Genomic DNA, 56967 nt, shown 5'->3' with positions numbered 1-56967 from the left:
GTGTGCGGCGCGGGCAGGCGCATGGGATTCCCCTGAGATGGACTCGAGAAGAAAAGTGAAGCGCTTCGATGCTCGTCAGAGCTCCAGGGAAGTGTCAAGAGCTCAGCCTCGCTGCGTTGAGCAGAGCGAGCGGACCCCTTTGTCGTACCCCGGAGTCATCTTGGAAGCGGCCCTTGTGCGCCCTCATGCCTTCACTTAACCTCGCAGCAGCATCGAAGCGCTTCGATTGTGCATCACGTCGCAATAGTGGGATGTCTGCTTTCAGCTCAGCCAATTCCAGTCACGACACCGCAGCCGACGGCCCTCCGTCGGGTGTGCTGGTGCGCCATGAAGGGTTGATGCGATGACGCCGAATGTCGTCTCCGCCTGCTCCGGACCAAGCCGGAAAGGCTTCCTCGCCTCCACGGCGTTCGCCGGCGCAGCGGTGGCCGGTGGGATGCCGCTGCTCACCGCCTGGGGCGGGTCGGACAGTGGAGCGCACGAGGGCACCACCTAGGGCAAGGCCGCCGACAAGCTGCTCCCGACGCGAATGGCCAGCAATGTGGCCCAGTCGGACCTTCCGTCGGGGAACGGCTCGGCGGCCGACTGCACTGGCGAGGTCCCCGCGCCCCTCAGGGGCGTCGCTCTTTCCGTCTCCTTCGCACAAGGAAGAGGTATGTCATGCGCACGCTCTACGTCAGCAGAAGAGCTGTACTCGCCGGGACCGCTGCCGCAGCCGCGGCCGTCTCCCTGCCGCTCAGCCAGGGACGTGCGCAAGCCGCCGCCACTCCCGCGAAGAGTGGATACCGTTGGCGCAACGTGGTCCAGGGCGGTACCGGGTTCATCACCGGGGTGCTGTTCCATCCCTCCGTGCGCGGGCTGGCCTACCTGCGGACCGACATCGGCGGTGCCTACCGGTGGGAGGACCGGGCCGACCGTTGGATCCCGTTGACCGACCACCTGGGCTGGGACGACTGGAATCTGCTCGGCGTGGAGGCCATGGCTGTCGACCCGGCGCATCCGAACCGCGTGTATCTGTCACTCGGCGCGTACACGCAGTCCTGGGCCGGAAACGGGGCCGTGCTGCGCTCGGACGACCGCGGTGCGACCTGGAAGCGCACCGATCTCAGCGTGAAGCTCGGGGCCAACGAGGACGGCCGGGGCTGCGGGGAGCGCCTCCTCGTCGATCCGCGCGACAGCGACACCTTGTGGCTGGGCACCCGGCACGAAGGGCTGCTCAAGTCCACTGACCGGGGCGCCACATGGAAGGCCGTGAGCTTCCCGGCCGCCCCGAGCGCCACCGGCCAGGGCGTCACGCTCCTGGTCGCCGTGGGCCGCAGCGTCTACGCCGGCTGGGGCGACTCCGACGGCACCTCCGCGAACCTCTACCGCACGTCCGACGGCGTCACCTGGAAGGCCGTCCCGGGGCAGCCGACCGGCACCGCCGCCAAGGTCCCGATCCGGGCCGCATACGACCGGCACACGCGCGAGCTGTACGTGACGTACGCCAACGCCCCGGGCCCGAACGGGCAGTCCGACGGCAGTGTGCACAAGCTGCGCACGACGAGCGGGAAGTGGACCGAGGTCACCCCGGTGAAGCCGGGCGGCACGACGGCCGACGGCTCCGCTGACTCTTTCGGCTACGGCGGTGTCGCCGTCGACGCCCGCCGCCCGGGCACGCTCGTCGTCTCCACCAACAACCGCTGGTCGCTGGTGGACACCCTGTACCGGACCACCGACGGCGGCCGCACCTGGACGTCCCTGAAGGACAGGGCCGTCCTCGACGTCTCGGAGACGCCTTACCTCAAGTGGGGTGCCGACAAGCCGAAGTTCGGCTGGTGGATCCAGGCCGTCGGACTGGACCCGTTCGACTCCCGGCACGTCGTCCACGGCACCGGCGCCACCCTCTACGGCACCCGCGACCTCAAGCACTTCGCCCCCCAGATCCGCGGTGTGGAAGAGGCGTCCGTACGCCAGCTGATCTCGCCCCCCACCGGACAGGCCCACCTGCTCAGCGGCTCCGGCGACATCGGCGTGATGTACCACGAACGGCTCACGGCCTCACCCTCACGCGGCATGGCGTCCAACCCCGTCTTCGGCACCAGCACCGGCCTGTCCCTCGCCACCGCCAAACCCTCCTACGTGGTCCGGGCCGGCTGGGGCGACCACGGCAACGGCGCCTCCTCCAACGACGGCGGCAAGACCTGGACCCCCTTCAAGACCCAGCCGGACCCCGCCAAGAGCGCACCCGGCCCGATCGCCACCAACGCCGACGCCAGCGTGCTGCTGTGGTGCTTCGGCACCGCCAACCCCGCCCACCGCTCGACCGACAACGGCGCCACCTGGACCGAGATCCCCACCTTCCCCAAGGGAGCGGCACCCGTCGCCGACCCCCTCGACCCCACCCGCTGCTACGCCTTCGACACCACCACCGGCACACTCTTCGCCAGCACCGACAGCGGCCGGACCTTCACCGCGCGGGCCACCGGCCTCAGCTCGGGCGACTCCGAGTTCCAGCTGGTCGCGGCACCCGGCCGCACCGGCGACCTGTGGCTCAGCCTCAAGGGCAACGGGCTCTACCGCTCGACCGACGGCGGCGCGACCTTCACCAAGGTCAGCAGCTGCCACGCCGCACACACCCTGGGCTTCGGCAAGGCCGCCAGGGGCGCTTCCTACCCGGCGCTCTACATGGTCGGCGCCACGGACACCATCACCGCCGTATACCGCTCCGACGACGAGGCGAAGACCTGGACACGGATCAACGACGACCGTCACCAGTGGGGCTGGACCGGAGCCGCCATCACCGGCGATCCCCGCGTGTACGGACGGGTCTACATCGCCACCAACGGACGCGGCGTGCAGTACGGGGAGCCCGCCTGACGCGCGACAGCGGCATCGGCGTCGTCCTCACCGTCCACGGCACCTGACGGCCGCACCCGGCCACCCGGTGGGAGACCGCCTTCCTGAGCGGCGACGGCCGACACGGCGCCCTCGTGTTCGGCGATCCGCACGCCGAGCGGATCGCCGTAACGCACCGCACCCTGATGCCCGCCGGGCGGCGATCAGCCCCGCTGAGCAGCAATCACTCGCACAAAAGAAGGAACTCCATGAAAAAGTCTCGGATCCTACCCCTGGTCACGCTTGTCTCCGCCGTGCTCGGGCTGACAGCGGCAGGTGTGACCCCTGCTTCCGCCGCCTCCGACACGCCTTTGCGGGTCATGCCGTTGGGCGACTCGATTACCTGGGGCGTGGGAAGCAGTACGGGCAACGGCTACCGGGCGCCGTTGTGGGACAGACTCGCTTCGGACGGCCACCCGCTGGACTTCGTAGGCACCGGGCGGGCCGGTTCGATGTCCGATCCCGACAACGAGGGTCACTCGGGGTACCGCATCGACCAGATCGCCGCACTCGCCGACGCCTCGCTCACCCGCTACCGGCCCAATGTCGTCACGCTGCACATCGGCACCAACGACCTCCAGGGGGCCTCCGAGGTCGACACCGCCATCGCCCGGCTGAAGTCGCTGGTCAACCAGATCACCGCCGACGTCCCCGACGCAACCGTCCTCGTCGCCTCCCTGGTCGTGTCCACCAGCAGCTCGGAGGAGCAGTTCCGGGGCGCGTACAACCAGGCCACCCGCCAAATCGTCAGCGAGGCACAAGCGGCGGGCAAACACGTCGCCCACGTCGACATGAGCAGCCTGACCACGGCCGACCTGGCCGACCCCCTGCACCCCAACGACTCGGGCTACCAGAAGATGGCCGACGCCTTCCACCGCGGCGTCCGGGCCGCGGACGGCGCCGGATGGCTGAAGAACCCCGCCCCCGCCCCCGCGCCCGTACGGTCCGGCATCGCCGGCAAGTGCATGGACGTCAAAGGTGCCGCCACAGCCGACGGGACCGCCGTCCAGACGTGGAGCTGTGGCGGCGGTGCCAACCAGTTGTGGTCCGCCTACACCGACGGCACGCTGCGCTCCATGGGCAAGTGCCTCGACGCCGCCGGCTGGGGCACCGCGAACGGGACCAAGGTGCAGCTCTGGTCCTGTCACGGCGGCGCCAATCAGGTCTGGCAGCCCTACAACGGCGGCTACCGCAACCCCGCTTCGGGCCGCTGCCTCGACGTTCCGGGCTCCTCCACGGCCGACGCCACGCAGCTCCACCTGTGGGACTGCAACGGCGGCTCCAACCAGAAGTGGACCACTCTGACCGCCGGATGACCCCGCTCCGGGATCCGCGCCCTTTCCGGGGGTTCGGATCCCGAGAACATCGGTAGCGGTGCACCGCCGGGGACGGCATCCGACGTGGTCGGCTCATGGCCCGAAGCGTGAGTTCGACCCACGTCATGCGATCGGTCGGTGACTGAGGCGGCCAGGACGCCCGGCTCGGTCCTCGTGGGCCACGGCCGTCGACGCCAACGAGGGCGGTGCCACCCAGGCACTGAACACCTCCCGCCGCACCACGAGGCGACCTGAAAAGAGCTCCAGGATCACGGCAACCCTTTGCGCAGCCTGTGACGACAAGGGATTGGATCCGGCCAGTTCGGTGGCAGAGATCCGGTTTCCACGTGAACAGCATGCAAGGAGAACGCCTCTCCATGAACCACCCCAGGAACGACGGGCGCCGCGGGCGGCACCGCCGCCGCTGGACCGCCACTGGTCTGCTGCTCGGTGTGCCCGCCGTCCTCGTGCCGTATCTCCTGTTCGCGCAGGAGGACTCGCAGGCCGCGACGGTCGACGGCGACGCCTATTACCGGCTGGTCTCCGTGCGCAGTGGCAAGGTGCTGGACGTCAACAGCTACTCCACCGCTGACGGCACCCGGATCCAGCAGTGGACCGACCAGAACACCGCCAACCAGCAGTGGAAGCTGAGGTCCGCCGGTGACGGCTACTACGAGCTGGTGAACCGCAACAGCGGCAAGGTTCTGGGCATAGCGGGCAACTCGACCGCTCAGGGGGCCGCCGCCGAGCAGCAGACCGACAGTTCCGCCACCTCGCAGGAGTGGAAGATCAGCGAGGTGAGCGGTTCCGACGCCGTCACCCTCACCTCCCGCAGGAGTGGCCAGGTCCTGGACGTCTCCGGGGGCTCCACGGCCCAGGGCGCGGCGCTCATCCAGTATCCGAGCCGGGGCAGTGCCAACCAGCAGTGGAAGCTGGTGAAGACGGGCGAGGCCCAGGCGGCCGGTACCGGCAGCAGCACGCGGACCACGGCCGCGGCTGGACCGTACAGGTGGAAGAACGCCCAGGTGGTGGGCGGCGGTTACGTCACCGGTCTGGTGTTCAACCAGAAGGAGAAGGGCCTGCTGTACGCGCGCACCGACATGGGTGGCGCCTACCGCTGGGACACCGGGGCCGAGCAGTGGATCCCGCTGACCGACTGGATCGGCGAGAAGGACTGGAACCTTCTGGGCATCGACTCGGTGGCCACCGACCCCGTCGACCCCAAGCGGCTCTACCTCGGGGCGGGCACCTACACCAACGACTGGGCTGGCAACGGCGCGATCCTGCGCTCCACCGACCGGGGCCGCACCTTCGAGCGCACCGATCTGCCCTTCAAGCTGGGCGGCAACGAGGACGGCCGCGGCGCGGGTGAACGGCTCGTGGTCGACCCCGCGGACAACGGCACCCTGCTGCTGGGCACCCGCAAGAACGGCCTGTGGCGCAGTACCGACCACGGTGTGACATGGCGCCAGGTCTCCTCGTTCCCCGTCAAGGACGGAGCGAGCAGCGGCGCGGGCATCTCCTACGTGACGTACGGCCCGGCCGGCAGCAAGACGGTCTACGTCGGCGTCAACGACAAGTCCGCCTCCCTGTACCGTTCCAGCGACGGCGGCAGCACCTGGCAGGCGGTCTCCGGGCAGCCCACCGGCCAGCTGCCACAGCACGGCGTCCTCTCGGGTGACGGCTCGCTGTACCTGACGTACACCGACAACCTCGGACCCAACGGCGTGACGGCGGGCTCGGTGTGGAAGTACACGCCGGCCCGCGGGACGTGGAAGAACATCTCCCCGTCCCAGGGCAACTACGGGTTCTCCGGTCTGGCCGTCGACCCGCAGAAGCCGTCCACGGTCATGGTCACCACCCTCGGCCGCTGGTATCCCCAGGACGAGATCTACCGCAGCACCGATGGCGGCACGACCTGGAAGGCACTGGCCGACAAGTCGGTGCGCAACGCCTCCGCCGCTCCTTACGTCGGCACCCACACCGGGCACTGGATGACCGCCCTGGCCATCGATCCCTTCGACTCCGGGCACGTGCTGTACGGCACCGGCAACGGCATCCTGCGCACCAAGGACGCCAATGCCTCCGACAACGGCGGTACCAGCCACTGGAGCATGGGCGCCCAGGGGCTGGAGGAGACCGCGCTGCTGGACGCGATCGCCCCGCCCGGCGGCGCCACCGTCATCACCTCCATGGGCGACCAGGGCGGTTTCCGGCACGACTCCCTGACCAAGGCGCCCTCCGGTCGGCTGGCGAACCCGACGATGACCAACAGCACCGACATCGACTTCGCCCAGTCCAAGCCCACGATGATGGTCCGCGTCGGCCGCGGCGGCGCGCAGGACGGCGCATACTCCACCGATGGCGGCAGCAACTGGACCGGCTTCAAGGCAGAGCCGGTGGCCGATGCCCAGGACGGTCATGTCGCGCTCTCGGCGGACGGCTCCACCATCGTCTGGACCCAGGCCGGCCAGGCCCCGTACCGCTCGACCGACAGGGGGGCCAGCTGGTCGAGGGTCAGTGACCTGGGCAACGACGCCGCAGTCGTCGCCGACCGCTCCTCGGCCAGCACCTTCTACTCACTGTCCGGCGGCACGCTCTACGCCGGCACCGACGGCGGCGCGGCCTTCACCGCCCGCGCCACTGGCCTGCCCGCCGGCCGGCTCACGGCCGTCCCCGGCATCGCCGGAGACCTGTGGATCGCCGGCAGTGCCAAGGGGCTGCTGCACTCCACCGACGGCGGCCGCACCTTCACCACGCTCAAGACGGTGCAGTCCGCCTCCGCCCTCGGCTTCGGCAAGGCCAAGCCGGGCACCGGCTACCAGGCGCTGTACCTGATCGGCTCCGTCAAGGACGTCACCGGAGTCTTCCGCTCCACCGACAAGGGCACCACCTGGCTCCGCGTCAACGACACGGCCCACCAGTGGGGCGCCATCGCCGGCGTCGGCGTCATCACCGGCGACCCCGACACCTACGGCCGCGTCTACGTCGGCACCAACGGACGCGGCCTCCAGTACGGCGACCCGTCCTGACCTCGACACCCGAGCGGGGCCGCAGGCACTACCACCTGCGGCCCCGCCATGGCCGAGGCACTTCGTGGACCCGTCAAGCTGGCCTGCGCGATGACGGGTTACGGATTACGGGAGCGTGGTCCACTTCTGGTTGTCCTGGCCGTTGCAGGTCCACAGGACCAGCGGCGTGCCGTTGGCGGTGCCGGCCCCTTGGACGTCGAGGCACAGCCCGGCGTGGACGTTGCGGATCGACCCGTCGGCCTGCTTGGTCCACTTCTGGTTGTCCTGGCCGTTGCAGGGCCAGATGATGACCGGCGTGCCGTTGGTGGTGCCCTGGCCGGAGGCGTCCAGGCACTTGTCGCCGTAGACGCGGATCTCACCGCCCGCCCATGTGGTCCAGAGCTGGTTGGCGGCGGTGTGGCAGTCCCAGATCAGCGTCGCCGTCCCGGCCGCGGTGGAGGCGCGATCCACGTCCAGGCAGCGGCCCGACCCGCCACCGCGCAGGCGTGCGGTGGTGGCGGCCAGCGGGCTGCCGCCGGTCATCTCGTACACGGTGACACCGTGTGCCGGGACGCTCGCGGAGATCTGCCCGGAGGTGCTCGACGTGCCGCCGGTCCACAGGTCGGTGAGGGTGAACGACCCTCCGGTCAGGCCGACCTGGGCGGCCGTGGCCGTGATGGTCGCGGTGCTGCTCCCCCGGTTGAACAGGCCCACGGCGACCGAGCCGTCGGACAGGCGCTTGGCGAACACCTCGGTGTCGCCGTCGTCGCGCACCCGGCGACCGCCCGCGCCCAGCGAGTCCTGGTTCACCGCCAGCAGACGCGGGTTGCGCAGGATGGCGCTCACGTCGGAGGACATGGTGCGGATGTCGTTGCCCGCGATGAGAGGGGCGCCCATCAGCGCCCACAGCGCGAAGTGGGAACGGGACTCGGTCAGTGACAGACCGGGGCGGCCGACGACGAGCATGTCGGGGTCGTTCCAGTGTCCCGGGCCCGACTGAGCCGCCAGTGGCGCGGTGATGTCCAGGACGTTGCCGACGCCCATGGGGTAGCTGTTGGTGTTGCCGTTCTGCCAGATGTCGAGCAGGTCCTCGGTCGTCCGCCACAGGTCGGCGACCTGTCCCCAGTCGTAGGTGGCGCCGGTGGGGGAGTGGAAGCTGTTGGGGTTGATGCTGTAGACGATCGGACGGCCGGTGGCACGCAGGGCGTCGCGCATGGTCGTGAACTGCGCGACCTGCTCGCTGAGGGTGCCGCTGCCGGAGCACCAGTCGTACTTGAGGTAGTCCACGCCCCAGGAGGCGAACGCGGCGGCGTCCTGGGCCTCATGCCCCTTGCTGCCGGTGGAGCCGGGGTAGGTGCCCACGCCCTGGGCGCACGTTTTCTCGTTGGGCGCCTGGTAGATGCCGAACTTCAGGCCCTTGCTGTGGATGTAGTCCCCGAGCGCCTTCATGCCGCTGGGGAACTTGGTTGGATTGGACCGCAGGTTGCCCGCCGCGTCGCGCTGGGGGTCGAACCAGCAGTCGTCGACGACGACGTACTGGTAGCCCGCGGCCTTCATGCCCGAGGACACCATCGCGTCGGCGGCCTGGCGGACCTGCGCCTCGGTGATCCCGCATCCGAAGCTGTTCCAGCTGTTCCAGCCGAGCGGCGGGGTGAGCGCGGGGCTGCCCGGCGCGGCCTCGGCGGTCGTGCCGGCGGAGGCGGTGACACAGGCGCTGAGCGTCAGTGCGGTGGTCGTGAGAAGACGCAGGAGTCGTCCGTGCAGGGGGACCATGGGTGGGGGTTCCTTCCTGGCCCGCACAGCGGAAGCCGCTGTGCGGGCCTCGGGTACACGGTCACGAGTGTGTGATCGGATGTGCGCGGGTCAGCGCTTCAGGGTGAGCAGGCCCGGCCGGTACGGCAGGTTCACGTAGCTGGTGCCCGGCGGGACGTTGGGGGACAGGCCCTGGTAGAGGAACTGCAGGTTGCAGGGGTCGATGGTCATGGTCTCGTCGGGGTTGTTGCGGACCAGGTCACCGTGGCTGATGCTGTTGGTCCAGGTGGCGCCGCTGTTGGCCTTGCCCGCGAAGGGGTTGCTCTCGGTGGCGGCCTGCGGGGTCCACGGGCCGTTCAGGCTGGCGGCCGTGAACGAACGGAAGAAGCGGTCCTCATTCACACCGCGAGCCTCGACGATCATGAGGTACTGGTTCTGGCCCTGGACCTTGTAGACCTCCGGCGCCTCGAACAGGTTCTTCTCCGTGTCGGTCATGACTGTCGTGTACGACGAGCCGAAGCTGCTCGGGAAGTTCCCGATCGGCATGGTCGACTTGAAGATGCCGCCCTTGTCATTGGCGAAGAAGAGGTACATGTTCTGGTCGTCGGCGATCAGGGTCGGGTCGATCGGGCCGCCTACGGGGAGGCTGCCGGTGAACAGCGGCTGCGCCGCGGACCAGCTGTTGGGGTTGGTGGGATCGCTCGACGTGCGGTAGACGAAGGGCCATTGGGTACCCCACCCGTTCGAGGCCAGCACCCAGATGTTCTTGCGCGCGAAGTAGAACAGTTTGGGCGCCACCGCCGACTGGCTCATCGCGGTCTGGCCGGCCGTGCCCATGTCCGACCAGTTCGTGAAGGGGCTGAAGCCCATCGAGTGCCAGTTGCCGTCGGAGTACGTCGCGTAGACCAGGTGCTTGCCGTTGTACGTCACGGTGGTGAAGTCCTTCAGCGAGGCCCACCCGTTCGCCGGCTGCGTCAACGCGTTGGTCGACGTCCACTGGTATGTCGACGGCAGAGCACACGAGTTGGACGCCCCGGACAGGCCGGACCACTTCTGGTTGGCGCTGCCGGTGCAGTTCCACAGCTGCACCGCCGTGCCGTTGGCCGTGGCGCCGCCGCTGACGTCCAGGCACAGCCCGGATTCCACGGCGACGACCGTGCCGTCGGGGTTCACCCGCCACTGCTGGTTCGTACCGCCGTTGCAGGACCAGATCACCGGCCGGGTCCCGGCCGTGGTGGCGTGGCCCGGGACGTCCAGGCACTTGTTTCCGAACACGGTCAGCTGGTTGTTGTCCGTCAGCGTCCACTGCTGGTTGGTCCCGCCGTGGCAGTCCCAGATCTGCAGGTTCGTGCCGTCGGTCTGGTTGGCGCCCGGCACATCGAGACACCGGCCGGAACCGGCGCCGCGCAAGGCGCCGCTGGTGGCCGCCTGAGCCGGGTGGGCAACGATCGTCGCCGCCGAAGCGACGAGGGTCGCGAGCGCCACGGACAGATGCCTGCGGCTGAAACCACGTCTGCGCATGGGGGTCTCATTCCTTGAGTGAGCGGTTCCGGTTGGCCCCGTCGGAGGCTGTCCGGACTGTCGATGCGCTACGACCCGACGTGTTCGTCATTTCGAACAATGGTCGAAGTGTCGCGCAAGGGAGTAGGGAGAGTGATCACAATCTGCTTCCGACGTGCGTCAGTTCCGCTGAGCCCACGCTGTGAGGCAGTGCCCTTGGGTGTGAGTGTGGAAGGGGAACGTCGGCGCGTCCCAACCGCCGTTCACGGTCGCGCCGTTGGTGGACAGGCGGTGTTGGCGCGGAAGTTGTGGAGCGGCCGGTCGACATCGACGAACCGCAGGTAGTTCCGCGTACGGTCCTGGTTGTCCAGCCGGCGGCTCGCGGTGAGCCGGACCTGGCCGAGCGCGAAGCACGGGTCGGGCGGTCGGGCGTGACGCGTCACGTGCTCATCCGTTGCGGTCTCGGTTCGATCGACCCTCTCGAGTGATACATGGGATGGATTAACGGATACGGACGTTGCTCCTGTCTAGTCTCGCGACACGGAAGACTTGGCTACTTGCGGGTTTTCGTCTGGCCCACGCCTCTGACCGTCGAGTCAGCCATGGGAGTACTGGGCCGACCAGGGCGCGCAGCACCGGCCACAACTGGAGGAGCAAATCCTGGTTCAGGTAGCGGGGCAGGTCGTCGCGCAGTCCCTCGTGCAGGACGGTGCGGTACAGGCCCATGCGCTGGCGAGGCTCGCTCACGTCATACGAGGTCATCCCCGGCCAGGCCATGTGCAGAGGCAGCTCTATGACCCCTTGGATCGGGCCGTGCAACTCCTCCAGCGACTCCGGCAGACGCCGGCGAGGAAGGGCTTCAGGTCGTCGGCACGTGGTTCGGGGATGTCGGGCAGCCGGGGCGGTGTGCTCAGTGGGTCGAGGCGCTCGACGGTGGCCGCTGTCCAGCTGACCCATGCTTCGGCGTCGGCTCTGGTCTGCCCCGGGTGCGTACGGCGCTCCCGTACTCGGTCAGTCGGGTGGCGTGGCGCCATGCCGCTTCCTGGGCTTCGAAGTGCCTGACGCGGTACGCCTCGGCGTAGCGGATGCGGGCTTCTTCCCGGGCGGCTTCCCAGGCTATGCGCTTCTGGCGTGCCGCTTCGATCTCGTCCTGGCGTCTGCGTTCAGCGGCTTCGCCGCGGAGCGTGACCTCTTGGGCGATCTCGGCGAGCTGCTCTTCGAGGGAGCGGCCGGGGGGTGTCTGGCGCAAACGTGGCCGGGGAGATCTACCGGCTTGCCGCGCGCAGGCCGTCAGATACGTCGTCGGAAGCCGCCGGAACAGCTCGCGCCGCACGTTCTCCTGCGGCGAGGGCGCCTTCGATGTGTCCGGCGTAGTCGGTGGCCGTCTCGGTGGACGCCCAGTGCAGTCGGCCGTCCAGTGCCGGGCGCTGGTAGAGGGGGTGGCCGAAGAGGGAGTAGTCGGCCAGGTGTTGCACCGTGGACGGGGACGTCCACCGCTCGCCGCTCCAGTTCTGCACGTGGACGGCGGTGGGCGTGGCGGCAGGCGGGCCGAAGAGCCTGGTAGCTGGGTGGTGACGGCCTGCTCGAAGTCGGGCCGTACGGTGCGGGCGTGCGCGAACCCGAAGAGTGCGGCGGGCTCGCCGCCGGGCCCGGACACGTCGTGGATCTCCTGCAGCGGGCCGGTCCTGCTGAACGCCGCGCCGGCCAGCCCCTCCTCGCGCCAGAAGGCGGTGGGGGTAGCGGGCGACGACCTTGGCGACGGCGCCCATCCAGACGGGGGTGGACTGGGCGAGGCGTACGAGGTCGGCGGGGAGCGCGTCGCCGAAGTCGATCCGTTCCATAGCCAGGGCCGGGGGGAGGGCGAGGACGACATGCTCGGCGTACAGGGTTCCGGCCGGGGTGGACAGGGTGAGGCCGCCGGTCCGGCGGTCCGGGTGGATGGCGGGGACGGGCGTGTCCAGCCGCAGGGCGCCGGTGGGCAGCTCGGCGGCGAGGGCGGAGGCGATGCTCTGCGCCCCGGCGGCGAAGCGGCGGGAGGGGGCGTCGATCAGGTTGCCGGCGAGACGGCGGATTCGCCGCAGTTCATCATGGACGCGGGGGAGAGACAGACGGCCACTGTGCGGCTGTCGGCGGTCGCGCCCACCGACGGGGGTTGGGCAGGAGGTCATGGGGGGAAGTCTCCGTCCCGCGGGCCGTCGACTGACCGTTGTCCGAGAGCAGCGGAAACTTCAGGGATGGAGTTGATGCACGGTGGAACGACGCATGTCGGTTGCGACGCACTGGGGCAGTTATATCGCGGTGGTCGATTCCGGCCGGTTGGTGCGCATTGAGCCGAAGGGCGATGACCCCACGCCGTCACCTATCGGCCCCGGAATGGTGGCAGCCGCCGACGACAGCGCTCGCGTGCTGCGCCCCGCAGTGCGCAAGGGCTGGCTGAACGGCCTGCCACGCGTCCACGACACGGCCAGAGGCGCGGACGCCTTCGTGGAGGTGAGCTGGGACGACGCGATCACGCTGGTGAGCGATGAGCTGCGTCGAGTTCGTTCACAGCACGGAGACAGCGCGGTGTTCGGCGGATCTTACGGCTGGGCGAGTGCGGGCGGCTTCCACAACGCGCAGGGTCAACTCCATCGGTTCCTGGCGTTAGGCGGGGGATACACCGACTCTCGCAACACGTACAGCACCGCGGCGTTGGAGGTCATCCTCCCCCATGTGATCGGCGGGCATCCGTGGAGCTACCAGTCCCGGATGCCGATGTGGGACGAGATCGCCGAGAACTGTGAGTTCGTGGTGGCGTTCGGGGGGCTGGCCCTCAAGAACAGTCAGATCAACCCTGGTGGGCTGGCCAGGCACCAGACGCAGAACCTGCAGCGCCAGTGCCGTGAGGCCGGGGTGCGGTTCGTGAACGTCAGCCCCATCCGCAGCGATGCCGCCGGCTTCCTCGATGCCGAGTGGCTGCCCGTCATCCCCAATACCGACACCGCCGCGATGCTCGGCATCGCACACACGATGCTGGTCAACGGGTGGCACGATGAGGACTTCCTGCGTCGGTGCTGCGTAGGGTTTGACCGCTTCGCCTCCTACTTGGTCGGCGAGCTCGATGGCGTCCCCAAGGATGCTGCCTGGGCAGCGAGGATCACGGGCATCAGTGGCGACGCGATCACCGACCTCGCTCGCCGCCTCACCACGCAGCGTTCTCTCATCATGGTCAACTACGCGGTGCAGCGGGCAGACCACGGCGAACAGCCGATCTGGATGTCCGTCGTGCTGGCCGCCATGGCAGGCTCGATGGGCCGGTCCGGCTGCGGCTGGGGCGCGGGTTACGCGACGATGGACGCGACCGGCGTTGCCCGAGGCCGCCCCTTCGTGGCGGCGATCCCCGGGGTGCCCAACCCCGTTCCGGATTTCATCCCCGTCGCAAGGATCGCCGACACCCTGCTGCATCCGGGTAAGACCATCGACTACGACGGTCAGCGCCTCACGCTGCCCGAGCTTCGCCTGATCTACTGGTGCGGAGGGAACCCGTTCCACCACCACCAGGATCTCCATCGGCTGACCCGAGCCTGGCAGGCTCCTGACACGGTGGTGGTTCACGAAGCCTGGTGGAACACCACGGCCAAGTTCGCGGACATCGTCCTTCCCGTCGCCACCAGCTTCGAGCGCGACGACTTCGCCGCCGGATTCTCGGATCCCCACCTGGTCGCGATGCCGAAAGTCCGCGAGCCGGCGGGCGAGTCGCGCACCGACCACCACATCTTCACCGCCTTGGCCTCCCGGCTCGGATACGAGCAGGAGTTCACGGAGTCGCGCTCCGAGATCGAGTGGGTCCGACACCTTTACGAGCAGACGAAAGCCAAACTCGACGACGATGCCGCCTTGCCGGGCTTCGACGACTTCTGGCGAAGCTCCGCCGCCGAACTGCCTGCGTCGACGGGACCGTTTCCCGGCTGTTTCGAGGCGCTCCGTTCAGATCCGCAGCGGTTCCCCCTACAGACGCCGTCAGGCCGGATCGAGATCTTCTCCGGGGAGATCGACTCGTTCGGCTACGACGACTGCGCCGGGCATCCGACGTGGTTCGAACCAGCCGAGTGGCTTCGTGGCGATCTATCAGACCGATTCCCGCTGCATCTGATCTCGAATCAGCCCGCTTCACGCCTGCACAGCCAGTACGACAACGGTGGCCACAGCCTCGATTCGAAGATCCGTGGCCGTGAGCCCGTGACGATCAACCCGTTGGACGCCGCGTCACGCGGCATCGAGAACGGCACGATCGTTCGCGTCTACAACGACCGAGGCAGCTGCCTCGCGGGCGCAGTCCTGTCGGACGACGTCATGCCAGGCGTCGTACAACTGTCCACCGGAGCGTGGTGGGATCCAGTGCAGCCGGGGCTGAGCGGAACACTGGACCGCCACGGCAATCCGAACGTTCTCACAGCGGACCGGCCGTGCTCGCGCCTGTCCCAAGGACCGAGTGCTCTCAGTGCGCTGGTCGACGTCGAGCTCTACGGTGGCCCTCTTCCCGATCTGTTCGCCTTTGCACCACCGAAACTCGAACAGTGACCCGAATGTCGAAAAATCGTCCGCTCGCCCGTTTTGCGCTCACGTAACGGAATGAATACTGTGCGCAATCGTGACTGCACTACAAAACCTCAAGTACGCCCAGTGGTTCAGGGGCGCCGACGTCGACGGCGACGGGTTCATCACCCAGCGGGACGTCCGAATGATGAGCGAGCGTTACATTGCCGTCCGCGGCACCGCGCCGGACTCCGCGCCCGCCCACCTGCTCACCGAGAGGATGGACGGGTTCTGGAGGAACGTGATCGCCCCGATGGACCAGGACGGTGACGGGAAGGTCGATCTGCGGGAGATGACCGAAGGGTTCAGGCGCGTCCTGACCGACCCCGCCTTGTACCCGCAACAGGTCGAGCCGGTGACCGATTGCTTCTTCGACCTCGTCGACCTCAACGGAGACGGCAAGATCGACCAGGCGGAGTTCCAGCAGATGTTCGACGCGGTCGCCGGCGTTCCTGGCGAGGACTGCGCCGCGGTCTTCGCCGCTTTGGACCGGGACGGCTCCGGTGCACTGGACCGCGCCGAATTCCACCAGGCGGTCACGGAGTTCTTCTACGGCGACGACCCCGACGCTCCTGCCAACCACCTGTTCGGCAGGATCGTTGGCTGACGGCCCCAGATGCGGCCCGGGACCCGCACGCCCTGGCGTCCTGGGGCCGGCGCCACAGGTCGACAACGAGCACACCGTCTTAGACCAGGTCCTCTTCGGCCGGGACGTCGTCTTCCACTCTCAAACGTGCCCACCACGCGAGACGGTCCCAACTCGGCGGAGAGTTCGGTGCGCCGAACAGTGACTCCGCTCCCGCACTGCCGGCAGGCCGCTGATGCGCTCTACTTGGCCGGTCGGGCAGAGCGCTCAGTCGCAGGTCGCGGCAGAGGACGGTCTCGCTCTCAACGCCGGGCCAGCGGTCGCCGTAGAGCGCCGGGCCCGGAAAATCGAGCCGCCAGGCCGGACCCGGGGCGAGAAGCGCTGCACGCCGCGAAGACGAGCAGGGGTGGAGACGGTCGACGGGACCTTCACTGGATCGGCGACGTACTCCATCGCGGCCGGCGGGACCTCTTCCAGCAGATCAGGGAACCGGCCCTCCAGCTCGAAGGCACCTGGCGGAACGGGCCCAGGGCGCGAGAGCCCTTCGGCGTTCCGATCTCGCTCGCGCCGGTGGACGGCCGGCGACCGGGCGAGGACGGACCGCCGGCCGTGACGCTCGTTCGACGCTTTGGGCGCCCTCGAGCTGCACAGCGAGCCGAGAGAACGGCTCTGACCTGGGCTTTTCCGGGACCCGCTCAGACCGACAAATTTCCGATGCCGCATGATGTGGAGTGCGTCGCGATCCTGGAGCCCGCAGGGAAGCATGCCTGACCTGCGGTTTTGTTGTTCAGGTGGGTTGCTCGACCTGCTTCCCTCCGTGTAGCGGTCCGACCGGACGGATCGATCTTCGAGAGTGGCGACGCCTTGTGGGCCGACCGCGCACCTTGATACCTGACTGGTATCATCTCTGTATGGCGATGACACTCCGACTCCCCGACGACCTCGACGCGAAGCTCACCGAGCGGGCTCGCCGGGAGGGCCGCAGCAAGCAGGAACTTGCCATTGAGGCCATCCGTGACGCACAGAACCGGGCCGAGCTGAAGGTCGATGACGTCCTGGCCGAGCTCATGGACAGCGATGCGGAGATCCTGGACTACCTGAAGTGACGGACGTGCGCTACATCCAGATCGACGAGATCCTGGCCATCGCCCGCACGGTCAACGGTACCGAGCACAGCGTGCGTGACATGGGCCTTCTGGTGTCGGCGATCGAGCGACCCCGGACGAACGTGTTCGGAGCCGAGTTGTATCCCACGCTGCACGAGAAGGCTGCGGCGCTGCTGCACTCCGTCGCCCGCAATCACGCGCTGATCGACGGCAACAAGCGCACCGCCTGGCTCGCCATGCGTGTCTTCCTGCGGTTCAACGGTGTGAGCGCCAGTACCGCCCCGCCGGCCGTCTCCGTCGCCGGCCCGTTCGTGGAGGAAGTCGCGCAGGACGACATCGATGTACCGGTCATTGCCAAGCGCCTGTCGACCTGGTTCCCCGTGTCCTGACGTGCGACGACATGAGGTAGGGGTGAGGTTCCCCTCCCAGGGTGGAGCCGGTCATAGCAGGGGGTGTTGGGTGTCATGGCGGAAAGGCGTAGCCAAGTTCGCCCATGATGTCGGAGGCGACTGCGGCGAGTTTGATCCCGGTGGCGAAGTTCGCGGACTGGCGGCGGTGGCACGAGCGGGCAGGTTCTCGACCTGCCGGGCGCGTTGACCGGGTGGTCCCGGCGTGAACGGATCTCTCCGTGGAGTGCCGCTCACGGGTGGTCGCTGCCCCACCTGCCCCATGGGTTCGGTGTGGCGGGTGGGGTGGTCATGGGCTCTCCGTTCGCACGGCATGATTCCAGTTCCGACGGTGGGAGCAGTCGGTAGGCGCCGATCCGGTCGGTTCTGAACCTCACCTGCGCGGTGCCGGGAACCAGGTGGCCGATGTTCTTGGGCAGTTCGCCCTCGGTCAGGGGCACGCCCGCGTACACCGCCATCAGGACGCCGGTGCAGCCGCCGCGTTCCCCGGCGGACAGTCCCGCGGGGAAGCCGATGCTTCGGGCAGCGCCTCCGCCGGTGGCCAGCCGGATGCGCAGTTCGGGCCTCATGTCCGTCCCCGCTGCCGTGGCGGTGAGCTTCCAGAACTGGACCTGCACGGCGATCGGTTCGCACAGCGGGCCCCTGTTGTCCACGGCGCGCGGGCGTATCACGACAGCCGTGTCGTTGCCGGGCGCGGACTCGGGAAACGACACGGAGGGGCGCAGCCAGTGAGCCCGCTGCGGGGCCGTCCAGTCGCCGTTCGCGCGGCAGCCGTCGGCGTGCGCGCTGTCGGCGGTTCCCGAGCAGCCGGCGGTCAGCAGCGCGGCGGCCGCCGCCAGTGACATCAACGACCGGTGTGCGAGATGGGTCCTGGACATGGTCTCCCTCGGTCGGAGCGGGCGAGGCACGCAGACCTCGCGGGGGTGGGGAGCAGTCTTCGGGGGCCGTTGCGATGGGCCGGGGGCCGGAAAGGGGTATGTGGCCGATCTGTGATCAGTGGGCGCGGCCAGGGTCCGGCGGTGCCCCGGCAGTCCGTCTCGCGGGAGCGGTCCTGAGGGGAGCGCGGGCGGACTACTTGCCGGTACAGGTGGGATGGATCGGCTGTCTGTCGCCTGATTTCCCAATTGGTTGAACGTTTGTCATTCGTTGTCCACGCTTCTCCTGTCAAGTGCCCGGAGGCACGACTTCGGGCCACGCTGAAGAAGCGAGTCGAGCATGGTGCGTGTCCGTTCGTCCCTGGCGCGGCTGCCCGCCTACGTGCCGGGCCGCAAGGTCCCCGGTGCGGTCGCGCTGGCCGGCAACGAGTCCCCGTACGGGATGCTGCCGGGAGTGGTGGGAAGGCTCGGGGAACTGGCCGGTGGTGTGTCGAGGTATCCCGACATGAGCGCCGCCTGTCTCGTGGGAGCCCTGGCCGAGCATCACGGCGTCGATCCGGAGCGGATCGCGGTGGGCGCCGGTTCCTCGGAGGTCTGCGCACAGCTGCTGCACTCGGTCGTCCGCCCCGGCGACGAGGTCGTCTTCGGCTGGCGATCCTTCGAGGCGTATCCGATCCTCACGACGGTAGCGGGCGGCAGCGCGGTGCAGGTCCCGCTTCGCGAGCACGCGCTGGACCTCGACGCCATGGCCGAGCAGATCAACGGCCGGACCCGACTGGTCTTCGTCTGCAATCCCAACAACCCCACCTCCACCGCGGTCGGCGAGCGGGCGCTGCGCGACTTCGCGGCCCGGGTGCCGGACGACGTACTGATCGTCGTGGACGAGGCCTACCGCGAGTACGCCGATCCGGCGCTGGTCCCCGATGCGCTCGGCCTGCTCGGCGACCGGCCGAACGTGGTGGTGCTGCGGACCTTCTCCAAGGCGTACGGGCTGGCGGGCCTGAGGGTCGGCTACTGCGTGGCGCCGAAGGAGATCGCCGTCACGGTGCGTAAGACGCAGGTGCCGTTCAGTGTCAGCGCGCTCGCCCAGGAGGCCGCCGTCGTCGCTCTGGGGGAGCGCGCGGAGGTCGCCCGCCGCGCCGCGCTCACCGTCGCCGAGCGGGAGCGGGTGACGGAGCGGCTGCGTGCGCGCGGCTTCGACGTGCCCGACTCCCAGGCCAACTTCGTCTGGCTGCCGCTCGCCGGCGGCAGCGCGGACTTCGCCCTGCACTGCCTCAGCGGGAACGTGGTCGTCCGCCCGTTTCCCGGCGAAGGCGTCCGGGTGACGATCGGTCTGCCGGAGGAGAACGACGCCCTGCTCGCGCTCGCCGCGACCTGGAGAGGCTGAAGCCGTGCGCCCCGGTCCCTACGAGCGGCATCGCGAGCTGCTCCACCAGGCGGTGCGAGCCATCACGGCCGGTGAACGCTGTGCGCCCTTCACGGAGGCGACATGGCGCGGTGCCGCCGACGCGGGCATGCGGTCGCCCCGGACGGCGGCGAAGGTCTTCGGCTCCCTGCTGGGCCGCGCCTTCGACCTCGACCAGCCGGGTGAGCTCGGCCGGGTGGTCACCGAGTCCTCCCCGTACGGCACGGTCATGGGCATCGGCTACCCGCGCTGCGACCCGGCGGCCCTGGTGACGGCGTCGGGGCGGGCGACGGCCGAGTGGCGGGTCGCCGGACTCCACCACCGGGCGGGGCTGGCGGTGGAGATGCTCCGGCGGCTGAACACGCGCAGCCATGAGCTGGCCCTCGCCGTGCACCACACCACCGGTCAGCCGCTTCCGGCGGCGTTCCGGGCCGCCGGACCGAGCGCACAGGACCGGGCCCTGGAGGCGGTCGCCCAGGCTTTCGCCGAGTCGGAGCGCGTCCCTGCGGACCTGCGCTGGGAGCAGACCCGCCGTCGGGGGCAGCCGCTGCCGGTGTGCGGCACCAGCACCTTGGTTCCGCGCGGGGTGTCGCTTCTCATCGGTTGTCCCGACTACCCCCTCTGGAACGGATATCCGGGCCTGTTCACCAGCCTGGTGACCGGGAACCCCGTGATCGTCGCTCCGCATCCACGCTCCGTGCTGCCCCTGGCGATCACCGTGCGCATCGCCCGCGAAGTGCTGGCGGAGGCAGGCCACGCCCCGGACATCGTGACCCTTGCGGTGGCGGCACCCGGGGAGCGCCTGCACCAGCGGCTGGCCACGGACCCCGCGGTGCGGATCGTCGACTTCACCGGATCGGCGCGCTTCGCCGACTGGCTGGAGCGACATGCCCGCCAGGCCGCCGTGTTCGCGAACCGGACCGGGCTGAACACCGTGATCGTGGACTCCACCGACGACTACCGGGGACTGCTGCGCGGCCTCGCCCTCGCCCTGTGCCGGTGCAGCGGCACGGTCCGGACCACGCCGCAGAACATCCTGGTGCCGGCGTCGGGCTTCGACACCGACGAAGGCCCCAAGAGCCTGCGGGAGTTCGGCGCGGACCTCGCCGAGGCCGTGGACCGGCTGCTCGCCCATCCGGCGCGGGTGGCGAGACTGGTGGGCGCGCTCGCGGGCGAAGAAGTCCGGGCGGCGCTCGCGGAAGCCGGGCGATACGGCCCGGTGGTGCACGCGTCGCAGCCGCTGAGCCTTCCGGGCCACCCCGTCGTCGATGTGCGCAGCCCGCTCATCGTCCGGCTCGGGGCGCAGAGCGAGCGCGTCTACACCCGGGAGTGGCCGGGGCCGGTCGCGTTCCTGGTGGGCACCGAGTCGACCGCGCGCAGCCTCGCCCTGTTCCGCGGCACCGTCGGCCGCCACGGCGCGCTGTACGCCGCGGTGCACTCGGCCGATCCACTGGTGCTGGCGGCCGCCGAGACGGCGGCGCTCGACGCCGGGGTGCATCTGGTGCAGAACGTCGCCGACGACCTCCCCGCGGATCCGTCCTCGGCCGTCGCCGACCTCCCCGGCACCGGCGCCCACTTCGTCACCGGGCGGTTCCGGGTGCTGCGGTCCCGGCACGCGTCCGTGCCGGCCACGGCCCGGGACCGGAGGGCCGCCGGTGCGCTGCTCGACGTCTGACCGGAACGGCCGGTCGCATGCGGACCGAATCGGGGTCCGGGCGTCGGGCCCTTGGTCAGGCGGTCCAGTCGGCCCCCGGGCCCCGTACCTCGTCGAAGACCAGCCAGGTACGGGTCGAGCGCACCCCGGCGATCGCCTGGACGCGCTCCAGCACGATGTGGCGCAGCGTCTCGTTGTCCGGTGTCCGGACCAGCACCAGGACGTCGAAGTCGCCCCCGACCAGGGCGACGTGCTCGACGTACGGGATTTCGCGCAGCTCGCGCGAGATGTCGCGCCAGGCTTTCTGCTCGCTGGTCACCGTCACGTACGCGCTCGTGCCGAGGCCCGCACGCTTCGGGTTCAGGCGCGCGGTGAAGCCGCTGATGACCTCCTCTGCGACCAGCCTGCCGATCCGCGTGTAGGCGTTGGCGCGCGAGATGTGCACCTGCTCGGCCAGCGCGCGGACCGACACCCGGCCGTCTTCGAGGAGCCGGCTCAGGATTTGCCGGTCGATGTCGTCGAGCGGGACGGCAGTTCGTCCGGACGCGGGACCCGACCCTGAGTCCTTCTCAGACATTGTGCGCTCCCACGTGGTTCTTTCCGGCAGTTCGTCGCCGCTTCTTCCGCAGTGTTGAACACATATTCCGCAGGGGTGACCATTCCCTTGTCAAGTGTCCAGAGATAGCGAGCGCCCTCCATGTCCGTGAAGAGCCTCCGGGCACGACATCCGTCGTGAGGACATCGCGGTGTGTGTACCGACGAACGACATGCTCACCCAGGTGGCGAGTCGTCTGGCGAAGAAAGGCATCACGTCGACCGAGATCACGGCCGACGGTCCGCGGGACGACGAGGGCGTGCACATCGGCACGATGTACCGGTTCAAGGGGCTGGAATATCAGCGGATGGTCATCGCGGGCGTGCAACGGGGTCTGTTGCCCGGGGCCTCGGTGGAGGCGCTGCGCCGCACCGACCCGTCCCGGTACCAGGCGAAGTGCAAGCGGGCCCGGTCACTGCTCTTCGTCGCAGCGACACGGGCCAGGGACGCGCTCACGATCGTCTGGCACGGCGATCCCAGCCCTCTGCTGGGAAAGCTGTCGGTCACTGCCAGCGCGCGCTGAGGTACGGAAGGGGAGGGAACGACAGTTGTCGGGGGAGCCGGTGGACAGTGTGACTCATCCCGATGACGCATCACGTGCGCGCGGGCGGCGCCGGCCGGTCGTCTGCCGGGGGTGCTCAGCGCTGACCCCGTCGCGCCACCAGCGCGCATCCGGCAGCCCCCGCCCCAGCCGCGGTCAGCGCCCACCACCCTGCCGCCGGGGCCACTGTGAACAGTGCCCCGCACATGAGCGGCCCCGTTGCCGCGCCCAGCGACACCCCCATCTGGCTGTAAGCCGTGGCCCGCCCTTCCTGACCCGGATACGGCAGCCCGATCGCGTAGTGCAGCAGCCCTGCCCAGCCCCAGCCGCCGCCGTACGCGAGCAGGGCGCCCGTGGTGGTCAGCGCCGGGTGCGTCTGAGTGAGCAGTGCCGTCCCGCACGCGCCAGTCAGGAACAGGGCCGTCAGCGCGGGCCCGGTCGCCCCCGGGCGGCGTCCGATCAGCCAGCCCGCGCCCAGGCGGACCGCGATGTTGAGGGCGGCGCCACCCGTCGCGACCGTGCTCGCCACTGCCAGCGAGGTGCCCCGGGTGGTGAGGGACAGCAGCAGGAATCCGCCCAGGCCGTTGCCGACCATCGCTCCGAAGAACCCGGCGCAGCTCAGCGCCAGCAGGTAGCGGTCCCGGTGGAGGGGGGTGGCGCGCTGCCGCGCCGGCCCGTCGGCCCGGACGCCACGAAGCTCGGATTTCCACAGCAGCGGCACAGTCGCCGCCGCGCACAGTGCCGCTGTCAGCCCGAACACCGGCCGCCAGCCCGCCGGCTGGGCCAGCAGCGGCATCGACAGGCTGGCCAGCAGGGTCGCTGCCGGAACCGCCGCCTGCTTGAGGCCGAAGGCGAACGCCCGGGTACGGGGCGGGCAGCGGCGCATGAGCAGGGCGTTGGTGTGCGGCTGGGTGAAGCCGTACGCGAAACCGCCGAGCGCGGAACTCACCCACAGGCCCACCACCGGTGCCGCCGCCGCGCACCCCAGACCCAACGCGGTGCCGCCGAGTGCGACCGCCAGGACACGTTCGATCACCGGAGGCATGGCGGCGCGCTTGGTGAGGTACGCACCGGCCAGCGAGGCCAGCCAGTACACCGCGAGCACGGCGCCCATGCGTGTCGAACTCCAGCCGTACTCGGCGGAGATGAGACCGTTGGCCGCGCCCGGCAGGAACACCGGCAGTGAGGTCAGAACGGTGACGGCCGCCACGGTCAACGCGGTGGACAGGCCGCTGCCCTGTGACCCGTCGGTGGCGGGGCGGGGCGTGGAGCGCGCACGGGGCAGCGTGCCCGGCGCGTTCACCGGGCGCCCGCCGGGACGGCGGCGGTGGGCGGTCCTGAGACCGTGGGGAGCGTCACGCCCAGAGCGAGAACCGCTCGCGCGATGGCGTCCGCGTCTCCCAGCGTCACCGAGTCCACGCCGGGCCGTATGCCCGTCGCCGTCGCCCAGTGCACGCCTTCCGTCGGGACGCCCAGCGCGAAGCGGCCGGGGTAGGGGCACCCGCCCCCGTGCAGGACGCGGGCGGGCCTGCGGGTCACGGCGAGGGCGCCCGTCTCGTGGTGGCCGCCGTCCGGGTCGGGGATGCGGTACGGGAACGCCTGGCCCGTGTCGAGGAGGTGGCGCAGCAGCGGGTCGGATGTCGTGCGCACGTCCGTGTCCTGGATCCGCGCCTCGATGAGCGTGGTGACGGCCACGGGCCCGCCCGGGACCACCGCCGAGGACACCGCCCATCCCGTCGCCGTCGTGGTCACCCGCATGGCCGGGCCCAGCGGGGTGAGGATGCCCGCGCGGACCAGCGCGGCCATCTCCGCTATCCGGCGTCCGGGCGGGCCGATGGACAGGGAGGCGTTCAACGGCGTGTACCAGTCGGTGAGTTCGTCACGGTAGGAGGCGCCGGTGAGCCCCGCGTGATCGACGACCTGGCGAATCTCGTTGCGTAGGTCGCGCAGCGCGTCGAGAGCCGCCTTGACGGGTTCGTCCACGTTTCCACCGCGCGCCAGCGCGGCATCGCGTTCCAGGTGCGAGGTCAGCCATGCGGTGAACTCGGCTCGCCCGCGCAGGGCTTCGTCGGGGTACGGGGTGGTGAGCGAGTCCCAGTCCCAGCGGTCCCCGGCCGTGATGCCGTGCATGCCCAGCAGTCGCTGCTGGGCCGCTCCTCCGGCAGGCGCCGCCAGATAGCGGTGGAGGAACGCGGCGAAGGACTCCTCCGTGGCGCCGCGACGCCGTAACAGGGCCCTGTAGTAGACGAGTTCGACCTCACGGGCGATCAGCGGCCAGATGTCCCTGCGGAAGCGGACGCCCCCGTCGGCGGCGCGGGCCCGCAGCGTGTCGATGGTGCGCGGCGTGAGGAGCACGGGCCGGTGGCGCTCGCCCGGGCCCTTCTGGTTCTCGCCGCGCGCCTGGTACGGCAGCCCGCGCCGGGACCCCGCGTACAGGCGTGGCTCGCGACCGGAGGGCCGGTAGGTGAGCAGGCCGTCCGGCCGCTCCTCGAAGCGACCGCCGCGCCCGCGCGTGAACAGGGCCAGGTAGTCGAAGAACGCCAGCCCGAGGCCGCGCAACGCCACCGGTTCGCCCGGGGTGATCGCGCCGAGACCGGCGTCGGCGGGGTTGCCGGGCGGGACATGCCGCGGCCCGGGGCCCTGGCGCGCCCGGGCTCCGGGCACGTGCCCCTGCGCCAGGACCACCGCGTCCAGCCGTAAGCGAGTACCGCTCGCCAGCCGCAGCACGTCGTGGCCGGGCCCGGCGTCCAGGGCGGTGGCGGTGTCACGGTGCACGCGGACCGTCAGTCGGGCGGGCGCGGTGCGCACGACCCGTTGGAAGGCCCAGCGCAGATAGTGGCCGTACAGCGCGCGCGAGGGGTACGAGTCGGGTCGCAGCTCCCGCGCCTGTGAGAGGACGCCCGGCGGATGGTCGCCGGGGTCCGCGGCGAGCGACGCCGCCCACGCGTACAGATCGGGTCCGGGTACCACCGGGCCCGCACAGCTGACCCCGGCGTCGGTGAAGACCGTGATCTGCTCCGCCACCGTGTTCATCAGCAGGGACGCGGACTGGTCCGTGCGCCACACGCGGCCAGCACCCGCCGGTGAGGGATCGACGACGTGGACGGTCACCGCGCCGCGGGCGGGGTCCGCCGCCGCGTTGGCGCACAGGCGTTCCAGGACACTGAGTCCGCGCGGGCCCATTCCCACGATGCCGACCTTGAGCCGACCGTTCAACGGACGATCCCCCGCTTTCTGTTCCGCGCCGTGTCGCGCGGGTGCCGTGACATGAGACGCGGCCGGTACCGTCACCCGGCTACCGGACGGTGCCCGATCCTAAGCACCGTTCCAAAGCCTCGACCAAGCCATTGATGCACGCTACAAGCGATTGATGCGCCGCCTTCATTGAAGAGATTCATGCGATACGCGAATCAATGTGCGCCGGAAGCTATTTCCCCCGTCCGATTCTCCCGGGCTACGTTTCCGGTGCGGCGAACGAACGGCGCCATATGTCTGGAAACCCCCAGACCAGGCGGGTGCGGGGAAGCAGAGAAGCGCGGGAGCCCCCGCATCCGCCCTTGGCGCCGCCGTTCCCCGCAATGCCCTCCCAGCCTCTTCCAGCCCTATGACGGAGATTCGCCATGGAAATGTCCAGCCACGCCGGAAGCCAAGCGAAGTACAAGCCCTACAACCGCTCCTCCATCAAGCGCGCGCCCCAGTGGGAGCGCATTCCGCCCGAGCTGCGCGAGGCCGTGGAGGTCGTGTCCCACGTCCTGCCGTTCCGCACCAACCAGTACGTGCTCGACGAACTCATCGACTGGGACCGGATACCCGACGACCCCATCTACCGCCTCAACTTCCCGCACGAGTCGATGCTCGACCCGGACGACTACGCGACCCTGCGCGATCTGGTGCGTTCCGGCGACAAGCAGCGGCTCGCCAAGGAGATCCACGCGGCCCGGACCCGGATGAACCCGCACCCCGCCGGTCAGCTCACGGACAACGTGCCGCAGCTGGACGGTGAGGTGGTGCCCGGCATCCAGCACAAGTACCGGGAGACCGTCCTCTTCTTCCCCAGCGCCGGTCAGACCTGCCACGCCTACTGCACGTTCTGCTTCCGCTGGCCCCAGTTCGTCGGCGAGGAGGACCTGCGCTTCGCCGCCAAGGACGCCGAGGGACTGTGCGCCTACCTGCGCCGCCACCCCGAGGTCACCGACGTGTTGATCACCGGCGGCGACCCCCTGATCATGCGCACCGCCACCCTCGAGCGCTACCTCGAACCGCTCCTGGCCCCCGACTTGGCGCACGTGCGGAACATCAGGATCGGGACCAAGGCAGTCGGCTACTGGCCGCAGCGCTTCGTCAGCGACGTCGACGCCGACGACCTGCTGCGCCTGTTCGAGCGGGTCGTCGGCGCGGGCAAGCACCTCGCCCTGATGGGGCACTACAACCACCCGGCCGAGTTGCGCCCCGCCGTCGCCCACGACGCCCTGCGCCGCATCAACGGCACCGGCGCTGTGGTGCGCATGCAGTCACCCGTGCTGCGCCACATCAACGACGACCCGGCCGCCTGGCACGAGCTGTGGACCGAGGGCGTACGCCTGGGGGCCATCCCCTACTACATGTTCGTCGAGCGCGACACCGGCGCCCGCGCGTACTTCGAGCTGCCGCTGACCGAGGCGTACGACATCTTCCGCGCCGCCTACGCGAGCGTCTCCGGCCTGGCACGGACCGTGCGCGGCCCGTCGATGAGCGCCTTCCCCGGCAAGGTCATGGTCGACGGCACGCCCACGATCAGGGGCGAGAAGGTCTTCGCCCTGCAACTCCTGCAGGCCCGGCGCGGCCACCTGGTGCGCCAGCCGTTCTACGCCAGGTTCGACCCCGAGGTCACCTGGTTCGACCAGCTGGTGCCCGCCTTCGGCGATCAGAGGTTCCCCTTCGAGGAGGAGACCGCGACGGTCCCGGCCCAGGGCCGCCGGCTCGACCTGGTGGGGGCGTGAGCGCCGTGGCCGGGGACACCCCGCAGTACGAGGTACTCGCGCTGCGCTTCGGCACCCACCTCGGGCGCCCCGCGCGCGACAACTTCCTCCTGGACGAAGGCCAGTTCACCCCGGGCTCCGAGATGCCCAACGACTACTACCTCTGGGTGGTCCGCGACGACCGGCACTTTCTGCTCGTCGACACCGGATTCCCCGAGGACATGGCACGACGACGCGGGCGCACCCTGTTCCGCGACCCGGTGGAGGCGCTGAGCGACCTCGGCGTAGCCGCCGAGGACGTGCGCGACCTGGTCGTCACGCACCTGCACTACGACCACGCGGGCAACCTCGATCGATTCCCGCACGCCCGGATCCACCTCCAGGAGGAGGAGCTGAGGTTCTGCACCGGGCCCTCGATGCGCCACCACGTGGTGCGCAGGCCGTTCGAGCCGGTCAACGTGAAGACCGCGGTCCAAGCCCTCTTCGAGGACCAGCTGGTGCTGCACCGGGGCGCGGCGGAGATCATTCCCGGCGTCACCGTGCACCCGGTGCCCGGCCACACCCCGGGCTCGCAGGTGGTGCGGGTGCCCACCGCGCGCGGCTGGGTGGTGCTCGCCGGTGACGCCGCCCACCTGTGGGCCAACATCCGCCTGCGCAGCCCGTTCCCGATTCTGGAGGGTCTCACTCCGATGCTGGAGGGGTACGACACCATCGAGGCGCTGGCAGACGGGGACGACCACGTCATTCCCGGCCACGACCCTCAAGTGGCCCTGCGTTTCCCGCCCATGCCCGGCGCACCCGACTGGGCATGCCTGCACGAGCCCGCGGTCGACGGTCTGTCGGCCGCCGCCAGGACCGGCGGGGCCGCGCGATGACCGCGCTGCGCGTCGCGGTCGTGGGCGTGGGACCGCGCGGCCTGAGCGTGCTGCAGAAGATCGGCGAACTGGCCGGTGAGCTGCCCGACGGACACACGCTGGACGTCCACCTGATCGACCCGGGCGAGGGCGGCCAGGGCGCGCACCCCGCGCGCCAGCCCGCACATCTGCTCACCAACACCGTCGCCAGCCAGGTGTCGATGTTCGCCGAGGGGAGCGGACCGTCGTTCACCGAATGGGCGGCCTCCGTCGGCTACCGCGCCTTCGACACCACGTACCACCCGACCGGCGACGACAGCGGAGCACCGGTCGGCGAACACGCCTATCTGCCCAGGCGGTTGCTCGGCTCCTACCTGAGCTGGGTCTTCGACCGCACACTCCGCTCGCTGCCCGACACCGTACGGGTCGTCCAGCACCGCGACCGCGCCGTGGACGTCGAACCCGTCGGCAGCGACCGTTATGCCGTGCGCCTCGCCCGCGGCTTCACCGTCACCGTCGACTACCTGTTCCTGACCACCGGTCACTGCGAGCGCGTCCCCACCGAGGAGGACCGGGCCCATGGGGAGTTCGCCCGTGAGTACGCGGACCGCAATCCGCACCTGGCGTACTTCTCCACGCCCTACCCGGTCGACCTGCTCCAGCGCATCGCGCCCGGATCCACTGTCGCGGTGCAGGGGTTCGGCCTGACGGCCCACGACGTGATCTCCGAACTCACCGCCGGGCGCGGCGGCACCTTCCACGGCGCCGGCCCCGACACCGAGTACCGCCCCTCCGGGCGCGAGCCGCGCATCCTGTTGTTCTCCCGGCAGTGCCTGCCGTTCAGCGCGCGCGGCGTCAACCAGAAGGGCGTCACAGGCGGTCACCCGGCCCGCTTCTTCACCCCGGAGGCGGTGCGCGCACTGCGCCGCGTCCGCCCGGACGGCAGGCTCGACTTCGTTGAGGACGTCCTGCCGCTGCTGGTGAAGGAGATGGGCTACGCGTACCGCGAAGCGCAGCAGGGCCGGCCCGTGCCGCCCGAGGGGTACGAGCCGTCAGAGGACGAGCGGCGGATCGTCGGGAAGCTCCTCGACCCGCTGGCCGGAGAGGAGTTCGCCGATCAGGCCGCCTTCCGGCGCTTCTTCACCGACCATGTCTCCAACGACTTGGCGCACGCCGAACGCGGCAATCTGACCAGCCCGGTGAAGGCCGCCACCGACGTCATCCGAGACACCCGGGCCGCACTGCGTGAAGCGGTCGAGTTCGGCGGCCTGACACCTGCGTCGCACCGCGTCTTCAACACGGTGTACGTCCCGGTGATGAACCGGGTCTCCTTCGGGCCGCCCCGCCACCGCAACCACCAGCTGCTCGCCCTGCTGCGGGCCGGGGTGGTCGACCTGGCCGGCGGCCCCGGCGGACGGCTCGTACGGGATCGGGAGCAGGGCCGGTACACGGTGCGCACCGACTATCCGGGCGGTACCGAGGCCCGGCACGCCGACGCGCTGGTCGTCGCCCGGCTCGACGCGTTCCACCCCGAGCGCGACCGCTCGCCGCTGACCTCCGCACTGCTCGCGCGCGGGCTCGTCCGCCCGTACCGCAACGGCGACTTCGCGCCCGGCGGGCTCGACATCGACGAGCGGGGCCGTCCGTTCACGGCGCAGGGCACGCCGCTGCGCGGCGCCTGGGCCGTGGGCTATCTCGTCGAGGGCCCCAGGTTCTACACCCATGCGCTGCCCCGGCACGGCATCGCCTCGCAGTTCATCCGCGACGCCGACGCCGCGGTCCGCGACATGGTCACGGACGCGCACCGCCGCCCCCGGACGGCGGGTGCGAGCACCCTCACCCACACCTACGACTCCGCCCGGGAGGCAGAGCATGCCGGTACAGACCGGACGTCAGTTTCCGTACCTTGAGTTCCGCAAGCGCCACATCCAGGAGACCCCGGCGCCCGTGATCTGGCCCTGGGAGACCCTGGCCGGGGAGCTGGAGGCGGCCGAGCACTCGGAGTACGGCACGCTGACGCTGGCCGGACCCGACGGCGGCCACGAGATCGTGCCGGGCACGTCGATGACGTTCCAGTCGGTACGCCCCGGCGAGCGCACGACCCCGCACGCCCATTCCTGGTGGCACCTGTACTTCGTGCGGTCCGGGTCGGGGGTACTCGTCCTGGACGAGACGGAGGAGACCGTCGAACTGAGCGGCGGCGACGTGCTGTTGATCCCAGCCTGGTGGGCGCACCACTTCGAGAACCGGGGCACGGAGGGGGACCTTCTCCTTCTGAACATGTCGAACCTGCCCCAACAGGCTTCCCTGCACAACAAGTTCTCCCGGGAAGGGGTCGTGGTCGGCCGGAGCGACACGGAGGGCGCAGCCGCGTCCCCACCGCTCTCCCCCCACCCGCTGGTCAGCGGTGCTTAGTACGCGAAATCGATTGTTCGAAGGAGGAATGAAGATGTTCAAGCGCATCGATCACATCGGAGTGGTGGTCGACGACCTCGCCGAGGCGCGGGCGTTCCTGGAGAGCCTGGGGATGGTCCTCGAGCGTGCCCAGGAGGTCCCGGAGCGGAACGTGAAGATCGCGTTCTACCACTGTGGCGACGGCCGCATCGAGCTCATCGAGCCCACCACGCCCGAGGCACGCGAGCGCCGTCTGGGTGAGGGCAATCAGGCCCGCATGGAGCACATCGGCGTCGAGGTCGATGACGTGCCCTCGATCATGCGGGCGATTCAGGGGCTGGGCGTCGACCTGACCACGAGCGAGCCGGTTCCGGTCGGCCCGAACCTCAACGCGTGGACACAGCCCACCACTTCCCGGGGCATCCAGTTCCAGCTGGTGCAGAGGGATGCGGTGTAGAGCACGCTCGGTCGGGCGCCGCCGGACCGCGTCGCGACAGTACCTACCAGCCCCAGGCGAAGAAGAAATCCGTGAAGATCACTTTGGAGAATCGGTCGAAGGCGACCACCACGGGGTCACAAGGCCCCCGACAGCCCGGGCGGCGTGCGGGCTGGGTGCTCGCTTCCCTGCTCGGCGGCATGTTCCTCGGGAACGTGGACATCGCCGTGGTGAACGTGGCGATCCCCTCGATCCGAGACCGCCTGCACGCCTCGAGCGGCGAGCTGGAGCTCATTGTCTCCGGGTACACCCTCGCGTACGCGATGCTGCTGATCACCGGAGCCCGTCTCGGTGAGATCCGCGGCCGGCGCCGAACGTACATCGCGGGCCTCACGGTGTTCACCCTCTCCTCGCTGGCCTGCGGCCTCGCGCCGAACGGCGTCACGCTGGTGGCGGCGCGGGTGATCCAGGGCGGGGGCGCGGCGCTGATGGTCTCACAGGTCCTGACGGGCATTCAGGTCAACTTCGAGGGGGCGGCGCGACGCCGCGCACTCGGCGCGTACACCGCTGTCCTGGGCGCGAGTTCAGTCATCGGGCAGGCACTCGGTGGGGTCCTGGTCTCGGCGGACATCCTGGGGACAGGATGGCGTCCGATCTTCCTCGTCAATGTGCCGATCGGGATCGCCCTGCTCATCGCGTCGTACGTGTTCCTGCCGGCCGACGAGGATCTCGGCGGCAAGAAGCTGGACCTGAGGGGCGTGGGCCTGCTGTCCACGGCCTTGTTCCTGCTCGTTGCGCCACTGGTGCTGGGGCAGGACGCGGGCTGGCCGTGGTGGGCCTGGGCGTCGCTCGCCGTTTCGCTGCCGACGTTCGCGCTGTTCGCGAAGGTCGAGCGGGACATCGCGCGGCGCGGAGGCGAGCCGCTGATGAACGTGGCGCTGCTCGCTCGCCGCCACGTGGCCCTGGCGCTGGTGTCTCAGGCGGCCACCCGCGCGGGCTATTTCGCCCTCCTCTTCGTCCTCGCGCTCTACCTCCAGCAGGGCCTGGGCAAAAGCGCGGTGTACGCAGGGCTCTTGCCCATCGCGTGGGTGGCTACGTTCGCCCTGGTGGGCCCGATCCTGGGGCGGGCGGGCGCGCGCACGCGCCGCCTGGCGGCCCCGGTGGGCGCCCTGCTGATGGCGGTGGCCTTCGCCGGGGTGGCGGCAGGCTTGCAGACCGCGGCGTGGCTGGTGGTGCTCCTGGGGATCGGTGGCATCGGCTACGGCGCGGCGTTCAGCGGGACGCTGGCGCATCTGACGGAGTCTGTCGAGGCGGAGTACGCGCCCGACGTAAGTGGCTTGTTCAACACGACGCTCCAGGTCGGCGGAACGATGGGCGTGGCGGTCTTCGGCACGGTCTACCTCGCCTTGGCCGAAGGCACCGGCACGGCGCCGGAGGCGTTCAGCACGACGAACGCGCTGCTCGCGGCCGTGTCGGTCGCCGCCGCGGCGCTGATGCTGATCGCCGGGAGGGCGGGGGAGGGCGCGAAGACCGTGACGTCGTAGGACCGGCTCTCGCCTCCCCGGCAGCAACGAACACACCAATGGGGCTCATCGGAGCTCTCACATGACACCGAACACGAACTGAGGAGTACACATCATGGATGTCATCCGTCACCCGGGCGACGCGATCCAGGGGCCCGAGGACCGGTTCCACGGCGATGTCTGGCTGTGGCCGCGCATCGGCGCGACCGCCAACACCGAAGTGCGCAACGTCCTCTTCACTCCCGGTTCGCGCAGTGCCTGGCACCGCCACCCGGCCGGCCAGGTCCTGCACGTCACCGAGGGCGTGGGGCTCCTGGGCTTCCGCAGCGGCGAGGTGCAGGAGATCCGGGCCGGGGACACAGTCGTCTGCCACCCGGGCGAGGAGCACTGGCACGGTGCCGGTCCGGGGACCTTCATGACGCACATCGCTGTCACCGACGGCCCGACGCAGTGGAAGGAGCATGTCACGCAGGAGGAGTACCAGGGCTGAGCCCGAAACGCGATACGCGTACGTCGGGGGGCCCGGACTCGATGTCCGGGTCCTGTCCGGGTCGAGGTGGCGGTTTGACTGTGATCTGAGCAACGTCAGGGGGTGAGGGAGACCCTGTCGGGATTCATGTCATGAGTGTCGCCGAAGGCAGTCAACTGCCGGTCGTGTGGGGATGGTTGAAGGGAAGTGAACAAGGTCCGAAGGAAGTCCGCCGCGCCTTCCGAGTGGGGCCGGTTCTTTGACGCCTGCTCATATGGTGTCGGATATGGGTATCGAGCTGCACCATCTGCGCGGGTTCCTGGCGGTGGCAGAGGAAAGGCACTTCACCCGTGCGGCAAAGCGAATGGACGTGTCCCAGCCGACGCTGAGTCGCACCATGCGACGTCTGGAAGACGGGCTGGGCAGACGCCTGCTCGAACGAACGACGCGACAGGTGACGCTCACCTCGGACGGTGAGGCGCTCTACGAACAGTTGAGCGTCCTCATGCCGAGGTTGGAGGCGGTGCTGTGGCCCGAAGAGGAGGACGAGGCGTTCCGGGTGGGCTTCGCATGGGGTTTCCCGTCCCCTTGGCCTCAGGTGGCGATCGCGCGCTTCGAGGCGGAGACGGGCCTGTCGGTCAGCGTGCAACGCCATGACGCGAAGCTCGGCGGTGTGGACCGGGGGTATGCCGACGTCGCGGTGCTGCGCGGGCGCGTAGCGGCGCCGCCGGGCATGCAGTCGACGACGTTGTTACACGAGCGCAGGATCGTGGCCGTATCGACGCGTTCGGAGCTTGCCGGGCGGGAGGAGATGAGTTGGCAGGAGATCGCCGACCACCATCTGGTCCTGAACGAGGTGAGCGGGACGACGAATCTGGACGACTGGCCGGCGGGCCGACGGCCTGATGTGGCGGTGGTGTGCCGCAACTTCGATGAATGGCTGGAGGCGGTGGCGGCGAACAAGGGGCTCGGGGTCGTACCGGAGTTCGTGGGCCGCCAGCATATTCATACGTTTGTCTCGTTCTTGGAGATCCCGGACGCCCCGATGGTGCCATTGCAATTGGTGTACCCGGAGCACGGGGGGCATCCGAAGGTGGGGCGGTTCGTGGAGATGGCTCAGGAAGCGGTGGAGCACAGGGTTTAGGGCGTGTCTGGCGGGTCGGTGATCTCCCGTTCGACCCCACTGTCATGCCGTACGGCATGGGAATCGGCGTGCCGGCCGCCGTCCGAGCCGTTTCTGCGGGTCGCCGGGACAATGCACCGCTCCTTCGCGGCGGACGACTTGCGGCGACGAGGCCGCGCTGGAGCCAGAGCAGTGCCTGCGGCTCGCCGACAGGGACGGACGTGCGCTCACAGGAAGCGCCGGAACGGGGTCACCGCCGCTTCCTTGGTGCGCTGGAGCAGCGCTCGGCGTCTCCACCGGCCTAGGCCGATCTCGACGCTGTGTTCCAGGTCCGCGTCGTAGTCGCGGTCGAGCGCGGCGGTGAACGTCTCGTCGAGGACGGCGAGCATGACCTCTTCGTCGTGGTCCATGGATCTGCGGTTGAAGTTGCTGGATCCGATGAGGGCGGCGACCGAGTCCACTGTGATGATCTTGGCGTGCATCATCGTCGGCTGGTACTGCCGGATGTGGACCCCTGCTTCGAGCAGCCGTGTGTAGTGCTGCTGGCCGGCGAGCCGGCAGGCACGTTGGTCGGTATGGGGGCCCGGGAGCAGGATCTCGACCCGCACGCCGCGGCGGGCGGTCCGGCACAGCAGGTCGACGAAGTAGGCGTCGGGTGCGAAGTAGGCGGTGGCGAGGCGGAAGCGCTTCTCGGCGGAGGTGAGCATGACCCGGACGAGGGTCTGCATGTCCTGCCAGCCGATGCTGGCGGAGCCCCGCACCACCTGAACAATGGACGAGCCGGTCTGGTGGTGCTCGGTGAAGCGGTCGCGGTGGTCGAAGAGTTCGTCGTGGCACTCGGCCCAGTTCTGCGCGAACGCGGCGGCGATGCCGTCCACGGCCGGGCCTCGCACCTGGACGTGGGTGTCTCGCCACTCGCCGGGGTTCCGGGCGTTGCCGCACCATTCCTCCGCGATGCCGACGCCGCCGGTGAACGCGATGTGCTCGTCGACGATGAGAGCCTTGCGGTGGCAGCGGTGGTTCTGTTTGAGCGGCGACAGCCAGACAGGCTTGCGGAACCAGGCCACTTGCACACCTGCGACGTCCATGAGGTCCAGCAGTCGCTGTTCGATCCGCTTGGCGCCGAATCCGTCGAGCAGCAGCCGTACCCGCACCCCCGCGCGGGCCCGGTCGGCGAGAGCGGCGGCGAAGTCGCGGGCGATCTGACCGCGCCAGTAGACGAACGTCATCATGTCGATGGTGTGCTGGGCGGAACGGATCACGCCGAGCATCGCGGGGAAGATCTCGTCGCCGTTGCGCAGGGGCGCGAGTTCATTGCCTTCGGTGGCTGCCACGCCTATCAGCCGCTCGAGGCGGCGGCGCAGGAGTTGCTTGCGGGCATCCGTGTCGGGTGCTACACCACGAGCAGCGGGCGCGGGTTCGCCGTCGAGGATCACGCCGTATCTCCCGTTGAACCAAGAGGACAGATCGTTGCGGGCCGCCGGACGAGCCCGAGAAAGCAGATGCCCGGCACCCACCGCCTCACTCCCGGCGTCGAAGCCGCACCCCGGTGACGGCCGCACGCTCCGATGCCGCCAAGAAGACTTCGGAAGCCCAGGCATGCGTGCCTCGGCTCGGGGTAGGCGGGCGGACGTCGGTGCGAACCGACCGGGACCAGGCTGATCAATGGGGAGGGACGCGTCATGGCGACGGCGACGATGCAGACTGCTGGGCAGACGGTGGACGTACCGGAGATCGCTGAGCCCTCCCGGGTCGCTCCCAAGGACGCGCGGGAGTTGTCGAAGCTGTTCTTCGATCAGCTGGCGGTGCTGGAGGAGGGCACGCGCGAGTACCAGAGTGCCCGGAACACGCTGATCGAGATGAACATGTCCCTGGTGCGCTACGCGGCCGGCCGGTTCCGCAGCCGTGGGCCGGAGGAGATGGAGGACATCGTCCAGGTCGGCATGATCGGCCTCATCAAGGCGATCGACCGCTTCGAGTTGTCCCGCGAGGTGGAGTTCACCTCCTTCGCCGTCCCCTACATCGTGGGTGAGATCAAGCGGTTCTTCCGTGACACGTCCTGGGCCGTGCACGTGCCCCGGCGGCTGCAGGAGGCCCGGGTCCAACTGGCCCGCGCCACCGAGGAACTGCGCAGCCGACTGGGCCGGACACCGACCACCAGGGAACTCGCCGAGCTGATGAGCCTGCCCGAGGACGAGGTCGTCGAGGCCAGGCTCGCCTCCAACGGCTACACGTCCGCCTCGCTGGACGCCGCCATAGGTGGCAGCGAGGACGGCGAGGCCGTGCTGCAGGACTTCATCGGTGACGAGGACGCGGCCCTCGGCCTGGTCGAGGATTTCCATGCCCTCGCACCGCTGCTCGCCGAGCTCGACGAACGGGACCGCAAGATCATTCATTGGCGGTTCGTCGAGGAACTCACCCAGGCCCAGATCGGCGAACGCCTCGGTGTCTCCCAGATGCACGTGTCCCGCCTGATCACACGCCTTCTGACCCGCCTGCGCGAAGGCATGCTCAGCGTCCAGTGAACCGCTGCTCCGCCCGTGCTCGCCGCTCGAGGTGAGCGCCGTCCTCACGCGCCCGGCAGCGGGCGGACCGTGAGGATCTGCTGGGCGTGGCCGACCGGGCCGTCGACGTCGTGCAGGACCGTGCTGGTGAGTCCCTGTCCGGAGGGGCCGAAGGCTGCCGGGCATCCGTACGTCCATCAGGACCACGTCCGGGCGCAGATCGGCGGCCATACGGACCGCTTCGCTGCCGTTGGTGGCCTCCCCGGCGAAGGTCATGTCGGGCTGGGCCTCCAGCAGCATGCGGAAGCCGAGGCGTTGCAAAGCCTGGTCGTCGACGATGAGGACGGTGGTCATGCCGGGTTCTCCGGGTGCGTGGTGGGGACGGGGACGAGACGTGCGCGGACGCTCCAGCCGCCGCGCGGGTTGGGGCCGGAGGTGACCTCGCCCTGGTAGAGGGCGGCGCGTTCGCGCATGCCGACGAGACCCTTGCCGGTGCCGCGGGCACGCGTGCCGCGGGGCGGACCGGTGTCGTCGACAGTGACGCGTACGGCCTCGGCGTCAGTGGTGAGGGTGATGGTGACGGTGGTGTCGAGAGCCGCGTGCTTGAGGGTGTTGGTGAGGGCTTCCTGCACGATGCGGTAGACGGCGAGTTGGAGGCCCCGGGAGAGCCCGGTCAGGTCGCCCTGGGTGTCCAGGGTGGCGGTCGGGCCGGCCGCCCGGAACCGTTCCAGCAGGGAGTCGAGGTCGGCGAGTCCCGGCTGCGGGGCGAGCGGGGCGTCGCCGCGCGGGGTGTCCTCGGCCTCGGCCCCGATGACGGCGAGCAGCCGGCGCAGCTCGCCGAGGGCGTCGCGGCCGCTGTCGGCGATGATGCGCAGCGTGTTCGTGCCGTGCTGGGGCTTGGTCTCGGACAGGGCGGCGGCACCGTCGGCGAGGCCGACGATGACGGCGAGGGTGTGGCCCCCCTCCCCGATGAAGTGGGTCATCAGCCGGCTCGGGTCGGCGGCCCGACCACGTCCTGCACCGGGCGACGAACGCGCCCCTGAACGGCGTACTGAAGCACCGCATCGACTACGCCCGCACCACCGACTTCCGCGCCGTCACCACCCCGCAGCCCTACCTCGACCGCCCCGGCCCCAGGGCATCATCGACACGCAGATCGTCGAGGAGCCGCCGGGAGTCGGCGCGTACCACCACGTCCGGGCCTCCGACGACGGCCAGACGGCATCGGCCTCACCGGCTCGCAGGTGGAGGGGCCGATGTGGATGAAATTCCGCCTGGACCGGTACGCCGCCGGGAAGGGGCTACATGCCGGTCCTGACGACCGATCCGTCCAGCTCGGCCGAGTACCGGCTACCGGCTACCGGCTCCCGGCGTCGGGCGTCTACGCCATGGGCGGGACCACCGAGCGCCACGGCGCGATCCTCAACCTGACGGCCGCCGAGGAGAGCCGCGTCCTGGCCCGCCGGCCCAGCACGGCGGTCAACCGGCTCCGGTCGTTCAACTACCAGGACCGGTACGTACGCCACTTCGATTCGCCGGCTCGCCGATTCGAATTGGTCGTCCTTCCAGTCGTACAACCACCCCGACCGCTACGTCCGGCACTACGCCTTCCAGTTGAAGCTCGACCCGATCACCACCGCGACGGGACGCGGCGACGCCACCTGCCGTGTGACGATCCGACCCGGCCGGGAGATCCGCAGCACAACGCCCCGGTCGTCCGGTGGAAGCCGGACGGCCGGGGCGTCGACGCAATCAGCCGACCTGGATCAGACCAGGTCGAAGCGGTCCAGGTTGGAGACCTTGACCCAGGCGGCGACGAAGTCCTTCACGAACTTCTCCTTCGCGTCGTCGCTCGCGTAGACCTCCGCGAGGGCGCGCAGCTCGGAGTTGGAGCCGAAGACGAGGTCCGCGCGGGTGCCGGTCCACTTGACCTGGCCCGAGGCGTCGCGGCCCTCGAAGGTCGTCTGGTCCGCCGAGGTGGACTTCCACGTCGTGCCCAGGTCGAGCAGGTTGACGAAGAAGTCGTTGGTCAGCTTGCCCGGGGTGTCGGTGAAGACTCCGTGCGACGAGCCGCCCTGGTTGGCGCCGAGGACGCGCAGGCCGCCGACGAGGACGGTCAGCTCGGGGGCGCTGAGGGTGAGCAGGTTGGCGCGGTCGAGCAGCAGGTACTCGGCCGGCAGGCGGTTGCCCTTGCCGACGTAGTTGCGGAAGCCGTCCGAGGTCGGCTCCAGCGCGGCGAAGGACTCCACGTCGGTGTGCTCGTCGGTCGCGTCCACACGGCCCGGCGTGAAGGGGACCTCCACGTCGAAGCCGGCGTCCTTGGCGGCCTTCTCGACCGCGGCGGCACCGCCGAGGACGATCAGGTCGGCCAGGGAGACCTTCTTGGCGGCACCGGAGTTGAAGTCGGCCTGGACGCCCTCGAGGACGCGCAGGATGTGGGTGAGCTCGTCCGGGTTGTTGACCTCCCAGTCGCGCTGCGGCTGCAGGCGGATGCGGGCGCCGTTGGCACCGCCGCGCTTGTCGCTGCCGCGGAACGTCGAGGCTGATGCCCACGCGGTGGACACGAGCTGCGAGACCGTGAGGCCCGACTCGAGGAGCTTGGCCTTCAGGGCCGCGATGTCACCGGCGCCGATGACCTCGCCCGTGGCCTCCGGCAGCGGGTCCTGCCACAGCAGCGTCTCCGCCGGGACCTCCGGGCCGAGGTACAGCGACTTCGGGCCCAGGTCACGGTGGGTCAGCTTGTACCAGGCGCGGGCGAAGGCGTCCGCGAACTGGTCCGGGTTCTCGTGGAAGCGCTTCGAGATCTCACCGTAGATCGGGTCGAAGCGCAGCGAGAGGTCGGTGGTGAGCATCGTGGGCAGACGCTTCTTCGACGGGTCGTGGGCGTCGGGGATGATCGCCTGGGCGTCCTTGGCCACCCACTGGTTGGCGCCGGCGGGGCTCTGCGTGAGCTCCCACTCGTAGCCGAAGAGGATGTCGAAGAAGTCGTTGCTCCACTGGGTGGGCTTGGTGGTCCAGGTGACCTCGAGACCGGAGGTGATGGCGTCGCCGCCCTTGCCGGTGCCGTAGGTGGACTTCCAGCCCAGGCCCTGCTCCTCCATGGAGGCGGCCTCGGGGTCGTTGCCGACCGCGTCGGCCGGGCCGGCGCCGTGGGTCTTGCCGAAGGTGTGACCACCGGCGATCAGGGCGACGGTCTCCTCGTCGTTCATCGCCATGCGGCGGAACGTCTCGCGGATGTCGCGGGCCGCGGCCAGCGGGTCCGGGTTTCCGTTGGGGCCCTCGGGGTTGACGTAGATGAGGCCCATCTGGACGGCGCCGAGCGGGTTCTCCAGCTCACGGTCGCCGGTGTAGCGCTGGTCGTCGAGCCAGGTGGTCTCGGGACCCCAGTACACGTCCTCGTCGGCCTCCCAGACGTCGGCGCGGCCGCCGCCGAAGCCGAAGGTCTCGAAGCCCATCGTCTCCAGGGCGACGTTGCCCGTGAGGATCATGAGGTCGGCCCAGGAGATGGACTGGCCGTACTTCTTCTTGACGGGCCACAGCAGACGGCGGGCCTTGTCCAGGTTGCCGTTGTCCGGCCAGCTGTTCAGCGGCGCGAAGCGCTGCTGTCCGCGGCCGCCACCGCCGCGGCCGTCGCTGATGCGGTAGGTACCGGCGCTGTGCCAGGCCATACGGACCATCAGCGGGCCGTAGTTGCCGAAGTCGGCGGGCCACCAGTCCTGCGAGGTGGTCAGTACCTCGGCGATGTCCCGTTTCACGGCCGCCAGGTCGAGGGCCTGGAACGCCTCGGCGTAGTCGAACTCCTCGCCGAGCGGGTTCGCGACGACAGGGTCCTTGGCGAGGATCTTCAGGTTCAGTCGCTCCGGCCACCACTGACGGTTGCCGCCGCCCTGAGTCGGGTGCGGGGCGCGCCCGTGCGCGACCGGGCAGCCGCCGCTCGTCTCCTCCGGCTTCGAGTCGGTGACGATCGCGTCGTGGTTTTCAGTCATGGAAATCCTTCCGAACTGGGTGGATCGCGGTGCTCACTGGATGGATCGCGGTGCTCAGGAACTGCGGGCGGTGGAACAGTCGGGGCACAGGCCCCAGTAGATGACCTCGGCCTCGTCGATAGCGAAGCCGCGGTCGTCGGAGGCGGTCAGGCAGGGCGCGTGGCCGACCGCGCAGTCGACGTCGGCGACGGAGCCGCACGAACGGCACACGAGGTGGTGATGGTTGTCCCCGACCCGGCCCTCGAACAGGGCAGGGCTGCCGGGCGGTTCTATACGGCGCACGAGTCCCGCCGTGGTGAGCGCGTGCAGCGCCTCGTACACGGCTTGCAGGGAGATGTGGCCCACACGGTCGCGCACACCGGCGGCGACCGCCTCGACACCGAGGTGGTCACCCGCCCGGACGGTCTCGAGCAGCGCGACCCGGGCTGCCGTCACCCGCAGGCCGGCACCACGCAGCTCCTCGGCGGTGGTTGGTGGCTGGGGTGAAGTCATGGCGCCGAATCTACCTCCTTAAACACGAACGATTCAAGAGAACGAACGATTTAAGTCTAATGGCGTGTCGGGAAACGAGCCGTGGCCGTGGCTGTGGCTGTGGCTGTGGCTGTGGCCGTGGTCGTGGCTGTGGCCGTGGTCGTGGCCGTGGCTGTGGCCGTGGCTGTGGTCGTGGTCGTGGCTGTGGCCGTGGTCCCGGTCGTGGTGGTGGTCGTGGTCGGGCACAGCGCCGTCTTCGACGCGAAGTGGTTGCAGGACGAGTCGAACCCGACGCCCGCGCGCTCAGCGATGTGCGGACGCCTGACATCGCGCTGAGAACAGCGGGCGTGAATTCCGTACTCAGACATGGATCGACGCCCGGATGCGAGGATGAGGCGCGATGACGACAGGGTGGGGCGCACGCACACTACGGGCCGCGGTGTTCGCGGCTGTCTGTGTGCTGCTCGCCGCCCTGGGGCACGTCATGATGTCCGGCGTCCACGTCCCCTGGTGGACACTGGCCGCCGGGCTCGGCGCGACCGGTGCGGTGGGATGGGGCCTGGCCGGGCGGGAACGCGGGCTGCCGCTGATCGTCTCGGCCGTGGTCGCCGCCCAGACGGCCCTGCACACGGGCTTCTCCCTGGCCCAGCCCGGCACGGGCGCGGTGCGGACGGGTTCCCTGGACATGGCGCACATGGCGCACATGGGGGCCATGTCCCACCCGGGGCAGACAGACGTGGGGCCCATGGCGTACACGGAACCGATGGGCCAAATGGGCCACATGACCCCCCTGCACTCCCCGGGATCGCTGGACTCCCTGGACTTCATGGACCCCTTGGGCGTCATGGCCAGGCTGGGCGAGGGCTCCTCCTCCCTCGGCATGCTCGGCGCGCACCTGCTGGCCGCGCTGCTGTGCGGACTGTGGCTGGCGTGCGGGGAGCGGGCCGCGTTCCGCATCCTGCGGGCGGTCGCCGGACGGCTCGCCGCGCCGCTACGACTGCTGCTCGCGCTGCCCGAGCCGACGCACCGCCCCCGCCCGCCGGCCCGCCGACGCCGCTCCGCGCGCGCCCCGCGGCTGCTTCTCCTCGTCCACTCGATCATCTCCCGGGGTCCCCCGGTGGGAGGCGCTGTCGCCTGACGACAGCTCGCGCCCCGAGACCGCCCCTGTGCGGCCTCGGGTCCCGGCCGTACGCCCACCACGACGTCGTACGGCCGCCTCCCACTCACCGGACCACGCACCGTCGCGCCCTTCACGCCGACCGGCCGGGGTCCGGGACGACCCGAGAAGGACATCCGGTGACGACTACCGTCCTGCCCGCTGCCCGAGAGAAGTCCGGAAAGCCGGAAAGCGCCGAAAGCGTGGAGCCGACAGGGGTTGTCGGGACGACAGGGCGGGTTGGGAGGGGCCCAGCTGCCGAGGTCAGCGCGCGGGATGCCTCGATAACCGCCTGGGCCCTTGCCGCACGGGGCGGCGACCGTGCCGCCGGCGAACACTTCGTGCGGGCGCTGCATCGGGACGTGCTGCGCTACGTCGCGCATCTGTGCGCCGACCCGGAGGCGGTGGACGACCTGGCCCAGGACACGTTCCTGCGGGCACTGGGCAGCCTGCACCGCTTCGAGGGCCGTTCCTCGGCCCGCTCCTGGCTGCTCTCCATCGCCCGCCGGGCGGTGATCGACAGCTACCGGTACGCCGCTGCCCGGCCCCGCCCCGCCGACGTGCCGGACTGGCAGGCGGCGGTCGAGCGGGCCCAGCCGAGCGGGCTGCCGGGGTTCGACGACGGGGTGGTACTGCTCGACCTGCTCGCCGCGTTGCCCGAGGACCGCCGCGAGGCCTTCGTCATGACCCAGTTGCTCGGCATGCCGTACGCCGAGGCCGCCGAGGCCGGAGGCTGCCCCGTCGGCACGGTCCGCTCCCGAGTGGCCCGCGCCCGAGCAACCCTGACCCACCTGCTGACGGAGGCGGAGACGAACCCCACCGCACCCCCGGAGGCAACGGCAGCCGCCTGACCCACCCGGTTGCCCTCGCCTCCGCAGCCGCCTGCGAGCCTCAGCGTTCCGGAGTCGGCGGGGTGGGAGCGGCGCAGCCGTCCAGGTCCGGCAGCAGTGCCGACACCGCCTCTCGTTGGGCCGGGCCCGTGAACCTCTCCAGCGCCTGGGTGACCGTCTCGGCGAGGGGCCCGGAGGCCTCCTCCAGGAGGCGGCGGGCCTTGTCGGTGAGGGCCACCTCGACGCCGCGCTTGTCGCCGCACACGGACCTGCGGGTGACGAGGCCGGCGTGCTGGAGGCAGGCGATCTGGTAGGTGAGGCGGGTCTTGGGGCGGCCCAGGAGCTCGGCGATGCGGGTCATGCGCAGGCTGTGGCTCTCCGCGGGCTGCTCCGCCAGCAGGCACAGGATCAGGAACTCGTCGTGCGAGACGTCGAGCCTCTCCTTCACGACGGAGCCCAGCCGCTGCTCCACCGCCCCGGTCATCGCGAGCATGAGCATCCACGCGCGCAGTTCGGGCGGGAGTAGTCCGACGTTCTGCGCCGAGGGGCATCCGGGCAGGTCGGCGTGGTGCTCATCGAGGTCTGCCATGGTTTCGAGTGTATCCGTTGTCCAAATTTGCATGACAAGGGTTGTTCAGTTTTGGATAACTGGCTAGTCTGCCCGTCATCAACCTCATCCAAATTTGAACTATCTAGTTGAACTATTTCGGCAGGAGAAGGATCATGACCGTCGCCGTGGAAACCGGGCTGTGGCAGCTCGATGCGACCGCCTCCACCGTCGCCCTCCAGCACAAGACGATGTGGGGCCTGGTCACCGTGAAGGGCGCCTTCGCCGGGGTCGCCGGCCAGGGCGAGGTCGGCCCCGACGGTTCCGCCGTCGGCACCCTGACCCTGGACGCCGCCTTCCTCGACACCAAGAACGCCAAGCGCGACACGCACCTCAGGTCCAAGGACTTCTTCGACACCGACAACCACCCCGAGATCACCTTCGTGGTCCGCGGCGCCGAACTCCGCCAGGACTCCACCGTGCAGGTCGTCGGCCAGCTGACCGTGCGCGGCATCAGCCGACCGCAGACCCTCGTCGCGCGCCTGACGCAGGCGGACGCCGACGCGCTCACGCTGGACGCGGAATTCACCGTGGACCGCTCCGAGTTCGGCCTCGGCTGGAACCAATTGGGCATGATCAAGGGCCTGACCGCGGTCACCACCAAGCTCCGCTTCACCCGCACCCCGGCCTGACGCACCGTCCCTCCGGGGGTTCCGGCACCGCGCGCACGTCCACGCTCGACAGCGTCTGCGGGGAGGCGGTGAAGGCCCGCAACCTGATCCGCACCCCGGCCCGGGCAGCCCCGAACCTCCCCGCGGGCGGCCGTAGTTCATAGTGGGCCGTCGTGTGGGCGGCGAGCGTGGCGGGACCCTCGGCGACCGACCAGTACGGATTCATGTCCTGCCCGGTGGCGAGGGTGAAGTGCGGCGCGAGCGCACGCCCCCCGGTGTTGTGACCCGCAGCGCCAGCCGGGAGACGAAGGCCGGCCCGGTCCGGTTCCGATCGACGGCCGCCGACACCACCGGCATGCGCAGCGGCGGCGACCCCGCCACCGCGACCGCCGCGCTCACCAGCGCCGGGGACAGCACGAGCGGCGCCGCGGCCGGACGGGCCGGACGGGCCGGACGGCGGCGGGGACCGGTCCGCCCAGGTCGCCGGCTCACGCACGACGAAGTACGCGTCGATCAGCAGCCATACGACGGCCGCGACCCCGACGAACCGCAGCAGCACCAGTCCGGCCACCCGCCGCCCCAGTTCCCCGCGCCGCGCGGCGTAGATCCTGACCAGCCAGTCGCGCCGGTGAACGGGCCGCCACCGGTGGTGAAGAGTCCGGTGTCAGGGCGGTAAGGCGCGGCTCTACGCCATCCCCCTGCGACCTCTGTGACGGTCGCGCACCGTGTCGCTGTTGGGCCGAACGGGTGACTTGGCGTAAGAATTGGCTGGTGCAGGCAATGAAGGCGAGTCAGTTCGGGGGGAGCCGGTGAACCGCTACGACGTCACCGATGAGCAGTGGGAAGGGCTCGCCCAGGTCGTGCCGTTGCGGGGCCGGGACGCCTGGCCGTCCGCCGTCGGCCACCGAGCCCTTCCGGAGGCCGAGACGGAGACCCGCCGTCGCTTCGTCGTCCTCCGCGTGAACGTCTTCGCGGACGCCCGCGACGTCGCCGAGACGCTCATGGCCGGCATCCCGGTCCTCCTCGACCTGACCGGCGCCGAGACCGAGGTCGCCAAACGCGTCCTCGACTTCAGCACCGGAGTCGTCTTCGGCCTGGCCAGCGGCATGCACCGGGTCGACCGCAACGTGTTCCTCCTGACCCCACCCGGCACGGAGGTCAGCGGCCTGATGGAGGGAGCGGGACTCCCGGGGGTCTGAGACCTGCGTGCCGGGGCGGAGAGCCCCGGTCGGCCGGGTTGCCGAACCCCCGTCGGCCGGGTTGCCGAACCCCCGTCGGCCGGGTTGCCGAACCCCCGTCGACCGGGAGTTCGGCAACACCCGTTGTCGCCCGTTCGTAGGAACCGTGGACTGGTGGAACGGTTCGGCCTCGTTGTGGAGGCCTACGGTCCGGTCATGGCTTCGCCGTCCACGCCCGCGCGTCCATCGCCCTCGTCCGAGGCCTCCGCGGCCTCCGCGGCTTCCGAGGCTTCCGCGGCTTCCGCGGCTTCCGAGGCTTCCGCGGCCTCCGAGGCTTCCGCGGCCTCCGAGGCCTCCGAGGCGCCCGCCGCGCGGCTCCCCGGCCGTCCCCACCTCACCGAGTTGCGGCTGTCCGCGTTCGCCGGGCATCGGCGGGCCGACTTTCCGCTGGGGCCGCTCACGCTGTTCGCCGGGCGCAGCGGCAGTGGGAAGACGAGCGCGCTGCGGGCCTACGCGGCGTTGGCGCGGCTGGGCGGCGGGGCCGCGCTGGGGGAGGCGTTCCCGGACGCGGCCGCGTGTGTGCCCGACGGCGCCCGGCCGGACGGCCAGCGCCGCCGCGGCTTCCGGATCGGCTGCACGGCCGACGGTCCCGAGGGACCCGTCCGACTGGACGTGGCCGTCCAGGCCGAGCCCCAACTGCGCCTCGTCGGAGAGCGGTTGACGGCCGACGGCGTCGTCCTGCTGGAGACGGCCCTGCGCGACCCGGCCCGGCGTTCCGTCGAGGCCGCCTGGCACACGGGCGGTCCGTCGCCGATGACCCGCGCGTCCCTGCCCGACGACCGGCTCGGCACCGCGCTGCTGCCGCTCCGGGTGGCCGGCCGCACCCGAGGTCAGCGCCGCGTCCTCGCCGCCGCCGAACAGATGGTCGTCGCCCTGCGCTCCGTCTTCGCCTGCGACCCACGTCCCGGCCGCATGCGCTTCCCCGTCCCCACCGGCACCGGTCGCCTGCTCGGCGGCTGCGACAACCTCGCCGACGTGCTGTGGCGCACCCGCGCCGAGTGCGGCCGGCGGCACGCCCAGCTGGTCGCCGCCGTACGGGCCGGATGCACCGGACCGGTCGTCGACGTACGCGCCGAACCCCTCGGGGACGGAAGGGTCCGCGCGCTGCTCGACCGGGGCCACGGCACAGGCACGGCCCTCGGGCGGCTCGGCGACGGCGAACTGCGCTACGTCGCCCTCGCGCTGGTGCTGCTCACCGGACCGGGGGTGCTCGAGGTCGACCCGGCCGGCGAGGTGCCGGCCGCCCTGCAGACGCTCACCGTGCTCGCCGACGGCCTCGACCGCAGCCTTGACCCGCGCCAGCGTGACGAACTGCTCCGGCTCGCGGCCCGGATGTGCGAGCGCGGCCACGTCCGCCTCGTCGGCGCGGTGAGCGACGCCTCCTGGGCCATCGGGGCGCGCGGGGTCACGGTGGTACACCTGGACCCGTGACAGAACACCTCGACGTGGCGAAGCTGCAGCGCAGGCTGGCCGAGTTCGCGGCCGCCCGGAACTGGCGGCCGTACCACACCCCCAAGAACCTCGTCGCAGCGCTCAGCGTCGAGGCGTCCGAGCTGGTCGAGATCTTCCAGTGGCTGACACCCGAGGAGTCGGCCCGCGTCATGGACGACCCCGGGACCGCCCACCGGGTCACCGACGAGGTCGCCGACGTACTCGCCTATCTGCTGCAACTGTGCGAGGTGCTCGGCATTGATCCGCTGGCGGCGCTGGACGCGAAGATCGACCGCAACGAGCGGAGGTTCCCGGCGCCGTGATGCCCGGCGGCGAGAAGACGGAGCCGCATCATCCACTATCACGCTCCGTGTCCGACTTGCCGTCCGAAACCGATTTGTTGTCCGCAGATTTCCGTCTTCCTCTGGCTTTTCGCCCCACATGCCTTCACTCTGGGTAGTGGACAAGGGAGTCGGGTGGACGTGCGAGAGCACGTCGGGACGGACGGGGGCAGCGCATGGACGCTGTGCGGCTCATCCTTACGAGCAGGCGCGCTCTCTCGGGCGGCGGCGACGTACCGGAGATCCTTACGGAGGTGTGGCAGGCCCAGGCCCTGGCGCAGGCGATAGGCAGTCGGCTGGCGGTCTCCGGACCACCCGAACTGCGCGGCGAGGCCCTGGGGCTGACCGAACTGGCGGGCAGAGGCTGCGGTGTGCTGGACGCACCGGCCCTCGACCCCGGGGACTTACGCGCCGCCCAGCTCACCGCCCTGGACGACGCCCGCCAAGCTCTCCTCGACCTGGGGGGCCTCCTCGGCGAAGTCGGCATCGCCCTCGTCGGAGTCGCCAGCGCGGCGGACGACGAGCGTACGTACTGGCAGTGCATGGAGGCGATCGACGCGGCGGACGAGTCGCGGGACCGGGTCCTGGAGATGCTGCGGAAGCTGGCGGACCGGGACCAGGTGCTGCCGGAGCGGTGAGGCCGGGCAGGGCCGGCCGGCACAGGGGGCTCCGGCTCCCTGGACCCCGCTCCTCCGGCACCGGAGGGGCTGATTGCTACTCGCGGCCGTCGGCCGGCCCTCCGGCCGACTGCAGATCCGTGTCCAGTGCCGACAGGTCCGCGTTCAGGGCCGCCATCAGCTCCTCCATCTGCCGCAGCAGCCCCTTGGGCTGCCCCACCGGGCCCCCGCCCTGCTCCGGCACGGTCTCTTCCGACATGAGCGGCCTCCTCGGCCTGGCCCCCGGGGAGGCCGATCGGGTGACGCCCCGGCGCTGACCTGCCGGGGACGGGCGCCGGGCGGTCCGGCACCGCCCGACCAACGATCACCGCAGGACCCGGTCACCGGCCCCGGGCAGCGCCCGTGTGCCCGGTTGACGCTTTTCACCCGGCCGTGGAGCGCTGGGGGGCGAGGGGGACCGGTGAGGCTGACGGGAGAGACGGAGTGCAGGATGGAAGACATGGATCTCCGCATCTTCACCGAGCCCCAGCAGGGGGCCACGTACGAGACGTTGCTCGCCGTGGCCAAGGCCACCGAGGACCTCGGCTTCGACGCATTTTTCCGGTCGGATCACTATCTGAAGATGGGGTCGGTCGACGGCCTCCCCGGTCCCACCGACGCCTGGATCACCCTGGCCGGCCTCGCCCGCGACACCCGGCGCATCCGGCTCGGCACGCTGATGACCGCGGCCACCTTCCGGCTGCCCGGCGTGCTCGCCATCCAGGTCGCCGGGGTCGACCAGATGTCCGGCGGCCGGGTCGAACTCGGTCTGGGCGCGGGCTGGTACGAGGAGGAGCACACCGCGTACGGCATACCGTTCCCCAAGGAGAAGTTCGCCCGCCTCGAAGAGCAGCTGGCGATCGTCACGGGACTGTGGAAGACCGAGGCCGGCAAGACCTTCGACTTCCACGGCACGTACTACGACCTGAAGGACTCGCCCGCGCTGCCCAAGCCCGCGCAGGCGAAGATCCCGGTCCTGATCGGCGGCCACGGCGCGACCCGCACCCCGCGGCTCGCCGCCCGCTACGCCGACGAGTTCAACCTGCCCTTCGGCTCCGTCGAGGACAGCGAGCGCCAGTTCGGCCGGGTGCGGGCGGCCGCCGAGGAGATCGGCCGCAGCGCGGACGAGCTCGTCTACTCCAACGCTCTCGTGGTCTGCGTCGGCAAGGACGACCAGGAGGTCGCCCGCCGCGCCGCCGCCATCGGCCGCGAGGTCGACGAACTGAAGGCCAACGGCCTGGCCGGCACCCCCGCCGAGGTCGTCGAGAAGATCGGCCGGTACGCGGAGGCCGGCTCCCGGCGGATGTACCTCCAGATCCTCGACCTGGACGACCTCGACCACCTGGAGCTGATCTCCGCCCAGGTCCAGTCGCAGCTGTCGTAACGGCGAGACGCCCGCAAGACCCCGGTCGCCTGCCGGTCGGCGGCCGGGGCGCCACCACTGTGACAGGCCTGTGACCGGAACTATGGCCTCCACCACAGTGGGAGCGGTCCCGCGCTGATGAGGTGGCCGGATGCGAAGAGTCACCCCCCTGCTTCCCGTCCTCGCCGCCGCCGTCCTGCTGGTCGCCGGCTGCGGATCCGAGAGCGCCGGTTCGCAAACGGCCGCGAGCGGCGGTCGTGGCACGGCCGACGGGCAGACCCCCGTCTCCGACCCGGGCAAGAACGGCGTGCGGATCACCGCGATGAGTGTCCCCTCCCCGGCCCGTGCCGCCTCCGAGCTCTCCGCCACTTACGAGGTCACCAACGACGGCACGCAGGCGCTGACTTACACGATCGTGTTCAGCTTCCTCTCGGCCGACGGCGGGGCGGTGAGCAACCAGCGGGAGACCGTGCGGAACGTCGGACCGGGCCGGACCGTGACCCGGAGTCTCACGATGGGGGAGTTGCCGGCGGCGGCACCCGCCGTGACCCGGGTGAAGGTCCTGGAGGTCACCAGCGTCCCCGCCGACGAGGCGCCCGCCGCCCCCGGCGCGTGCCCGTCCTCGGGGATCCGTGTGACGGCCGATCAGGGGGACGCGGCCATGGGGCTGAGGGTCGTGGGGCTCTGGGTGGAGAACTGCGGAACCGGCGCGTACAAGATCGAGGGCTACCCCGAGCTGACCCTCCTCGACGAGGCCCACCGGCAGGTCGACGGCGTGAAGATCCTCCACGGCAGTGGCGGGATCTCCAGCTCCGACGACATGGACCGCCCGCCCCAGCCCCTGACCCTCAAGCCCGGTGAACGCGCCCGGTCCGTCATCCAATGGCGTAACACCACCCAGTTCGGCACCCCGGTCAACGCCCCCTACGTCCGTGTCGTGGCGAAGCCGGGTGCCACACCCGTCACGGTGACCCCGCACCTCGATCTCGGCACCACCGGAAAGCTGGGCGTCGGCCCCTGGCAGACCGTGGACGAACAGCCGCCCCAGCAGGTCGAATAAACGAACGCACCGGTCGGCCGGGGTGTGCGATCGTAGGACGGTCGTCCTGCCGAGCCCCCAGGATCACCGTCCTGGGGGCTTTCGCGCGCACGGCACCCGAGCACCCGTCCACCACACCGACCCGCCGGAGAGGCCCTCCGCATGTTCCTGACCATCAGTACCACCGGCACCCCCGAACGCCCCGCCACCGACCTCGGCTTCCTGCTGCACAAGCATCCGGACAAGGCGCAGGCGTTCTCCACGTCCTACGGCAAGGCGCACGTCCTCTACCCCGAGGCGGATGCCGAGCGCTGCACGGCGGCGCTGCTGCTGGAGGTGGACGCGGTGGCACTGGTCCGGCGCGGCAAGGGCAAGGGCCGTGGCGGCGCACCGGACGCGGCGCTCGCGCAGTACGTCAACGACCGTCCGTACGCCGCCTCCTCGCTGCTCGCCGTCGCGCTGAGCAGCGTGTTCTCCAGCGCGATGCGGGGCGTGTGCAACGCCCGTCCCGAGCGCGCCGAGCAGCCGCTGCCGCTGCGCGTCGAGGTGCCCGCGCTGCCGGCCCGGGGCGGCCCCGACCTCGTACGCAAGCTCTTCGAGCCGCTCGGCTGGGCGGTCACCGTCGAACCGGTGGCGCTGGACAGCCAGTTCCCGGAGTGGGGCGACTCGCGGTACGTACGCCTCGTCCTGGAGTCCTCGCAGCGAACCCTCGCCGAGGCCCTGCGTCACCTCTACGTCCTGCTCCCGGTCCTGGACGACGCCAAGCACTACTGGGTCGCCCCCGACGAGGTCGACAAGCTGCTGCGCGCCGGTGAGGGCTGGCTGCCCGCCCACCCGGAGCAGAAGCTGATCACCAGCCGCTATCTGTCCCGCCGTTGGTCGCTGACCCGGCAGGCCATGGAGCGACTGGAGCTGGTGCGGCTCGCGGAGGCGGACGACAGCGAGGTCGAGGAGATCGACAACGCGGTCGAGGCCGAGGCGGAGACCGAGGAGAAGCCGACCCCGCTCGCCGAACAGCGCCGGGACGCGATCCTCACCGCGCTGCACGCGTCCGGCGCGAGCCGGGTGCTCGACCTGGGCTGCGGGCAGGGCCAGTTGGTGCAGGCGCTGCTCAAAGACGTCCGGTTCACCGAGATCGTCGGCGTGGACGTGTCGATGCGGGCCCTGACCATCGCCTCCCGGCGCCTCAAGCTGGACCGGATGGGCGAGCGGCAGGCGTCGCGCGTGAAGCTCATGCAGGGCTCGCTCGCCTACACCGACAACCGGCTCAAGGGCTACGACGCCGCCGTGCTCAGCGAGGTCGTCGAACACCTCGACCTGCCCCGGCTGCCCGCCCTGGAGTACGCGGTGTTCGGCTCCGCCCGCCCGCGCACGGTGCTGGTGACCACCCCGAACGTCGAGTACAACGTCCGCTGGGAGAGTCTCCCGGCCGGGCACGTCCGGCACGGCGACCACCGCTTCGAGTGGACGCGCGAGGAGTTCCGCGCCTGGGCGGAGACGGTGGCCGAACGGCACGGGTACGGCGTGGAGTTCGTACCGGTCGGACCGGACGACCCCGAGGTGGGGCCGCCCACCCAGATGGCCGTGTTCGTGATGAAGGACCTGAACGAGAAGGAGGCGAAGGCCGCATGACCGAGGCAACGAACGGACGGGTCCTGCCCGTCACCGACCTCTCCCTCGTCGTACTGATCGGCGCGTCCGGCTCCGGCAAGTCCACCTTCGCGCACCGGCACTTCAAGCCCACCGAGATCATCTCCTCCGACTTCTGCCGGGGCCTCGTCTCCGACGACGAGAACGACCAGAGCGCGACCAAGGACGCCTTCGACGTCCTGCACTACATCGCGGGCAAGCGCCTCGCGGCCGGCCGGCGCACGGTCGTCGACGCGACCAGCGTGCAGCAGGACTCCCGCCGTCAGCTGGTCGACCTGGCCAAGCAGTACGACGTGCTGCCCATCGCCATCGTGCTCGACGTGCCGGAGGAGGTGTGCGCCGAGCGCAACGCGGCCCGCACCGACCGGGCCGACATGCCCCGCCGGGTCATCCAGCGCCACACCCGCGAACTCCGCCGCTCCCTGCGGCACCTGGAGCGTGAGGGCTTCCGCAAGGTGCACGTGCTGCGCGGGGTGGAGGACGTCGAGAACGCCACCGTCGTCACCGAGAAGCGCTTCAACGACCTGACCCACCTCACCGGCCCCTTCGACATCATCGGCGACATCCACGGCTGCGCCTCCGAACTGGAGTCGCTGCTCGGCAAGCTGGGCTATGTCGACGGCGTCCACCCGGACGGCCGGACGGCGGTCTTCGTCGGCGACCTCGTCGACCGCGGCCCGGACAGCCCCGCCGTACTGCGCCGTGTGATGGCCATGGTCGGTTCGGGCAACGCGCTCTGTGTGCCCGGCAACCACGAGAACAAGTACGGGCGTTACCTGAAGGGCCGCAAGGTCCAGCACACCCACGGCCTCGCCGAGACCATCGAGCAGATGGAGGACGAGAGCGAGGAGTTCAAGAAGCAGGTCCGGGAGTTCATCGACGGTCTGGTCAGCCACTACGTCCTCGACGGCGGCAGGCTCGTCGTCTGCCACGCCGGTCTGCCGGAGAAGTACCACGGCCGCACCTCGGGCCGGGTCCGCTCGCACGCCCTGTACGGCGACACCACCGGCGAGACCGACGAGTTCGGGCTGCCGGTGCGCTACCCGTGGGCGGAGGACTACCGCGGCCGGGCGGCCGTGGTCTACGGCCACACCCCGGTCCCGGAGGCCTCCTGGCTCAACAACACCATCTGCCTGGACACCGGCGCCGTCTTCGGCGGCAAGCTGACCGCGCTGCGCTGGCCGGAGCGGGAGCTCGTCGACGTACCGGCCGAGCAGGTGTGGTACGAGCCGGCGAAGCCGTTGAAGGCCGAGGCGCCCGGCGGGCACGACGGGCGGCCGCTGGACCTGGCGGACGTGCACGGCCGTCGGGTCGTGGAGACCCGGCACGCCGGCCGGGTGTCGGTCCGGGAGGAGAACGCGGCCGCGGCGCTCGAGGTCATGAGCCGTTTCGCGGTGGACCCGCGGCTGCTGCCGTACCTCCCGCCGACCATGGCCCCGACCGCCACCTCACGCGTCGACGGCTACCTGGAGCACCCTGAGGAGGCGTTCGCCCAGTACAAGGAGGACGGCGTCGAGCGGGTCGTGTGCGAGGAGAAGCACATGGGCTCGCGGGCGGTCGCCCTGGTCTGCCGTGACGCGGAGGCGGCGCGCAAGCATTTCGGCGTGGAGAGTGGCCCCACGGGGTCCCTCTACACCCGTACCGGCCGGCCGTTCTTCGACGACGAGGCGGTCACGGAGCTGATCCTCGGCCGGGTGCGGACGGCCGTCGGCGAGGCGGGCCTGTGGGACGAGCTCGACACGGACTGGCTGCTGCTCGACGCCGAGCTGATGCCGTGGTCGCTGAAGGCGTCCGGGCTGCTGCGCTCGCAGTACGCGGCGGTGGGCGCCGCGTCCGGGGCGGTGTTCCCGGGTGCGCTGGCCGCGCTGGAGGGGGCGGCGGCCCGCGGTGTCGAGGTGACCGACCTGCTGGCGCGCCAGCGCGACCGGGCGTCGGACGCGGCCGCCTTCACGGAGGCGTACCGGCGCTACTGCTGGGCCACCGACGGCCTGGACGGCGTCCGCCTGGCCCCGTTCCAGGTCCTCGCCGTCCAGGGCCGCAGCCTCGCCGCTCTGCCGCACGACGAGCAGCTGGCCCTGCTCGACCGGCTGGTGGAGCACGACGCGAGTGGTTTGCTCCAGACCACCCGGCGCCTGTACGTCGACACCGGTGACCCGGAGTCGGTGCGGGCGGGTGTCGACTGGTGGCTGGAGATGACCGGCCGCGGCGGCGAGGGCATGGTCGTCAAGCCGATCGGCGCGCTGGTCCGCAGTGAGCAGGGCCGACTGGTGCAGCCCGGCATCAAGTGCCGGGGCCGGGAGTACCTGCGGATCATCTACGGTCCCGAGTACACCCGCCCCGACAACCTGGCCCGCCTGCGCCAGCGCTTCCTGAACCACAAGCGCTCCCTCGCGATCCGCGAGTACGCGCTCGGCCTGGAGGCCCTGGACCGCCTGGCCGAGGGTGAACCGCTGTGGCGGGTGCACGAGGCGGTGTTCGGGGTGCTGGCCCTGGAGTCGGAGCCGGTGGACCCGCGGTTGTGAGCGGGTGAGATCGCCGCCGGGGGCGGATGCCGGCCGACGCCCGCCCCCGGCCGACGTCCGCCCCCGGCCGACGTCCGCCCCCGGCCGACGTCCGCCCCCGGCGGCGCGGGCGCCGCCGTCCGCTTCTCGTCATCGGGATGAAAACAAGCCGTCCGGAATCCTCCGGGCAGGGGGTGAACCGGCGCCCCGTTGGTCAGGATGGAGGCATGGGATTCCATGTCGACTCCGAGGCCGGGCGGCTGCGCCGCGTCATCCTGCACCGGCCGGATCTCGAGCTCAAGAGGCTCACCCCCAGCAACAAGAACTCCCTGCTCTTCGACGACGTGCTGTGGGTGCGCCGGGCGCGCGCCGAGCACGACGGGTTCGCCGACGTGCTCCGCGACCGCGGAGTGGACGTCCACCTCTTCGGCGACCTGCTCGCCGACACCCTGGAGATCCCCGAGGCCAGATCGCTCGTCCTGGACCGGATCTTCGACGAGAAGGAGTACGGACCGCTCGCCACCGACCACCTCAGAGCCGCCTTCGAGAACCTGCCCGCGCGCGAGCTGGCCGACTCCCTCGTGGGCGGGATGACCAAGCGGGAGTTCCTGGACGAGCACGCGGAGCCGACCTCCGTGCGCTTCCACGTGATGGAGCTCGACGACTTCCTGCTCGCCCCCCTGCCCAACCACCTCTTCACCCGGGACACCTCCGCCTGGATCTACGACGGCGTCTCGATCAACGCCATGCGCTGGCCGGCCCGGCAACGGGAGACCGTGCACTTCGAGGCGATCTACCGGTATCACCCGGTGTTCCGTGCGGAAACGTTCCGCGTCTGGTCCCAGGGGCAGGCCGACTACCCGTCGACCATCGAGGGCGGGGACGTGCTGGTGATCGGCAACGGAGTCGTGCTGATCGGCATGAGCGAGCGCACCACGCCCCAGGCGGTGGAGATGCTCGCCCACAAGCTGTTCGCGGCCGGCTCGGCGCGGACGATCGTGGCGCTGGACATGCCGAAGGCCCGTGCCTTCATGCACCTCGACACGGTGATGACGATGGTCGACGGCGACACCTTCACCCAGTACGCCGGGCTCGGCATGCTCCGCTCGTACACCATCGAGCCGGGCGTCGGCGACAAGGAGCTGAAGGTCACCGACCACCCGCCGGAGCACATGCACCGGGCGATCGCCGCCGCCCTCGGGCTGAGCGAGATCCGGGTGCTGACCGCGACCCAGGACGTGCACGCGGCCGAGCGTGAGCAGTGGGACGACGGCTGCAACGTCCTCGCGGTGGAGCCGGGCGTCGTCGTCGCCTACGAGCGCAACTCCACGACCAACACCCATCTGCGCAAACAGGGCATCGAGGTGATCGAGATCCCCGGCAGCGAGCTGGGGCGGGGGAGGGGCGGGCCGCGCTGCATGAGCTGCCCGGTGGTGCGGGATCCGGTGTAGCCGACCCCGCACGCGAATGGTTCTGTATATAAATGCTGAGCATCGTATAGACTTCCAAGGTCTTTCCTCGCCCCCGTGACCCTGGAGCGCCCCATGGCGACAGTCCCGACCGCCCTCGCCGGCCGCCACTTCCTCAAGGAGCTCGACTTCTCCGCGGAGGAGTTCCGCGGTCTGGTCGAGCTGGCCGCCGAGCTGAAGGCCGCCAAGAAGGCCGGGACGGAGACGCGGTACCTGCGGGGGAAGAACCTCGCGCTGATCTTCGAGAAGACCTCGACGCGCACCCGCTGCGCCTTCGAGGTCGCGGCCGCCGACCAGGGCGCCTCGACGACCTACCTCGACCCCGTGGGCTCACAGATCGGCCACAAGGAGTCAGTGAAGGACACCGCGCGGGTGCTCGGCCGGATGTACGACGGGATCGAGTACCGCGGTGACAGCCAGGCCAAGGTCGAGGAGCTCGCCGCCTTCGCGGGCGTGCCCGTCTACAACGGCCTCACCGACGACTGGCACCCCACCCAGATGCTCGCCGACGTGCTCACGATGACCGAGCACTGTGCCAGGCCGCTCACGGAGATCGCGTTCGCCTACCTCGGCGACGCCCGCTTCAACATGGGCAACTCCTACCTGGTCACCGGCGCCCTGCTCGGCATGGACGTGCGCATCGTCGCCCCCCGGGAGTACTGGCCCGCCGAGGACGTCGTCGCCGACGCCCGCAAGCTGGCCGAGGGCAGCGGCGCCCGTATCACCCTCACCGAGGACGTCACCGAGGGTGTCCTGGGCGCCGACTTCGTCGCCACCGACGTCTGGGTCTCCATGGGTGAGCCCAAGGAGGTCTGGGCCGAGCGCATCGGCGCCCTCGCGCCGTACGCCGTGACCATGGACGTCCTGCGCGCCACCGGCAACCCCGACGTCAAGTTCCTGCACTGCCTGCCGGCCTTCCACGACCTCGGCACCAAGGTCGGCCTGGAGATCCACGAGACCTACGGCCTGGACTCCCTGGAGGTGACCGACGAGGTGTTCGAGTCGGCGCACTCCGTCGTCTTCGACGAGGCCGAGAACCGCCTGCACACCATCAAGGCGGTCCTGGTCGCGACCCTGGCCTGAGCCGAAACCGGGCGTCCTACGAGGGCCGCCGCTGGTGCGGCACCACCGGCAGCCGGAACCACACCGCCTTGCCC

The 56967-nt window shown here is 70.4% G+C and carries 50 protein-coding genes and 5 pseudogenes (1 of these 55 cut by a window edge); 36 read left to right on the top strand and 19 right to left on the bottom strand.

Annotated elements, in window-relative coordinates; genetic code table 11:
* Positions 1–343 precede the first annotated feature (343 nt).
* From IG99_RS51950 to IG99_RS10185, 5 genes and pseudogenes are all read left to right on the top strand, one after another.
* Positions 344–496 (top strand): hypothetical protein, encoded by a 153-nt coding sequence (locus tag IG99_RS51950; protein WP_394297993.1) that lies wholly within the window; start codon positions 344–346, stop codon positions 494–496.
* A 164-nt stretch (positions 497–660) separates the two neighbouring features.
* Entirely contained in the window at positions 661–2859 is a 2199-nt protein-coding gene (locus IG99_RS10195; RefSeq protein ID WP_037672019.1) for a WD40/YVTN/BNR-like repeat-containing protein, read from the top strand.
* A gap of 65 nt (positions 2860–2924) precedes the next feature.
* Positions 2925–3038: pseudogene (locus IG99_RS51945) on the top strand (hypothetical protein); the annotation flags it as partial.
* A 48-nt stretch (positions 3039–3086) separates the two neighbouring features.
* Positions 3087–4193, top strand: a complete 1107-nt coding sequence (locus tag IG99_RS10190; protein WP_037672018.1) for a ricin-type beta-trefoil lectin domain protein — start codon at positions 3087–3089, stop codon at positions 4191–4193.
* A 377-nt stretch (positions 4194–4570) separates the two neighbouring features.
* Positions 4571–7225 carry an RICIN domain-containing protein gene (locus IG99_RS10185; RefSeq protein WP_037672016.1) on the top strand — a complete coding sequence of 885 codons (2655 nt, stop codon included), beginning with the start codon at positions 4571–4573 and terminating at the stop codon, positions 7223–7225.
* A gap of 105 nt (positions 7226–7330) precedes the next feature.
* Here IG99_RS10185 and IG99_RS10180 read toward each other — a convergent pair whose 3' ends face one another.
* The 5 genes and pseudogenes from IG99_RS10180 to IG99_RS10160 form a co-directional block, all read right to left on the bottom strand.
* A complete protein-coding gene (locus IG99_RS10180; protein WP_037672014.1) occupies positions 7331–8977 on the bottom strand; it encodes a glycoside hydrolase family 27 protein in 1647 nt (548 codons plus the stop codon).
* A gap of 90 nt (positions 8978–9067) precedes the next feature.
* On the bottom strand, positions 9068–10477 hold the full coding sequence (locus tag IG99_RS10175; RefSeq protein WP_037672013.1) for a non-reducing end alpha-L-arabinofuranosidase family hydrolase: 1410 nt from the start codon (positions 10475–10477) through the stop codon (positions 9068–9070).
* A 168-nt stretch (positions 10478–10645) separates the two neighbouring features.
* A pseudogene (locus IG99_RS10170) lies at positions 10646–10899 on the bottom strand (beta-L-arabinofuranosidase domain-containing protein); the annotation flags it as partial.
* Between the two features lie 467 nt (positions 10900–11366).
* Positions 11367–11705, bottom strand: coding sequence for a hypothetical protein (locus IG99_RS49540; RefSeq protein WP_199815479.1), 339 nt, complete (start codon positions 11703–11705; stop codon positions 11367–11369).
* A gap of 16 nt (positions 11706–11721) precedes the next feature.
* Complete coding sequence (locus IG99_RS10160) at positions 11722–12624, bottom strand: flavin monoamine oxidase family protein (RefSeq protein ID WP_078947612.1); 903 nt, start codon at positions 12622–12624, stop codon at positions 11722–11724.
* 82 nt (positions 12625–12706) lie between these two features.
* Between IG99_RS10160 and IG99_RS10155 the strand changes: the two genes are divergently transcribed.
* The 4 genes from IG99_RS10155 to IG99_RS10140 all read left to right on the top strand — a co-directional run bounded on the left by IG99_RS10155 (position 12707) and on the right by IG99_RS10140 (position 17112).
* On the top strand, positions 12707–15016 hold the full coding sequence (locus IG99_RS10155) for a molybdopterin-dependent oxidoreductase (RefSeq protein ID WP_037672011.1): 2310 nt from the start codon (positions 12707–12709) through the stop codon (positions 15014–15016).
* A 70-nt stretch (positions 15017–15086) separates the two neighbouring features.
* Entirely contained in the window at positions 15087–15638 is a 552-nt protein-coding gene (locus tag IG99_RS10150) for an EF-hand domain-containing protein (protein ID WP_037672009.1), read from the top strand.
* Positions 15639–16528: 890 nt separating this feature from the next.
* On the top strand, positions 16529–16723 hold the full coding sequence (locus IG99_RS10145) for a ribbon-helix-helix protein, CopG family (protein WP_037672007.1): 195 nt from the start codon (positions 16529–16531) through the stop codon (positions 16721–16723).
* Positions 16720–17112 (top strand): type II toxin-antitoxin system death-on-curing family toxin, encoded by a 393-nt coding sequence (locus tag IG99_RS10140; protein WP_037672004.1) that lies wholly within the window; start codon positions 16720–16722, stop codon positions 17110–17112. Before IG99_RS10145 ends, IG99_RS10140 begins: the two co-directional genes overlap by 4 nt.
* Before the next feature lie 251 nt (positions 17113–17363).
* Here the strand turns inward: IG99_RS10140 and IG99_RS10135 are convergent, their stop codons facing one another.
* Positions 17364–18008, bottom strand: a complete 645-nt coding sequence (locus IG99_RS10135) for a hypothetical protein (RefSeq protein ID WP_158973167.1) — start codon at positions 18006–18008, stop codon at positions 17364–17366.
* A gap of 337 nt (positions 18009–18345) precedes the next feature.
* Between IG99_RS10135 and hisC the strand changes: the two genes are divergently transcribed.
* Positions 18346–19392, top strand: coding sequence for a histidinol-phosphate transaminase (gene hisC, locus IG99_RS10130; protein WP_037672002.1), 1047 nt, complete (start codon positions 18346–18348; stop codon positions 19390–19392).
* Between the two features lie 4 nt (positions 19393–19396).
* Positions 19397–21085 carry an aldehyde dehydrogenase family protein gene (locus tag IG99_RS10125; RefSeq protein WP_037672001.1) on the top strand — a complete coding sequence of 563 codons (1689 nt, stop codon included), beginning with the start codon at positions 19397–19399 and terminating at the stop codon, positions 21083–21085.
* Positions 21086–21140: 55 nt separating this feature from the next.
* On the opposite strand, the gene IG99_RS10120 is transcribed toward IG99_RS10125, so the two are convergent.
* A complete protein-coding gene (locus IG99_RS10120) occupies positions 21141–21641 on the bottom strand; it encodes an Lrp/AsnC family transcriptional regulator (RefSeq protein WP_037672000.1) in 501 nt (166 codons plus the stop codon).
* Positions 21642–21789: 148 nt separating this feature from the next.
* Between IG99_RS10120 and IG99_RS10115 the strand changes: the two are divergent.
* Positions 21790–22182 (top strand): annotated as a pseudogene (locus IG99_RS10115) (3'-5' exonuclease); the annotation flags it as partial.
* A gap of 115 nt (positions 22183–22297) precedes the next feature.
* Here IG99_RS10115 and IG99_RS10110 read toward each other — a convergent pair.
* Both IG99_RS10110 and IG99_RS51380 read right to left on the bottom strand, forming a co-directional pair.
* Positions 22298–23503 (bottom strand): MFS transporter, encoded by a 1206-nt coding sequence (locus tag IG99_RS10110; RefSeq protein WP_051865125.1) that lies wholly within the window; start codon positions 23501–23503, stop codon positions 22298–22300.
* Entirely contained in the window at positions 23500–25383 is a 1884-nt protein-coding gene (locus IG99_RS51380; protein ID WP_051865180.1) for an FAD/NAD(P)-binding protein, read from the bottom strand. The genes IG99_RS10110 and IG99_RS51380 overlap by 4 nt, the downstream gene beginning before the upstream one ends.
* 437 nt (positions 25384–25820) lie before the next feature.
* On the opposite strand from IG99_RS51380, the gene IG99_RS10100 reads away from it, so the two are divergent.
* From IG99_RS10100 to IG99_RS10065, 8 genes are all read left to right on the top strand, one after another.
* Positions 25821–27179: a KamA family radical SAM protein gene (locus IG99_RS10100; RefSeq protein WP_199815478.1), complete on the top strand. Its 1359-nt coding sequence runs from the start codon at positions 25821–25823 to the stop codon at positions 27177–27179.
* Positions 27176–28033 (top strand): N-acyl homoserine lactonase family protein, encoded by an 858-nt coding sequence (locus IG99_RS10095; protein ID WP_199815477.1) that lies wholly within the window; start codon positions 27176–27178, stop codon positions 28031–28033. The genes IG99_RS10100 and IG99_RS10095 overlap by 4 nt, the downstream gene beginning before the upstream one ends.
* On the top strand, positions 28030–29922 hold the full coding sequence (locus tag IG99_RS10090; protein WP_051865122.1) for an FAD/NAD(P)-binding protein: 1893 nt from the start codon (positions 28030–28032) through the stop codon (positions 29920–29922). Before IG99_RS10095 ends, IG99_RS10090 begins: the two co-directional genes overlap by 4 nt.
* Positions 29885–30427, top strand: a complete 543-nt coding sequence (locus IG99_RS10085; RefSeq protein WP_051865118.1) for a cupin domain-containing protein — start codon at positions 29885–29887, stop codon at positions 30425–30427. The genes IG99_RS10090 and IG99_RS10085 overlap by 38 nt, the downstream gene beginning before the upstream one ends.
* A gap of 34 nt (positions 30428–30461) precedes the next feature.
* The gene (locus tag IG99_RS10080; protein WP_158973166.1) at positions 30462–30863 is read left to right on the top strand and encodes a VOC family protein; all 402 of its coding nucleotides are present in this window, start codon (positions 30462–30464) and stop codon (positions 30861–30863) included.
* Between the two features lie 71 nt (positions 30864–30934).
* The gene (locus IG99_RS10075) at positions 30935–32386 is read left to right on the top strand and encodes an MFS transporter (protein ID WP_234311789.1); all 1452 of its coding nucleotides are present in this window, start codon (positions 30935–30937) and stop codon (positions 32384–32386) included.
* 94 nt (positions 32387–32480) lie between these two features.
* On the top strand, positions 32481–32855 hold the full coding sequence (locus IG99_RS10070) for a cupin domain-containing protein (protein ID WP_037671996.1): 375 nt from the start codon (positions 32481–32483) through the stop codon (positions 32853–32855).
* 265 nt (positions 32856–33120) lie between these two features.
* Positions 33121–33978 carry a LysR family transcriptional regulator gene (locus tag IG99_RS10065; protein WP_063768303.1) on the top strand — a complete coding sequence of 286 codons (858 nt, stop codon included), beginning with the start codon at positions 33121–33123 and terminating at the stop codon, positions 33976–33978.
* A 206-nt stretch (positions 33979–34184) separates the two neighbouring features.
* Here IG99_RS10065 and IG99_RS10060 read toward each other — a convergent pair whose 3' ends face one another.
* A complete protein-coding gene (locus IG99_RS10060) occupies positions 34185–35393 on the bottom strand; it encodes a phospholipase D-like domain-containing protein (protein ID WP_037671991.1) in 1209 nt (402 codons plus the stop codon).
* A 246-nt stretch (positions 35394–35639) separates the two neighbouring features.
* Here IG99_RS10060 and IG99_RS10055 point away from each other — a divergent pair, with 246 nt between their 5' ends.
* Positions 35640–36482 carry an RNA polymerase sigma factor SigF gene (locus IG99_RS10055; protein WP_037671990.1) on the top strand — a complete coding sequence of 281 codons (843 nt, stop codon included), beginning with the start codon at positions 35640–35642 and terminating at the stop codon, positions 36480–36482.
* A gap of 44 nt (positions 36483–36526) precedes the next feature.
* Here the strand turns inward: IG99_RS10055 and IG99_RS50165 are convergent.
* The 3 genes and pseudogenes from IG99_RS50165 to IG99_RS10050 all read right to left on the bottom strand — a co-directional run.
* Positions 36527–36634, bottom strand: a pseudogene (locus tag IG99_RS50165) (thioesterase family protein); the annotation flags it as partial.
* 16 nt (positions 36635–36650) lie between these two features.
* Positions 36651–36815 (bottom strand): annotated as a pseudogene (locus tag IG99_RS51630) (response regulator transcription factor); the annotation flags it as partial.
* Positions 36812–37444, bottom strand: a complete 633-nt coding sequence (locus tag IG99_RS10050) for a sensor histidine kinase (RefSeq protein WP_107055871.1) — start codon at positions 37442–37444, stop codon at positions 36812–36814. The pseudogene IG99_RS51630 and the gene IG99_RS10050, both read right to left, overlap by 4 nt.
* Positions 37445–37991: 547 nt before the next feature.
* Here IG99_RS10050 and IG99_RS52355 point away from each other — a divergent pair.
* Positions 37992–38321, top strand: coding sequence for an AbfB domain-containing protein (locus IG99_RS52355; RefSeq protein WP_107055870.1), 330 nt, complete (start codon positions 37992–37994; stop codon positions 38319–38321).
* Here the strand turns inward: IG99_RS52355 and katG are convergent.
* Together katG and IG99_RS10040 are read right to left on the bottom strand one after the other, a co-directional pair.
* Positions 38228–40447, bottom strand: a complete 2220-nt coding sequence (gene katG / locus IG99_RS10045) for a catalase/peroxidase HPI (RefSeq protein WP_037671988.1) — start codon at positions 40445–40447, stop codon at positions 38228–38230. The genes IG99_RS52355 and katG overlap by 94 nt on opposite strands.
* Positions 40448–40501: 54 nt before the next feature.
* Positions 40502–40939: a Fur family transcriptional regulator gene (locus tag IG99_RS10040; protein WP_037671986.1), complete on the bottom strand. Its 438-nt coding sequence runs from the start codon at positions 40937–40939 to the stop codon at positions 40502–40504.
* A gap of 87 nt (positions 40940–41026) precedes the next feature.
* On the opposite strand from IG99_RS10040, the gene IG99_RS10035 reads away from it, so the two are divergent.
* The 3 genes from IG99_RS10035 to IG99_RS10025 all read left to right on the top strand — a co-directional run bounded on the left by IG99_RS10035 (position 41027) and on the right by IG99_RS10025 (position 42925).
* Entirely contained in the window at positions 41027–41254 is a 228-nt protein-coding gene (locus IG99_RS10035; RefSeq protein WP_199815476.1) for a hypothetical protein, read from the top strand.
* Positions 41255–41318: 64 nt separating this feature from the next.
* Entirely contained in the window at positions 41319–42056 is a 738-nt protein-coding gene (locus IG99_RS10030; RefSeq protein WP_107055869.1) for a hypothetical protein, read from the top strand.
* 158 nt (positions 42057–42214) lie between these two features.
* Entirely contained in the window at positions 42215–42925 is a 711-nt protein-coding gene (locus IG99_RS10025) for a sigma-70 family RNA polymerase sigma factor (RefSeq protein ID WP_394297991.1), read from the top strand.
* Between the two features lie 40 nt (positions 42926–42965).
* Here IG99_RS10025 and IG99_RS10020 read toward each other — a convergent pair whose 3' ends face one another.
* A complete protein-coding gene (locus tag IG99_RS10020; RefSeq protein WP_037671982.1) occupies positions 42966–43493 on the bottom strand; it encodes a MarR family winged helix-turn-helix transcriptional regulator in 528 nt (175 codons plus the stop codon).
* 134 nt (positions 43494–43627) lie between these two features.
* On the opposite strand from IG99_RS10020, the gene IG99_RS10015 reads away from it, so the two are divergent.
* Positions 43628–44143 carry a YceI family protein gene (locus tag IG99_RS10015; protein ID WP_037671981.1) on the top strand — a complete coding sequence of 172 codons (516 nt, stop codon included), beginning with the start codon at positions 43628–43630 and terminating at the stop codon, positions 44141–44143.
* Here IG99_RS10015 and IG99_RS10010 read toward each other — a convergent pair.
* Entirely contained in the window at positions 44124–44693 is a 570-nt protein-coding gene (locus tag IG99_RS10010; protein ID WP_037671980.1) for a hypothetical protein, read from the bottom strand. The two genes, IG99_RS10015 and IG99_RS10010, sit on opposite strands and share 20 nt — an antisense overlap.
* Positions 44694–44931: 238 nt before the next feature.
* Between IG99_RS10010 and IG99_RS10005 the strand changes: the two genes are divergently transcribed.
* The 4 genes from IG99_RS10005 to IG99_RS09990 all read left to right on the top strand — a co-directional run bounded on the left by IG99_RS10005 (position 44932) and on the right by IG99_RS09990 (position 47770).
* Positions 44932–45321 (top strand): cell division protein SepF, encoded by a 390-nt coding sequence (locus IG99_RS10005; protein WP_037671979.1) that lies wholly within the window; start codon positions 44932–44934, stop codon positions 45319–45321.
* Between the two features lie 195 nt (positions 45322–45516).
* The gene (locus tag IG99_RS10000; protein WP_078947631.1) at positions 45517–46791 is read left to right on the top strand and encodes an AAA family ATPase; all 1275 of its coding nucleotides are present in this window, start codon (positions 45517–45519) and stop codon (positions 46789–46791) included.
* Positions 46788–47114 carry a nucleotide pyrophosphohydrolase gene (locus IG99_RS09995; protein WP_037671978.1) on the top strand — a complete coding sequence of 109 codons (327 nt, stop codon included), beginning with the start codon at positions 46788–46790 and terminating at the stop codon, positions 47112–47114. The genes IG99_RS10000 and IG99_RS09995 overlap by 4 nt, the downstream gene beginning before the upstream one ends.
* Before the next feature lie 194 nt (positions 47115–47308).
* Positions 47309–47770 carry a DUF6099 family protein gene (locus IG99_RS09990; protein WP_037671976.1) on the top strand — a complete coding sequence of 154 codons (462 nt, stop codon included), beginning with the start codon at positions 47309–47311 and terminating at the stop codon, positions 47768–47770.
* A 76-nt stretch (positions 47771–47846) separates the two neighbouring features.
* Here IG99_RS09990 and IG99_RS49530 read toward each other — a convergent pair whose 3' ends face one another.
* On the bottom strand, positions 47847–48008 hold the full coding sequence (locus IG99_RS49530; protein WP_199815475.1) for a hypothetical protein: 162 nt from the start codon (positions 48006–48008) through the stop codon (positions 47847–47849).
* 240 nt (positions 48009–48248) lie between these two features.
* Between IG99_RS49530 and IG99_RS09985 the strand changes: the two genes are divergently transcribed.
* The 6 genes from IG99_RS09985 (at position 48249) to argF (ending at position 56893) form a co-directional block, all read left to right on the top strand.
* Positions 48249–49172, top strand: coding sequence for an LLM class F420-dependent oxidoreductase (locus tag IG99_RS09985; protein ID WP_037672287.1), 924 nt, complete (start codon positions 48249–48251; stop codon positions 49170–49172).
* Between the two features lie 130 nt (positions 49173–49302).
* Positions 49303–50211, top strand: a complete 909-nt coding sequence (locus IG99_RS09980) for a DUF4232 domain-containing protein (RefSeq protein ID WP_037671975.1) — start codon at positions 49303–49305, stop codon at positions 50209–50211.
* Between the two features lie 141 nt (positions 50212–50352).
* On the top strand, positions 50353–51822 hold the full coding sequence (locus tag IG99_RS09975) for a 3' terminal RNA ribose 2'-O-methyltransferase Hen1 (protein WP_037671972.1): 1470 nt from the start codon (positions 50353–50355) through the stop codon (positions 51820–51822).
* A complete protein-coding gene (locus IG99_RS09970) occupies positions 51819–54362 on the top strand; it encodes a polynucleotide kinase-phosphatase (protein WP_037671970.1) in 2544 nt (847 codons plus the stop codon). The genes IG99_RS09975 and IG99_RS09970 overlap by 4 nt, the downstream gene beginning before the upstream one ends.
* A 206-nt stretch (positions 54363–54568) precedes the next feature.
* On the top strand, positions 54569–55792 hold the full coding sequence (locus IG99_RS09965; RefSeq protein ID WP_037671968.1) for an arginine deiminase: 1224 nt from the start codon (positions 54569–54571) through the stop codon (positions 55790–55792).
* 93 nt (positions 55793–55885) lie between these two features.
* Positions 55886–56893, top strand: a complete 1008-nt coding sequence (gene argF, locus IG99_RS09960) for an ornithine carbamoyltransferase (protein WP_037671966.1) — start codon at positions 55886–55888, stop codon at positions 56891–56893.
* 16 nt (positions 56894–56909) lie between these two features.
* Here argF and IG99_RS09955 read toward each other — a convergent pair whose 3' ends face one another.
* Positions 56910–56967, bottom strand: the end of a protein-coding gene (locus IG99_RS09955; RefSeq protein WP_037671964.1) for an ATP-binding protein. It continues 395 nt past the right edge of the window; only the last 58 of its 453 coding nucleotides appear in the window; the start codon falls outside the window, past its right edge; its stop codon occupies positions 56910–56912.

The organism is Streptomyces griseus subsp. griseus (genome assembly GCF_000720255.1).
Lineage (GTDB): Bacteria > Actinomycetota > Actinomycetes > Streptomycetales > Streptomycetaceae > Streptomyces > Streptomyces griseus_I.
Note: the sequence above shows the minus strand (reverse complement) of the source record. Positions and strands in the feature narration are given on the sequence as shown.

What these genes read in the sequence shown, in the direction of transcription:
- IG99_RS51950 (WP_394297993.1), top strand. Translation starts at nt 344, where the DNA reads ATGACGCCGAATGTCGTCTCCGCCTGCTCCGGACCAAGCCGGAAAGGC.
- IG99_RS10195 (WP_037672019.1), top strand. Translation starts at nt 661, where the DNA reads ATGCGCACGCTCTACGTCAGCAGAAGAGCTGTACTCGCCGGGACCGCT.
- IG99_RS10190 (WP_037672018.1), top strand. Translation starts at nt 3,087, where the DNA reads ATGAAAAAGTCTCGGATCCTACCCCTGGTCACGCTTGTCTCCGCCGTG.
- IG99_RS10185 (WP_037672016.1), top strand. Translation starts at nt 4,571, where the DNA reads ATGAACCACCCCAGGAACGACGGGCGCCGCGGGCGGCACCGCCGCCGC.
- IG99_RS10180 (WP_037672014.1), bottom strand. Translation starts at nt 8,977, where the DNA reads ATGGTCCCCCTGCACGGACGACTCCTGCGTCTTCTCACGACCACCGCA.
- IG99_RS10175 (WP_037672013.1), bottom strand. Translation starts at nt 10,477, where the DNA reads ATGCGCAGACGTGGTTTCAGCCGCAGGCATCTGTCCGTGGCGCTCGCG.
- IG99_RS10160 (WP_078947612.1), bottom strand. Translation starts at nt 12,624, where the DNA reads ATGACCTCCTGCCCAACCCCCGTCGGTGGGCGCGACCGCCGACAGCCG.
- IG99_RS10145 (WP_037672007.1), top strand. Translation starts at nt 16,529, where the DNA reads ATGGCGATGACACTCCGACTCCCCGACGACCTCGACGCGAAGCTCACC.
- IG99_RS10135 (WP_158973167.1), bottom strand. Translation starts at nt 18,008, where the DNA reads ATGTCCAGGACCCATCTCGCACACCGGTCGTTGATGTCACTGGCGGCG.
- hisC (WP_037672002.1), top strand. Translation starts at nt 18,346, where the DNA reads ATGGTGCGTGTCCGTTCGTCCCTGGCGCGGCTGCCCGCCTACGTGCCG.
- IG99_RS10120 (WP_037672000.1), bottom strand. Translation starts at nt 21,641, where the DNA reads ATGTCTGAGAAGGACTCAGGGTCGGGTCCCGCGTCCGGACGAACTGCC.
- IG99_RS51380 (WP_051865180.1), bottom strand. Translation starts at nt 25,383, where the DNA reads ATGGGCCCGCGCGGACTCAGTGTCCTGGAACGCCTGTGCGCCAACGCG.
- IG99_RS10100 (WP_199815478.1), top strand. Translation starts at nt 25,821, where the DNA reads ATGGAAATGTCCAGCCACGCCGGAAGCCAAGCGAAGTACAAGCCCTAC.
- IG99_RS10090 (WP_051865122.1), top strand. Translation starts at nt 28,030, where the DNA reads ATGACCGCGCTGCGCGTCGCGGTCGTGGGCGTGGGACCGCGCGGCCTG.
- IG99_RS10085 (WP_051865118.1), top strand. Translation starts at nt 29,885, where the DNA reads ATGCCGGTACAGACCGGACGTCAGTTTCCGTACCTTGAGTTCCGCAAG.
- IG99_RS10080 (WP_158973166.1), top strand. Translation starts at nt 30,462, where the DNA reads ATGTTCAAGCGCATCGATCACATCGGAGTGGTGGTCGACGACCTCGCC.
- IG99_RS10070 (WP_037671996.1), top strand. Translation starts at nt 32,481, where the DNA reads ATGGATGTCATCCGTCACCCGGGCGACGCGATCCAGGGGCCCGAGGAC.
- IG99_RS10065 (WP_063768303.1), top strand. Translation starts at nt 33,121, where the DNA reads ATGGGTATCGAGCTGCACCATCTGCGCGGGTTCCTGGCGGTGGCAGAG.
- IG99_RS10055 (WP_037671990.1), top strand. Translation starts at nt 35,640, where the DNA reads ATGGCGACGGCGACGATGCAGACTGCTGGGCAGACGGTGGACGTACCG.
- IG99_RS10050 (WP_107055871.1), bottom strand. Translation starts at nt 37,444, where the DNA reads ATGACCCACTTCATCGGGGAGGGGGGCCACACCCTCGCCGTCATCGTC.
- katG (WP_037671988.1), bottom strand. Translation starts at nt 40,447, where the DNA reads ATGACTGAAAACCACGACGCGATCGTCACCGACTCGAAGCCGGAGGAG.
- IG99_RS10040 (WP_037671986.1), bottom strand. Translation starts at nt 40,939, where the DNA reads ATGACTTCACCCCAGCCACCAACCACCGCCGAGGAGCTGCGTGGTGCC.
- IG99_RS10030 (WP_107055869.1), top strand. Translation starts at nt 41,319, where the DNA reads ATGACGACAGGGTGGGGCGCACGCACACTACGGGCCGCGGTGTTCGCG.
- IG99_RS10020 (WP_037671982.1), bottom strand. Translation starts at nt 43,493, where the DNA reads ATGGCAGACCTCGATGAGCACCACGCCGACCTGCCCGGATGCCCCTCG.
- IG99_RS10015 (WP_037671981.1), top strand. Translation starts at nt 43,628, where the DNA reads ATGACCGTCGCCGTGGAAACCGGGCTGTGGCAGCTCGATGCGACCGCC.
- IG99_RS10000 (WP_078947631.1), top strand. Translation starts at nt 45,517, where the DNA reads ATGGCTTCGCCGTCCACGCCCGCGCGTCCATCGCCCTCGTCCGAGGCC.
- IG99_RS09990 (WP_037671976.1), top strand. Translation starts at nt 47,309, where the DNA reads ATGGACGCTGTGCGGCTCATCCTTACGAGCAGGCGCGCTCTCTCGGGC.
- IG99_RS49530 (WP_199815475.1), bottom strand. Translation starts at nt 48,008, where the DNA reads ATGTCGGAAGAGACCGTGCCGGAGCAGGGCGGGGGCCCGGTGGGGCAG.
- IG99_RS09985 (WP_037672287.1), top strand. Translation starts at nt 48,249, where the DNA reads ATGGATCTCCGCATCTTCACCGAGCCCCAGCAGGGGGCCACGTACGAG.
- IG99_RS09980 (WP_037671975.1), top strand. Translation starts at nt 49,303, where the DNA reads ATGCGAAGAGTCACCCCCCTGCTTCCCGTCCTCGCCGCCGCCGTCCTG.
- IG99_RS09975 (WP_037671972.1), top strand. Translation starts at nt 50,353, where the DNA reads ATGTTCCTGACCATCAGTACCACCGGCACCCCCGAACGCCCCGCCACC.
- IG99_RS09970 (WP_037671970.1), top strand. Translation starts at nt 51,819, where the DNA reads ATGACCGAGGCAACGAACGGACGGGTCCTGCCCGTCACCGACCTCTCC.
- IG99_RS09965 (WP_037671968.1), top strand. Translation starts at nt 54,569, where the DNA reads ATGGGATTCCATGTCGACTCCGAGGCCGGGCGGCTGCGCCGCGTCATC.
- argF (WP_037671966.1), top strand. Translation starts at nt 55,886, where the DNA reads ATGGCGACAGTCCCGACCGCCCTCGCCGGCCGCCACTTCCTCAAGGAG.